The organism is Reyranella sp. (assembly GCF_044224635.1).
GTDB lineage: Bacteria > Pseudomonadota > Alphaproteobacteria > Reyranellales > Reyranellaceae > Reyranella.
Genome location: NZ_JBGAKA010000002.1, coordinates 57,672 through 114,413, shown reverse-complemented (window position 1 = coordinate 114,413; position 56,742 = coordinate 57,672). Strand labels below are relative to the sequence as shown.

Below are 56,742 nucleotides of genomic sequence, written 5' to 3'. Positions count from 1 at the left end.
GCTCGACCGCCGGCGCGGTGACGGGCCGGAAGGAGTCGTCGGCACCTATCGTCTGATGCGGCGCTCGGCCGCCGCCAGGATTGGCCGGTTCTACTCCTCCGCCGAGTACGACATCCAGGCTTTGGTCGACTATCCCGGCGAGATCCTCGAGGTCGGACGGTCATGCATCGCGAAGGACGCGCGCAACACCGCGACCATGCAGATGCTGTGGCGCGGCATTGCGCTCTACTCGTCCCATTACAACATCCAGGCGATGTTCGGTTGCCCCAGCCTGCCCGGCGCCGATCCGTCGCAGCATTCGCTGGCGATGAGTTACCTCTATCATCACCATCTGGCGCCACCGGAAATCCGCGTGCGCGCGCTGGCCAGCCGGTTCGTCGACATGAACGTGCTGCCGCCCGGCAGCTACGATCCGCGCAAGGCAATGGCGCGCCTGCCGCCGCTCATCAAGGGCTACCTGCGGCTCGGCGGCTATGTCGGCGACGGCGCGGTGATCGATTCCCAGTTCGACACCACGGACGTCTTCGTCATCGTCAAGACCGAAATCATCACCGAGAAGTACATCCGCCACTACGAACGCGGGATGCGCGAGCACGACTGAGGCACCCGTCGTGACGATGTGGATCGGTTCCCCGCTGCGCGGCATCTTCCGGCTCGCCAGCTATCTGCTGCTGACGATCGTCATGCTGCCGCTCTATCTCGTCGCGGCAGCGCTCAGGATCCGGCCGATCATCCGCTGGATGCCGGTGGTCTATCACCGCATCGTCTGCACCATCCTCGGCATTCGCGTCCGCGTCACGGGGCAGCGCTCGCAGGTCATACCGACGCTCTATGTCTGCAACCACGTCTCCTATCTCGACATCGAGGTGCTGGGCGGACTGATCCCCGGCAGCTTCGTGGCCAAGGCCGAGGTCGCGACCTGGCCGTTCTTCAGCACCCTCGCCAAGGCGCAGAGGACCATCTTCGTCGAGCGGCGTTCCGGCAAGACCAGCCGCAGCCGCGACGAGATGATGAGCCGGCTCGACACCGGCGACAATCTGATGCTGTTTCCCGAGGGCACGAGCAGCGACGGCACGCGCGTGCTGCCGTTCCGCTCCGCCCTGTTCGGCGTCGCCCAGCTGCGGCGCGACGGCAGGCCGATCTCCGTTCAGCCGGTGTCGATCTCCTACACGCGTCTCGACGGCATCCCGCTCGGCCGCTATTGGCGGCCCCTGTTCGCCTGGTTCGGCGACCTCGAGCTGGTGCCGCATCTCTGGCAGATGGTGTGCCTGGGCGAGACCGAGACCGTGGTCACCTTCTTTCCGCCGGTCGACATCGACCGCCTGGGCGATCGCAAGAAGCTCGCCGAGCATTGCTTTCGCCAGGTTTCGGCCGGGGTGCAGTCGGCCAATTCGGGCCGCCTCGAGCTGTTGCCGCCGCTCGACCCGGCCGGCGCCTGATGTTAGAAAGCCGCCGTTCCAGCAACGGAGACAGATGACGGACGTCCGCCCCGATTCACAGCGGCAGCGCAAGCGCGTGTTCATCCGCACCTACGGGTGCCAGATGAACGTCTACGATTCCGACCGCATGGCCGATCTCCTGGGGTCGCTGGGCTATGGCTTGGCCGATTCGGTCGAGCAGGCCGATCTCGCGGTTCTGAACACCTGCCACATTCGTGAGCACGCTTCGGAGAAGGTCTATTCCGAGCTCGGCCGCCTGCGCGACGTCAAGCAGGAGCGGCGTGGGGCCGGTCGCGACCTCACGATCGCCGTGGCGGGCTGCGTCGCCCAGGCCGAAGGCGAGGAGATGGTGCGTCGCCAGCCGGCGGTCGACATCGTCGTCGGTCCCCAGGCCTATCACCGCCTGCCCGAGCTTCTCGCCGAGGCCGAGCGCAAGGCGGCGCTGAAGCGCGCCGGCAAGCGCCTGCCGGGCGCCGGCGTGCTCGACACGGACTTTCCGGCCGAGAGCAAATTCGACCATCTGCCGGCGCCGCACGGCGTGCGCGCCGGATCGGCCTTCCTGTCGATCCAGGAAGGCTGCGACAAGTTCTGCACGTTCTGCGTCGTGCCCTACACGCGCGGCGCCGAGTATTCGCGTCCGGCGGCGGCGGTGCTCGCCGAAGCGCGCACGCTCGTCGCGGCGGGCGCGATCGAGATCACCCTGCTCGGCCAGAACGTCAACGCCTATCACGGCGAGGGACCCGACGGGGCGACGTGGTCGCTGGCCCGCCTGATCCAGGCGCTGGCCGAGATCGAGGGGCTGGCCCGCCTGCGCTACACCACCTCGCATCCGCGCGACATGGACGACGATCTGATCGCCGCCCATCGCGACGTGCCGCAGCTCATGCCGTACCTGCACCTGCCGGTGCAGTCGGGCTCGGATCGCATCCTGGCGGCGATGAATCGCCGGCATGGCCGCGACCTGTTCCTGGGGCTGGTCGATCGCCTGCGTGCGGCGCGGCCCGATCTCGCCCTGTCGTCCGATTTCATCGTCGGTTTCCCGGGCGAGAGCGACGCCGACTTCGACGCCACGATGCAGCTGGTCGACCAGGTGGGCTTCGCCTCGGCCTTCTCCTTCAAGTACAGCCGCCGGCCCGGGACACCCGGCTCGGCGCTGCCGGACCAGGTTCCCGAGGCGGTCAAGACGGCGCGGCTGGCGGCGCTGCAGAGCCTGCTGGTCAAGCAGGCGCGCGCCTTCAACCAGTCGAAGGTCGGCCGGATCGTGCCGGTGCTGCTTGCCGAGATCGGTCGCAAGCCCGGCCAGATCGTCGGCAAGACGCCGTGGCTGCAGTCGGTTCATCTCGAGGGGACTTTGCGCCTGATCGGCCGGATCGCCGAAGTCCGCCTGACGGCGGGTCATGCCAACAGCCTGGCAGGCGAGCTCGCCGGCGTGGCCCGCGAGCAGGCCGCATGAGCGATTCGTCGGCGAGCGCAGGCGGTCGTTCGGCCGACGTGCGTCGCATGACGTTCGACGACAACGCCCTGGTGGCGGTGTTGTACGGCAATCACGACCGCCATCTGGTGCGTATCGAGCAGCTTGCCGGCGTGCAGCTGAGCGCGCGCGGCAACCAGCTCTCGATCGCCGGCGTGCCCGAGGATGCCGCGGTCGCCCACAAGGCGATCGGCCGTCTCTACGAGCGCCTGAAGCGCGGCCTGTCGATCGAGATGGCCGACGTCGATGCCGCCGTGCGCTTCGCTCGCACCGGCGCCGAGACCGGCGAGGACGAGGGCATCCGCACCCGTCGCCGCACCGTGCAGGCGCGCTCGCCCGGCCAGCGCGGCTACCTCGCCGCGCTGCGCGAGCGCGACATGGTGTTCGCGCTGGGCCCGGCGGGCAGCGGCAAGACCTATCTCGCCGTCGCCATGGGCGTGTCGCTGCTGCTGGCCGGCAAGGTCGAGCGCATCGTGCTGTCGCGGCCGGCCGTCGAGGCCGGCGAGCGGCTGGGCTTCCTGCCGGGCGACATGAAGGAGAAGATCGATCCCTACCTGCGGCCGCTTTACGACGCGCTGCACGACATGATGCCGGCCGAGCAGATCGCCAACCGCATGGAATCGGGTGAGATCGAGATCGCCCCGCTCGCCTTCATGCGCGGCCGTACGTTGGCCCATTGCTTCGTCATCCTCGACGAGGCGCAGAACACCACGCCGATGCAGATGCGCATGTTCCTGACCCGGCTTGGCGAAGGCTCGCGCATGGTGATCACCGGCGATCCCAGCCAGACCGACCTGCCGGGCAACCAGCGTTCGGGCCTGATCGATGCGGTCGACACGCTGAGCGCGGTCGACGGCGTGCGCTTCGTGCGGCTGACCTCGAAGGACGTCGTCCGCCACGACCTGGTGACGCGCATTGTCGAGGCCTACGATCAGCGCGACCAGCGCGCGAAAGACGAGCGCCGTTGACGGCACCCGCCGGCCTCGCGGTGTACTGCGACGTGGTGCTGCTCGACGCGGCGTGGCAGCGCGCCTTGCCGGGAGTGGAGCGCCTGGTGCGGCGTGCCGCGCGCGCCGCACTTGTCGGCGCGCGACGATCGGGCAGGCGTTCGCTCACGATTGCGCTGGCTGACGATCGGCGTGTGCGCGCGCTCAATGCGCGCGACCGCAAGAAGGACAAGCCGACCAACGTGCTGTCCTATCCCTCGGGCGAGCGGGCCTTCCTGGGCGACATCGTGCTGGCCCGCCAGACGGTGTGGCGCGAGGCTCGCGAACAAGCCAAGACGGCGGCCGACCATGTGAGCCATCTCGTGGTCCACGGCACCTTGCACCTGGTCGGCTACGATCACGACAACGACGCCGACGCCGACCGCATGGAAGCCCTCGAACGCCGCGTGCTGGCGCGATTGGGAATCGCGGATCCGTATTAGATTCTCCTCCCCACGCTATGCGTGGGGAGGTGTCGCCGTCTTACGGCGACGGAGGGGTCATGAGTCATGGGAGAGGCTTGAGCCTGAGGCTCATGACCCCTCCGTCGGCGAAGACGCGGACACCTCCCCGACTGCGTTGGGAGGAAACATGAGCGCCACTGGAGTGGCGCGGTCCCAGCAATGATTCTGTCCGCGCCTACAGCATCTCCAGCGGCTGGCGGCCGCGAGGCGGGGGGAAGGCGCGGTCGAGCCTGGCCAGCAGGTCGGGCGAGAGGGTGACGTCGAGCGCTCCGAGATTCTCCTTCACGCGCTCGCGGCTCGCCGACTTGGGGATGGTGACGACTCCCGGTTGCGCCAGCAGCCAGGCGAGCGCCAGCTGGGCCGGCGTGCAGCCGGCCTCCTCGGCGAGCTTGGCCATGGCCGGTTTGCGCAGCAGGCCGCCCTGGTCGAGCGGCGAGTACGCCATCAGCGGGATGGCGCGCTCGCGCAGCGCCGGCAGCAGGTCGAACTCAGGCCCGCGGCGCGACAAGCAGTAGAGAACCTGGTTGGTCCCGGTGAGCCCGTTGTCGAGCGTCGCGGCATCCTGCATGTCATCGTGGTCGAAATTGCTTACGCCGAAATCGGCGATCTTTCCCTGCTCGCGCAAGCGATGGAAAGCCTCGAATGTCTCGGCGAGGCGGGCGCTGCCGCGCCAGTGCAGCAGGTAGAGGTCGATGCGCTCGATGCCGAGGCGCTTCAGGCTGCGCTCGCAGGCGGCAACCGTGCCGCTGCGCGTGGCGTTGTGCGGATAGACCTTGCTCACGATGTAGGGGCGGTGGCTGCGGCCGGTGATCGCCTGGCCGACGATCTTCTCGGCCTCGCCGTCGCCGTACATCTCCGCCGTGTCGATCATCGGGTAGCCGAGATCGAGACCGTACTTGAGCGCATCGAGCTCGTCATTGCGCCGCCGCGCGCTTTCGCCCATGCGCCAAGTGCCAAGTCCCAGGATCGGCATGGCCGCCCCGGAGGGAAGCTTGCAGGAACGCATCAAGAACCCCACGATTGCAACGCACGGGCGATAGCCTATCTTACCAGCCATGCCTGATTCCACAGCGCACCCAACGCGGCCGGGCCTGGTTGGCCCGGCTTCGTCAGGTGAATCGCCGGCGTCGCCAGCCGCGACGCCCCCGTCCGACGTTCCCTCTACCGGCGGCCTCCTGCGTGCCATCCTGCGTCGCCTCAGGCGGCGCGAGAAGAACGAGGCTGTCCGCGAGGCGATCGAGGAACTGATCGAGGAGACGCCGGAGAGCGATACGCCGATCAGCGAGGATCAGCGTGTCCTGCTCGCCAACATCCTGAAGCTGCGCGACAAGACGGTGGCCGACGTCATGGTGCCGCGCGTCGACATCGTCGCGATCGCCGCCGACACGCCGCTCGACGAGGTCGTGCGCCTGATCCAGTCGGAAGCCCATTCGCGCTATCCGATCTATCGCGAATCGCTCGACGACGTGATCGGCATGATCCACATCAAGGACGTCCTGGCCTATTGGGGCACGGCGAAGAAGTTCAATCTGCGCGACATATTGCGCCGCGTGGTGTTCGTCGCGCCGACCCTGCCGGTGCTCGACATGCTGCTCGACATGCGCCGTTCGCGCACCCACATGGCGCTGGTGGTCGACGAGTTCGGCGGCACCGACGGTCTGCTCACCATCGAGGATCTGGTCGAGGAGATCGTCGGCGAGATCGAGGACGAGCACGATGTCGCCCAGCCGCCGACCCTGGCGCGGCGGGTCGACGGCACGCTCGACGTCAACGGTCGCACGCCGATCGAGATGCTCGAGCAGGAGATCGGCCGCGTCCTGTCGGACGACGAACGGCGCGAGATCGATACCGTGGGCGGCCTGATCTTCTCGCTGCTCGGTCGCATTCCCGAGCGCGGCGAGGTCGTGCGCCATCCGTCGGGTGTCGAGTTCGAGGTCCTCGACGTCGATCCGCGGCGCATCCGCCGCCTGCGGGTGCGGCCGCCTGCCGTCGTTGAATCACCGACCGCCTGATCCTTGCACCGTACAGCATGAAACTCGTCGGATGGCGCGCAGCTGGCGCGAGTTTGTTGGCCGGCGCGCTCGCTGCCCTGGCGATGCCGCCGCTTTATTGGCTGCCGCTCGCCGTCATCGGCATCGTGGCCTTCGTGTGGTTGTGGCAGACGGCGCCCGGGCCGCGGGCCGCGTTCGTGCGCGGCCTGGCCTGGGGCTTCGGCCATTTTGCCGTGGGCTCGTACTGGATCGTCGAGGCGTTTTTCGTGCCGCCGGCCGATTACGCGCCCCTCGGCGTACCGATCGTGACCGGCCTCGCCCTGGTGCTCGGTTTCTTCCCCGGGCTGGCCGCCGGCGTCGCACGCTGGCTGGTCGGGCGCTGGCCGCGCTTCGACGGCCGCTACCGTCGCGTGCTGGTGCTGGCGCTCGCCTGGACGGCGGCCGAGTGGCTGCGCGGCCATGTCTTCACCGGCTTTCCATGGAACCCGCTGGCCCATGTCTGGGCCTTTGCCACGCCGCTGCTGCAGGGGGCCGCGGTGGTCGGGGTCTATGGTCTCGGCCTGCTGAGCTTCCTCGTCCTGGCCGCACCGGTTCTCGGATGGCGCGCGTCGATCGCCGCCCTGGTTGCGCTCGGGCTCGGCGGCCTGGCCGGCCAGTGGCTCATGGTGCCGTTGCCCGACGCCGGACCGATGCTGCGCATCGTGCAGCCCAACACGCCGCAGGCCGAGAAATTTCGGCCCGAGCTTGTGGAGCAGCACCTGGCAAAGCTCGTCGAGCTGAGCCGGCAGCCGGGCTTCGACGGTCTTGCGGCGGTGATCTGGCCGGAAACGGCACCGCCTCTGGTGATCGCGCCGGGCGGAGAGGCCCTGGCGATCATGGCGCGCGCCGTCCCGCCCAACGGCCTCCTGCTGACCGGCGCCGCGCGCACCACCAACCGGCCCAGGGAGGACGGCGTGTGGAATTCCCTGCTCGTGGTCGATCGCGCGGCCGCCATCGTCGCGACCTACGACAAGGTCCATCTGGTGCCGCTGGGCGAGTACATCCCGTTTCGCCGTCAACTGGCGCCGGTCTCGGGGCTGATCGGCCGCGGGTCGTTCGAGGAGGGCGATTCTCGCGTGACTCTCGCGCTCGAAGGACTGCCGCCATTCTCGCCCGTGATCTGCTACGAGGTCATTTTCCCCGGCGCCGTGACTGGTCCCGCGGGCCGGCCGCGCTGGCTCCTGAACATCACCAACGATGCCTGGTTCGGGGTATCGAGCGGGCCTTTCCAACACCTGACGAGCGCACGCCTGCGTAGCATCGAGGAAGGGCTGCCGATGATGCGGGCGGCGAATACCGGCATCTCAGCGGTAATCGATGCCTATGGGCAGGTTGTGGCCTCGCTCGGAATGGAGCAAACCGGCGTGCTCGACCATAGGTTGCCAGGCGCACGTGATATGACGCCTTACGGTCGGTGGGGCGATTGGACCACCCTGGCCCTCGGCCTGCTCCTGGCCGCCGTGTTCTTTGTTCGGCAAAAATGACACGGTTCCCTGGAACTCTGTGGCTAAAACCACGTTATCTATGGCTGAACTCACGTTTGGCTTGCATTAATTGGCGTGCGGGCTTATCTAATATGCAGCTTTCGCGTGCAGATATGCATAAATGCATGGACGTAAGGACAACAAAGCAAACGTCCTGGTTGTATTTTTTGAGGCTTTTACAACTTCGACGAAGCTCCGCAGGGTGGCGGCGAAAAGGTAGGAGAAATGGCAAGATCACATCCGGTTGACGTTCATGTCGGGGCGCGCATGCGTCAACGCCGCACCCTCCTCGGAATGAGCCAGGAAAAGCTCGGGACGGCGGTCGGACTGACCTTTCAGCAGATCCAGAAATACGAGAGAGGCTCCAACCGCATCGGGTCGAGCCGCCTGTTCGAGTTCTCCAAGGTGCTCGACGTGCCGGTGTCGTACTTCTTCGACGAGATGCCATCGAATGTCCTGTCCGGGCGGCCGATGTCGGGTCGCGGCCGCAAGGGCGGCTTTGGCGAGGCAGGCACACCTTTCGAGCAGGAGAAGGATCCCCTGATCAAACGGGAAACGCTCGAGTTGGTGCGCGCCTACTACAAGATTCGCGAAGGCCGCGTGCGCAAGCGCATCTTCGAGATGGTGAAATCCGTCGGCGCGGCGAGCCACGCCGAGGTGCTGGGCGGCAAGAAGGCCCGCTGAGGCACGACCGTCGCCCCCCGCCGCACGAAGGATGCAGGGGACAGCGGCAGAGAGGCTCTTGATTTCCCCAGGCATCTGGAGTTTTTAGCGACGCGGCGTCGATGGGCGACGTCGCCGCGGACGGATTTGGACGACTTGCCACCGCGACAATAAAGGCTAAGCCGGACTTTGGCGGCCCGTTGCCGCCCTGCCCGGAGTCCAGTGCGAACTGTGGGAGGGCTGCCTTGGCGCTCAAGGATTTCCTTTTTACGAGTGAATCGGTTTCGGAAGGTCATCCGGACAAGGTCTGCGACCAGATTTCGGACGCCATTCTCGATGCCTTCATCGGCAATGATGTGAAGCTTGGCCATGCCGACGACAGCCATGCCAACACACGGTTGGGCTGCGAGACGCTCGCCACCACCAACAAGATCGTCGTCGCCGGCGAAGGCCGCGCCTCCGAGCCGTACATGCGCAAGTACGGCAAGCACACCATCGTCAATCGCGAGGCGCTCGCCGAGATCGCCCGCGAGGTGGTGCGCGACATCGGCTACGACCAGGTGGGCTTCAGTTACCATGGCGCCGACATCGAGGTGCTGTTGCACGGCCAGTCGCCCGACATCGCCATGGGCGTCGACGCCAAGAAGAAGGGCGGCAACCAGGGCGAGCAGGAAGGCGCAGGCGACCAGGGCCTGATGTTCGGCTTCGCCTGCCGCGACAGCGAGGAGTACGAGAAGGGCTCCTTCATGCCGGCGCCGATCTATTTCTCGCACAAGATCCTCGAGGTGCTGAGCAAGGCGCGCCGTTCCGGAGAGCTGCCCGACCTGCAGCCCGACGCCAAGAGCCAGGTCACCGTGCGCTACGTCGACGGCAAGGCAGTCGGTGCGACCAAGGTTGTGGTCTCCACCCAGCACCGCGAGGCCAGCGCCAAGGGCAAGAAGTACAATTCTGGGTTGATCAAGGAGATGATCTCCAGCCATGTGGCGAAGTCGCTGCCCAAGGGCTGGATGCCCAAGAAGGCATCCGACTTCTTCGTCAATCCGACGGGCAATTTCGTGGTCGGCGGACCGGACGGCGATTGCGGCCTCACCGGGCGCAAGATCATCGTCGACACCTACGGCGGCTTTGCGCCGCACGGCGGCGGCGCATTCTCCGGCAAGGATCCAACCAAGGTCGATCGCTCGGCCGCCTACGCTGCCCGGTACCTTGCCAAGAACGTGGTGGCGGCGGGCCTCGCCGACCGCTGCCTGATCCAGGTCGCCTACGCCATCGGGGTCGCCGACCCGATGTCGCTCTATGTCGACACCCAAGGCACCGGCAAGGTCGACGAGCGCAAGCTCGAGAAGGTGCTGTCCGACATCTTCCCGCTGCGACCGACCCACATCCGCCGCACGCTGCAGCTCAACAAGCCGATCTACAGGCGCACGGCAGCCTACGGCCATTTCGGCCGCAAGCCCGAGAAGGACGGCGGCTTCTCGTGGGAGCGCATCGATCTGGTGCCCGAGCTCAAGCGCGCCTTCGGTGCGCGCTAGCCCAGCGGCTGCCAGAGCACGTTCCGTTCGGCTGGAACAGCCGGACGGAATTGCCTTTGCAACAACCAACCTTCGCGCGCGCATTCTCCATTGGGCAGCGCCGCGTCGTGGCACTCATGCCTATCAATGTATCTCGCGCGGCTTCCGCAGGTTGGACTGACCTTTAGGCGCCGAGAGGAGGTCGGGTGAGGCCGAGCGACCCCGCTTGCACTGCCATTGAAAGATCAGGCAGTTCCCCCTAAATAGTTGATTTTTAGTATATTTTATCTAGGATCAGGGTTCCTGGAACGCTCGCGGAGCTGACGGCGGATGGCCCGTCTCGAGGACGGCGGATTGCGGTCCGGGGATCGGGCCGGCGACATTGGACAGCCGCCTGGGAGCCAGCCGGCCGAGGGCCGGCCGGTCGACGCCCTCCTGCGCGCGCTGCTTTTCCTTGCCCAGCAGGCGGGGCGGCCGCTGGGCGAGCCTGAGCTCAGCCGGCTGGCGGTGGTGCCGCCGACCGGCGTCGACGAGCAGGTTTTCGTGACGGTCGGCGAGCGTTTGGGGCTTGCGGTCCACGCGGCTGATCTCGAAGACGATGACCTGGACGAGATCGCGATCCCGTTCGCCGTCGTGGCGACCGATCGCATGACGCATGTGATCGTCGCCGGGCGGAGCGACAGCTGGGTGGCGCTCGATGTTGTCGACGGCCACGCCCGACGCCTGTCGCGCCGGCAGGTGATGAGGCTGGGCCGGCGCGTGCTGGCGCTGCGGGAGAAGCCACCGGCACAGTCGGGCGATGCCTGGCATAGGCCGCTGTGGCGGCGCTTGCCTCAGGCCATGCTGAAGCTTGCCGCCGCGTCTCTGGCGATCAACCTGCTTGGCCTTGCGACTCCGCTGGTCATGATGCTGGTGCTCAATCGGCTGGCCGGTACGGACGCGCCAGCCGACATTGCCCGCACGGTGAGCCTGCTCTGCCTTGGCCTGCTCGCAGCCTACGCGCTCGATTTCGGGCTGCGCGCGCTGCGCAGCCGCCTGACGGCGCGCGCCGGCGGCCGTCTCGACATCAACCTGAACGGCGAGGTGCTGCATCACCTGATGCAGCTGCCCTACCGCCATTTCGAGCGCACGCCCTCCGGAATCGTCGCCGAGCAGCTGCGCCAGCTCGACGTCCTGCGCGGTTTCCTGACCAGCCAGCTTCCGGCGCTGGCCATCGACATCGTCTTTGCGCTGCTGTTCCTGGGAGCAACCTTCGCGCTCGACACGACGCTGGGATTGGTCGCGAGTCTGGCGGTTGCGCTGATGCTCGCCCTCTCGCTGGCCACCCAACGCAGTCAGCGCCGCCTGGCCGACGAGAGCTTCCGGGCGCAGGCCGCCAAGAGCTCGGCCTTGTCCGAAGCCATTGCCAACATGGTGACCGTCAAGGCCGTGGGCATCGAGGCCGAGATCGAGCGGCGCTGGCAGGTGCGGGTCGAGCAGTCGGCCCAGGCGAGCGAGCGCGCCGGCGGCGTCGCGGCGGTGGTCGCGAACGCGTCGGGAACGCTTCAGCTGGTGGCGGCGCTTGCTATCCTTGCCATCGGCGCCGACGCCGTGCTCGACCATCGCCTGACCGTGGGCGCGCTGGTCGGAGCGAACATGCTGGCGATACGGGCGCTGCAACCGATGCGCCAGCTCGCGGCGGCATGGCCTCAGTTGCAGTCGGTCGCCGCCGCCGCCAGCCGCATCGATGCCTTGATGCGCGAGGCAACCGAGCCGGCAAATGCCGGGTTCGCGCCGCCTTCCGTCGTGTCCGGCGAGATCGCGCTCGACCGCGTCGCCTATCGCCTCGACGAGGCGGCGCCGCCGATCCTTCACGACATCGATCTGACGATCGCAGCCGGCGAGATCATCGGGCTGGTCGGCCCCTCCGGGTCGGGCAAGACCACCATCGCCAATCTTCTGCAGGGCCTGATCGCGCCGACCAGCGGCCGCGTGACGATCGACGGCGACGACATCGCGCATTTGCCGCCGACGCGATTGCGCGCCTGTTTCGGCTGCGTGCCGCAGGACGTCCAGCTGTTTGCCGGGACCATCAGCGAGAACATCGCGCTCGGCCTGGTCGACAAGGATCCCGGCCGCATCGTCGCGGCGGCCAGATTCGTCGGCGCCCACGAATTCATCCAGCGCCTGCCGCAGGGCTATCATACGGTGCTGGGCGAGCACGGCCGCGGCCTGTCGATGGGCCAGCGCCAGCTGCTCTGCATCGCCCGGGCGCTGGTGCGCGATCCGCGCATCCTCGTCCTCGACGAGGCGACGAGCGCCCTCGATCCGGCCACCGAGGAGCGGCTGCTGCGCCAGCTCAAGGCCAATGCGCGCGGCCGCACGGTGATCATGATCACCCATCGCCTGGCCCCACTCGCCATCGCCGACCGCGTCGCCCTGGTCATGGCGGGCGGCATCGAGCGCACCGGCCCGCCCAGCGAGATCATGGCCTATGCCCGCCTGCGCATGGCCGAGGCCAGCGCCGGCGAAACGGCGCGCACTGGGTCGATCGCGCGGCGCGCCTCGGGCGCGATGCTGCGGTTGTAGCGCAACGGTCGAAGCCGCGAAGGTCACTGTCGTCCTGAGCGCCGCGAAGGACCTCATCGCCGCTTGACACGGAGACCTCCGCAAGGACTGGCGATGGGATCCTTCGCGGCGCTCAGGATGACATGAGCGAGGCATGATCGCTCGATAAGTCGAATGTGGCGCTTGCCGCTCACCCGATCTCGACGAACTCCGGGTCGGCCAGCCGGGCCAGCCGCTCGGAGGCCAGCCGGGCGCAATCGACCAGCAGGGCCTTGCGCCGCGCCGCGGCTACCGGCCGGCGCGTCGGTGGGCGCAGGATCTCGCCGCCATAGGCATCGGCGACGATCAGGCCGACCTCGACGGGAATCAGCGCCTGCGGGAAATCGATCGGCACGGCGACGAACAGCTGATCGCACCAACCGAGATAGTCGGGCCACTTGGCGTCGACGCGCCAATCCTCGATCGAGGATTTCACCTCGACGATCGCCAGCTCGCCGGCGCGGGCGATGGCGACGATATCGGCCCGCCGCCCGTCGGGCAGCGGCACTTCGAGCAGCACCGAATGACCGGTCTGGCGCATCAGGCGGCTGGCACCGCGGCAGACCGCCAAGGTCAGCTCCGGGCGCATCTGCCGCTCGATCGTCGTCATCGCCTGTCGCGTGGCGCCCGGTCAGCGGGCCGGCAAGGGGCGTGGCGCCGCGAGACGCGGCGGCGCCGAGTCGATCGGCCGCTCGAGAACGGGCTTGAAGCTCTGCGCCAGCGCGTCGGCGCGCTTGCGATCACGCTCGGCGAGCTGCTCGCCTGCCTTCTCGCGCGCCGGGCGCGAATCGGGATGGCCGCCACGCTCGGCCAGCACCAGCCACTTGTACCCTTCGACCGGATCGCTTTGGCCGGCGATGCCGCCGATCAGCATGAGGCCGAGTGCGTGCTGGGCCTGCGGCAGCCCCTGCTGGGCGGCGCGCGTGTACCACATCTGCGCCTGGGCCGGATCGCGCGCCACGCCGACGCCGGCAAAGTAGGCATTGGCGAGCTTGAACTGGCCTGACGGCACGCCGCCCTGGGCGGCAACCTGGTACCAGCTCAGCGCCGCTTGCACGACCTTCTCGTTGGCGGCCTTGTCGCGCGATGCCGGCGTGCGCGCCGCCATGTCGCCCAGCGCCAGCGCCGCCTCGGGCACGCCGTTGTCCTGGGCAAGGATCAGCCAGCGTTGCGCCGCCACGGGATCGCGCTTCAGGCCGACGCCTTCGCTGAGCGCCAGCCCGTAGCGTAGTGCCGCCAGCATGTGGCCCTTCTCGGCGGCGCGGCGGAACAAGTCGGCTGCGCGGACCGGATCGGCCGGGATCTGGTCGCTGCCTTCATCCATGGCGCGGCCCAGCGCATAGAGCGCCAGCGGATCGCCGTCCGCCGCCGCCTTCTCAAGCCAAGCGCGAGCCTGCACGAGATCGCGCGTCACGCCCTGCCCGCGCAGGAAAAGGATACCGAGATTGAGTTGGGCGCGCGCATGCCCGGCCGAGGCGGCCTTGAGGAAGAGCTCGTAGGCGCGGCCATCGTTGCGCGTCGTCCCGGCGAGGCCTTGGGCGTAGATCAGCGCCAGCCGATGGGCTCCCTCGCTCGAGCCCGCATCGGCGGCACGCTGGATGAGGCGCAGCGCCTCGCGATCGGCACCACGCTCCAGCAACACGGCGCCGAGCCACGCCTCGGCGTCGGCGTTGCTCGCTGCCATGGGGCGCAGGCTGGCCTCTGCCGACGCGAGGTCGCCGTTGCGATAGGCGGCAACGGCGCCGCGCAGCGGCGCGGCGACATCGGAATTGTCCTGCGCCTGCGCGGCGCCCGCGGCAGCGAGCAGAGCTGCCAACAGCGCTGCCCGGATCATCAGGGTCACTTGGTCTTGAACGTGTAGGCGAGCGCGTCCGCCTTGGCCTTCTCGATCTCCTCCGGCTTCATCTCGCGGGCCAGCTGCTCGAAGGATTGTGGCGCCACCGGTGCATTCCAGCGCTCGGCGATGGCGATCCATTTGTAGGCCTCGGCCGGGCTCTTCGGGACACCCTTGCCTTCGGCATAGGCGCCGGCCAGCGGCAACATCGCCGGCACGTAGCCGCGCTCGGCCGCGTCGAGCAGCATCGGGGTCGCCTTGTTGACGTCGTAGAATTTGGTGTCGGGGTTGCCGTAGATATAAAGGCCGGCGATGAACTGGGCGCGCGGGTCGCGTTCCTTGACCAGGAGCTGAAGCTCCTTCTCCGCAGTGGCGACATCGCCCGCCTGCAAGGCCTTGAGGCCTTCCTCGAAGCCGGCAAGCACTGGACTGGCATACAGGACCACTGCCGCGGAGAGAGCGAGGAGCGCGGGCAACGCTCGGCAGGAATGGACGAATCGCACGAATCGGAACTCCCGGAAACGATGGTCGGACGGGCCGTGGCAGGACGGTGACCCGCCCCTCTACCATGGAATGCGGACTGATCAGACAGCGAAGCGTGAACTAGACCACCAAAGGGTGGCGAAGTCGTGACCCTGGTGAAATTTATGTGCAATTTTGCGTGGCTATCAGAAATTTTTTACACTATTTGCAGTGAGGCGACATGTGCCGGGATGAGGTTCTATGCGCTAACAGTTTGTTAGAAAAGGAAAAAATCCTTCTGAAGCCCGGAATCGACACGCTGCCTGCATGCTGATTTCTGTCTATCTGCTGAAGGCAATAGGCAGTAATTACGGGCAAATCCAGGACGCTGCCAAGAGTAGATATGCAATAATGCAGGTGCCGAAGGGTTAATGCATTTGTTAGGGTGACCTCTATCAAAGACGTACCGCTCACGAGAGAAAGGTTCTTGAAAAGGTTCAATGGCGAGATCAGCAACCCGCTCTCGCTGAAGGTGTTTATCAGATAGCCCGCCGGCGGCCTCCCAAGCCGCTCATCGAAGCCTCCTTCCCACACACCCCAAGGCTTCGATAACCCCACACCCAGGCGGGCTTCTAAGGAAGGCCGGTCGTTCCCCAAGCGGCCGGCCTTTCGTATGTCTGGCATCGATCGCGTTTGTGGCATCGATGATACCGTTCCCCGCGTCTTTTCAGTCGCTTAGCTGCATGCGAAAAATTGTGGCTGCCGGCGCTCTTTCACGCCGCGCCCGTCGCGCGTCCGGTGCGGCTGGATGGATATGAGAATTACCATAAATGCCTATCTCAAGTGGTCAGACCCCTTTAAAAACGGAACTCTGCACTCTCTAGATATGCATTTTTGCAAGTTATAGGCGCATCCAACCGTGGTACAGTGCTTTGGGTAAAGGCAATAGCTAATCTCGTGGCGTCGACATGAAAATCATCGGATTTCCCGTCCCGCTCGCCGGCTTGCAGACCAACCGCATCGGCCGCGACGAGGGCGTCAGACGGACGTTGGTCCAGACGACGTTGGACTTGATCCAGGCCGGGGACGGCGAGCCGACGGCGGCGGCCGTCGCCACGATCTCGGGAATTTCCCGGACGACCCTGACCCACCACTTCCCCAGCCTTGCCGACCTGTACGCTGCTGCCTTCGACCTGGCAGTCAAGCGCGTGCTCGATCTGGTACGGCCGGTCGACAGCGCGACGCCGCTCGCCAATCGGGTCGAGCTGCTGGTGTCGGATCGCGCCCGGCTGTTCGAGGAATGGTTGCCGTTGTGGCATTTTGCCGAGCGCGTCCGCGGCATCGCGCCGCCCGTCGGTGTCGGGGTCGTGCAGTTCCGCAAGGTTCTGCGCGAACGCCTGGCGACGTGCTTTGCCCTCGAGCTTGGCGCTCTCGACCCTGATTCGCGCAATCTCGTGCTCGATTCGCTCGATGCTGCGTTTGGCCTCGACAGCTGGATGAACCTCAGGGCCCAGCTTCGCCTGTCGGCAGGCCGGGCGTCGCGCACCTGGCGCTACACTGCCGGCGCCATCGTGCAGCGGGCCTTCATCGCCGAGCAGCCGCGGCCAGCGTTGTCCTGACCAGCATTGCCCTGAAAGGCTCTTGCTCTCCTCCCCCGATGACGGGGGAGGAATATGAGAGAGAACGCGCTTCGATGATGAAGCGTCAGCCTGCTGCTCAGTTCGCCTTGGCGCGGAACTTGTCGTGGCAGGCACCGCACGCCTTGCCGGTGTCGCCGAACGCGGCGGTGAGCGCCGCCAGATCACCCGAGCCGGCGGCAACGGCGAGCTTGTCGTAGGCGGCGAGGGAGGCCTTGTTGGCTGCTTCGAAGCCCGCCCAGTCGGTCCAGATCACCGGCAGGGCCTTGGTCTCGCCCTTGTCGGAGCCTGCGGGGAACATCTTCACGAAGGCGAGCTCGAGCTCCTTGAGCTTGGCGGCCTGCTCGACGGCGCCCTTGGTGTCGCCCTTGGCGTCGATGATGCCCTTGATGGCCCGCATCGCGGCGCCGGCTGCCTTCCGGTTGTCCTGCCGCTGCTTGATCACGTCGGCTTGCGCGAAGGCGACCGTCGCGCCTCCCGCCATCGCTCCCGCGGCGAGCGCGCTGATTGCGGCTACGACAACAATCCTTTTCATGGTGGCCATCCCCTTTGAAATCGTTACGACCGGCAGGCAAGCTGCGTCCCGACGGGCCAATATTTGTTGCAGAGGTTGGCGTCAAAGCGAACAGGGCAGGCAATGACGGGCCATCACGACTGCGTGTGGTTGACACTTGGGGGAGCGGACTCGCCATGGCCGACAGCAAGATCAGCGACGTGAGGATCAAGGTCTGGGACCTTCCAGTACGCCTGTTCCATTGGGCACTCGTGATCCTGATGGCGGCGTCCTATTTCAGCGGGCGTGCCGGCGGCGACTGGATGAAGCTGCATTTCTGGTCCGGCTACGCGATCCTCACCTTGCTGCTGTTTCGTATCGCCTGGGGCTTCGTCGGCAGCACGACGGCGCGCTTCTCGTATTTCGTGAAAGGCCCGGTCGCGGGCCTCGCGTACCTGAGGAACCTCGCGGCCGGACGGCCGACCTACGAGGCGGGCCACAACCCGGCGGGCGGCGCCATGGTCGTCGTGCTGATCTTCGCGGTGCTCGCCCAGGCGGTGGCCGGCCTGTTCTCGGCCGACACCGACCTCGGCACCGTGAACGGCCCGCTCGCCAACCTGATCGTCGACAAATGGGTCGACCGACTGACGTACTTCCACAAATCCTGGGTCACCGTGCTCCTGTGGCTGGTCGGCCTGCACGTGCTGGCCTCGCTCGGTTATCTCGTGTGGAAGCGGCAGAACCTGATCGGCGCGATGGTCACCGGCCACAAGCCGCGCGCCCATGTCGTGCCGCCGGGCCAGCCGGTGCCGACGCTCGGCTTCGCGTCGGGCCGCCTGGCGCTGTCCCTGCTCGTGGTTGCCGGTGCCATCGTCTACTTCGTCGTGCGGTAGGACGCCCGGGAGGTGTCTTGCTGCCAGGAAAGGCGACCACTAGGGTGTTTTTCAATCCCGTGAACTTGGATTTTGCATCATGAAATTTACCGGTACCGACTCGTATGTGGCCAGCGATGATCTGCGCGTGGCGGTGAATGCGGCCATCGCGCTCCAGCGGCCGTTGCTGATCAAGGGCGAGCCCGGCACCGGCAAGACGGTGCTGGCCCACGAGGTGGCCAAGGCGATCGGCGCACCCCTGATCGAATGGCACATCAAGTCGACCACCAAGGCGATGCAGGGCCTTTACGAGTACGATGCCGTCTCCCGCCTGCGCGATTCGCAGCTCGGCGACGAGCGCGTCAAGGACATCGCCAACTACATCAAGCGCGGCAAGCTGTGGGACGCCTTCACCTCGGAGCAGCGGCCTGTCCTGCTGATCGACGAGATCGACAAGGCCGACATCGAGTTCCCCAACGACCTGCTGCTCGAGCTCGACCGCATGGAGTTCTACGTCTACGAGACCCAGCAGGTCGTGAAGGCCGCGCAGCGCCCGGTGGTGATGATCACCTCCAACAACGAGAAGGAGCTGCCCGACGCCTTCCTGCGCCGTTGCTTCTTCCACTACATCCGCTTCCCCGACCGCGAGACGATGACCCAGATCGTCGACGTCCATTTCCCAGACCTGCAGCGCAACCTGCTGCGCGAAGCCCTGAACATCTTCTACGACATCCGCGAGGTGCCTGGCCTCAAGAAGAAGCCGTCGACCTCCGAGCTGCTCGACTGGCTGAAGCTCTTGATGGTCGAGGACATGCCGCCCGAGGCGCTGCGCTCCAAGGATTCCAAGCAGCTCATTCCGCCGCTGCACGGCGCGCTGCTCAAGAACGAGCAGGACGTCCACCTGTTCGAGCGCCTGGCCTTCATGGCGCGGAGAGAGCAGCGCCAGTGAGTATTCTCCTCCACCCAGCTTCGCTGGGGAGGAGAATGAGACACGACAGGTAGGTAGCCCATGTTCACCAACTTCTTTCTCGAGCTGCGCCAGGCCAAGGTGCCGGTCTCCATCAAGGAGTATCTGGCGCTGATGGAGGCCATGGAGAAGGGTGTCTCGGAGTACAGGGTCGACGACTTCTACTACCTGTCGCGCTCGGTGCTGGTGAAGGACGAGCGCAACCTCGACAAGTTCGACCGCGTGTTCGGCCACGTCTTCAAGGGACTGGAGGCGCTGCCGGCCGAGGGCACGACCGCCGAGATCCCCGAGGAGTGGCTGCGCAAGCTCGCCGAGAAGCTGCTGACCGACGAGGAGAAGGCGCAGATCGAGGCGATGGGTGGCTGGGAGAAGCTGATGGAGACGCTGAAGAAGCGTCTCGAGGAGCAGCAGAAGCGCCACCAGGGCGGCAGCAAGTGGATCGGCACCGCCGGCACCTCGCCGTTTGGCGCCTACGGCTTCAACCCGGAAGGCGTACGCATCGGCCAGGACAAGAATCGCGAGGGCCGCGCCGTCAAGGTGTGGGACAAGCGCGAGTACAAGAACCTCGACGACACGGTCGAGATCGGCACGCGCAACATCAAGATCGCGTTGCGCCGCCTGCGCAAATTCGCGCGCGAGGGCGCCGAGGTCGAGCTCGACATGCCCGACACGATCCGCTCGACGGCGCGCAACGCCGGCTACCTCGACATCAAGATGATCCCGGAGCGGCGCAACAAGGTGAAGCTCTTGCTGCTGTTCGACATCGGCGGCTCGATGGATGCGCACATCCGGGTGTGCGAGGAGCTGTTCTCGGCGGCGCGCACCGAGTTCAAGCACCTCGAGTTCTTCTACTTCCACAATTGTCTGTACGAGAAGCTGTGGAAGGACAATCGGCGGCGTCACGTCGACACCTATCCGACCCAGCAGCTGCTGCACACCTTCCCGCCCGACTACAAGATCATCTTCGTCGGCGACGCCTCGATGAGCCCCTACGAGATCGCCTATCCCGGCGGCTCGGTCGAGCATTGGAACGAGGAGGCGGGCCAGGTCTGGATCCAGCGCATGGCCGACACCTATCGCAGCATGGTGTGGCTCAACCCGGTGCCGGAGCGGCACTGGAGCTACACGCCGTCGATCCAGCTGCTGCAGCAGCTCTCCAGCAACCGCATGTTCCCGCTGACCCTGGGCGGCCTGGACAGCGCGATGAAGGAGCTGAACAAGTGACGGTCACGCCTTCGATGGCGGGATGAAGATGAAGAAAGGTCCCTCGCTGCGCTCGGGGACCTTTCTCTTTTTCGACACGCAGCCGACTGCCTTCCCAGAGCGGCGCCGAGGGAAGAGCCCCCTGAATCGGAACGCCATCCACAAGGCCATTGCAAACAGGCGCGCAAAGCCGAAGGATGGCGCTTCTCTGTCATCCTCGCGAAGGATCTCGTGGCGGCAGCAAGCGGCGATGAGATCCTCTGCTGCGTTCGGGACGGCATGATCGCGGGGCGTTCGAATTCGGGTTCCCGCGTGCGGCTACGGAAAACGAATTCGGGAGGGAGAATCGCGCATGAAAACCGGTCCGGCGATCGCCGATATCTTGAAGAAGGAAGGTGTCGAGTATCTCTTCGCCTATCCGGTCAACCATCTGATCGAGGCCTGCGCCGCGGTCGACATCCGGCCCATCATCGTGCGCCAGGAGCGCATCGGCCTGCACATGGCCGATGCCATGTCGCGGCTCACCAAGGGTCGCAAGATGGGCGTGTTCTGCATGCAGAGCGGTCCGGGCTCTGAGAACGCCTATGGCGGCGTCGCCCAGGCCTACGGCGAGTCGGTGCCGCTGCTGGTGATCCCGCAGGGCTATCCGCGGCGCATCGCGCACGTCCCGCCGAACTTCAACTCGACGCTCGCCATGGCCCATGTCGCCAAGCACTCCGAGCCGATCACCAGCGGCAAGGAAGTGGCCAACATCATGCGCCGCGCCTTCAATCTGCTGCGCAATGGCCGCGGCTCGCCGGTGATCGTCGAGCTGCCGGCCGACGCCTATGCCGAGGATGCGCCCGATCCGCTGGGCTACGAGCCCGTCGTCGTCACCAAGTACGGGCCCGATGCTGGGCAGGTGGCCGAAGCCGCCAAGGTGCTCGTGGCAGCCAAGCGCCCGGTGATCTACGCCGGCCAGGGCGTGCACTGGGCCGAGGCCTATGCCGAGCTGAAGGAGCTGGCCGAGCTTCTCGCCATTCCGGTCTGCACCAGCCTGGAAGGGAAAAGCTGCTTCGACGAGACCCATCCGCTGGCGCTCGGGTCGGGCGGCCGCGCCTATCCGAAGGCGGTGCGCCAGTTCCTCGACCAGTCCGACGTGATCCTGGGCATCGGCTGCTCGTTCACCGAGACGAATTTCGGCATCTCGATGCCGAAGGGCAAGACCATCATCCACGCCACGCTCGATCCGGCGCACATCAACAAGGACGTGCCGGTCAAGTACGGGCTGGTGGGCGACGCCAAGCTGACGCTGGCCGCGCTGGTCGCGGCGGCCAAGGCGGCGGGTGCCTCGAAGCGCGACGCCGGCCCGGTCGCCGCCGAGATCAAGGCGGTGGCCGACGAATGGCTGAAGGAGTGGATGCCCAAGCTCACCAACAACGAGGCGCCGCTCAATCCCTACCGCGTGCTGTGGGATCTCCAGCACACGGTCGACATGGCCAACACCATCATCACCCATGATGCCGGCAGCCCGCGCGACCAGCTGTCGCCGTTCTGGAAGAACACCGCGCCGCATTCCTACATCGGCTGGGGCAAGACCACGCAGCTGGGCTACGGTCTCGGCCTCGCCATGGGCGCCAAGCTCGCCTGTCCCGACAAGCTCTGCATCAACGTGTGGGGCGACGCGGCGATCGGCTTCACCGGCATGGATTTCGAGACCGCGGTGCGCGAGCGCATTCCGATCATGTCGGTGCTGCTCAACAATTTCTCGATGGCGATCGAGCTGCACATCATGAAGGTGTCGACCGAGAAGTACCGCTCGACCGACATCTCCGGCGACTACGCCGCCATGGCCCGCGCCTTCGGCGGCTACGGCGAGCGCGTCACCAAGCCGGAGGACATCATCCCGGCGATCAAGCGCGGCATCGAGCAGACCAAGAAGGGTGTGCCGGTGCTGCTCGAGTTCATCACGTCGAAGGAAACCACGATCTCGGTACCCAAGTGACGACGATCCTGACGCCGACCGAGGAGCATGCCGTCGCCACGCGCGACGGCTTGTGGATGAACGCCGCCGATGCCGAGCGGGTCACCGGCTGGGCGCTGAAGCCGCAGGGCATGTGCCGCGGCGATCTCTGCGTGCCGCTGCCGGCCAAGGTGGTGCAGGGCCGCGACGTCGACGTCGAGGCCTTCTGGAAGACGCTGGGCGGCCCGGTGATCGCCAGCGACGGCGGCGAGGTGTGGGCGCTCGGCGCGCCGGCCGAGGAGCGCAACGCGGCGCTCGAAGGCCTCGAAGCGCCGGACTTCACCCTGCCGGACGTCGACGGCACCCCGCGCACGCTGTCGCAGCTGCGCGGCAAGAAGGTGTTCCTCGCCACCTGGGCCAGTTGGTGAGGCTGCCGCTTCGACTTGCCCGTGTGGCAGACCCTTTACGATGAGCTGAAGGACAAGGGCTTCATGGTGGTGGCCGTGGCGGAGGAAAGCCGCGGCGCCGAGCATGCGCGGCCGTGGATCGAGCAGGCGAGGTCGTCGTACTGGCAGCTGATCGACGTCGAGCATCGACTGAGCGATCTTTACAATCTCGTCAACGTGCCGCAGGCGATCTGGATCGACGAGGGAGGCCGCATCGTGCGGCCGCCCGAGACGGCAGGCTCGACCGATCATTTCCGCCGCATGAATCTCGAAACCCGGACGATGACGCCGGAGGATCAGGCGGCGCGACTTGCCGCGCGCCAGGCCTATCTCGACGCCGTGCGCGACTGGGTGCTGACCGGCCGGCATGCGTTGCCGGCCAGGGAAGCGCGCTCGGCCTTGCCGCGCGTGACCGACGCGATCGCCGAGGCGCGGGCGCGTTTCCGGCTCGGCGTCTGGCTGCACGGCCACGGCCTCAAGGCCGAAGGCGATCGCCAGATGGACATCGCCAGCACCCTGCATCCCGACTCGTGGAGCATGTGGCGCCAGGCTGCCGACCTCGACGAGGTCGGCAAGGCTTCGGGTCCCGGCTTCTGGAAGCGCGTGCTGGCGTTGGGCGACAGGCCGTACTACCTGCCGCCGAAATTGTAGCCAGCGAAGACGAAAGGTCCCTCGCTGACGGCGCCTGCTTCGCAAGCGCCTTGCTCGGGATGACAGCAATGCTGTTGTCCGGAACACCAATGCTGTCATCCCGAGCGTAGCGAGAGACCGATGCGACTGTCCTGGCATGATCTTGGAACACCGCGCGCGGATCGTGCCCAAGGCAAGGAAATCGAGATCACCGGCTGGCCTACCACAGCGCTCGCAGTACGCCGCGCCGACTATTTTCTCCTGACCGCCGAGCCCAACTGTTGCACCGGCTGCGTGCCGGGAAACCGGCTCGCGGTGATCGAGGTCTTTGCAGGCGAGGAAGTCGATCCGGGCAATGGCGCGCTCCGCCTCAGCGGCACACTGCACGTCGTCGCCGATGATGCCGACGGCTGGCGCTACCAGCTGCGCGGCGCCCGACGCCGCGCCGGCGTGACGCGGCGTGCGCTCATGGCGGCGAGCCCACTGTTCTGTCTGCCGGTGCCGGCCCTGGCTCAGGCGGGTGAGGGAACGGCGGTCGACATCCATAGTCATGCCGGCAACCTCACGCAGATGAGTTACGGTCGCGGCCAGTTCGCGCCGGTCGCCGAGCCGATGCGGCAGGGCGGGATGGCGGTGGTCTGCCTCGCGGTCGTCGCCGATTCGCCGGTCATCAAGCTCACCGACGGTCGCTTGCGGCCAAGCCGCGATCCCAGGCCCGGCGAGCTCTACGAGTTCTCGCAACGATCCTTCCCGGCCCTGCATGCGATCGCGCGAGAGCAAGGCATGCCGATCCTGCGCACCGCGGCCGAGCTGCGCGCGGCGCGATCTGCCCGGCCGTCGATCGTGGTCGCGGCGGAGGGCGCGGACTTCCTCGAAGGCAGGATCGAGCGCCTGGCCGAGGCGTACCAGCGCTGGTCGCTGCGCCATCTGCAGCTCACCCACTATCGGCCGAACGAGCTCGGCGACATCCAGACCGAGCCCGGCGTGCATGGCGGGCTCACCGCGTTCGGCGCCGAGGTGATCCGGCAGTGCAACCGAATGGGCATCGTGGTCGATGTCGCGCACGGCACCTACGAGCTGGTCAAGCGCGCCGCGGCAACCACGACCAAGCCCCTGGTGCTGTCGCACACCTCGCTGACCGAGCGGCCGGCCGCGTGGACGCGGCGCATTCTGCCCGATCATGCCCGCGCCATCGCGGCCACCGGCGGCGTCATCGGCATCTGGCCGGTGATGGCCTATTTCCCGAACGTCGTGGCCTTTGCCGATGGCATGGCGAGAATGGCCGAGATCGTCGGCGTCGACCACGTCGGCCTCGGCACCGACCAGCTTGGCCTCCCCGGCGGCAGCTCCTTGCCGGCCTACAGCGACGTGCCGCAGCTTGTCGCCGCGCTGCGCACACGATTCAACGCCGCTGAAACGGACAAGATTCTCGGCGGCAACTACCGTCGCGTGTTCGACGCCAGCCTCGGCTGACCGCCATCACACATCCGTGAGGAGGGGCTCGGCTAGGCGCGGACGGCCCGCTCGGCTAGGCTCCGGCCACACTTACCCCTTGAGACGGGAGACCGGGATGGCTGTCCTCAACGTCAACGGCAAGGCCGTGAATTTCACTGCCGATCCGCGTACGCCGCTGTTGTGGGTGCTGCGCGAGCAGATCGGGCTTACCGGCACCAAGTACGGATGCGGCATCGCCCAGTGCGGCGCCTGCACCGTGCTGATCGACGGCGTGGCGACGCGCTCCTGCCAGGTACCCCTGAATTCGGTTGGCAATCGCAAGGTCGTGACCATCGAGGGACTCGCCGCCAACGGTACCCTGACCAAGATCCAGGAAGCCTGGGTCAAGGCCGACGTGCCCCAGTGCGGCTACTGTCAGAGCGGCATGGTGATGGCGGCGACGGCACTGCTCGCTGCCAAGCCGCAGCCGACCGACGCCGACATCGATGCGGCGATGACCAACATCTGTCGCTGCGGCACCTATCAGCAGGTGCGCGAGGCGATCCACGCCGCGGCCAAGGCCTGAGAGGGGAGGGACGAACCATGACGATTCACACCTCGCTCGGCCGTACCTCGCTGCGTCGCCGCAACTTCCTGGTCAGCGCCGCGGCCGTCGCCGGCGGCTTCTCGCTCGGCATGCGCCTTCCCCTCGAGGACGGCGCCGCACACGCTGCCGACGTCAAGGAGATCAACGCCTGGGTGGTGATCCATCCCGACGACAAGGTGGTGATCCGCGTCGCCCGCTCGGAGATGGGCCAGGGCACGCTGACCGGCCTCTGCCAGCTCGTGGCCGAAGAGCTCGAGTGCGACTGGAAGAAGGTCACCTGGGAGTATCCGACTCCCAACGAGAACCTGAAGCGCAACCGCGTCTGGAAGAACTTCTCTACCGGCGGCAGCCGCGGCATCCGCGAAAGCCAGCAGTATGTCCGCGAAGGCGGCGCCATGGCGCGCGAGATGCTGATCGCTGCCGCCGCGGCCGACTGGAAGGTGGCGGCGGCGGAGTGCAAGGCGTCGGACAGCGTGATCACGCACCCGTCCGGCAAGAAGACCACCTTTGGCGCGGTCGCCGCGGCGGCGGCGCAGCTCGAGCCGCCCAAGGAGGTCAAGCTCAAGGACCCCAAGGATTGGAAGATCGCCGGCAAGCCGATCGCCCGGCTCGACACGGTCGAGAAGGTCACCGGCAAGCAGGTCTACGGCATCGACTTCACCATGCCCGGCATGCTGGTGGCGACGGTCCGCGCCTGCCCCGTGATCGGCGGCAAGCTGAAGAGCTTCGATGCTGCCAAGGTCGAGAAGATGCCTGGCGTGAAGAAGGTCATCGCCGTCGACGGCAACGCCGTCATCGTCGTCGCCGACACCTACTGGAATGCGCGCACCGCGCTCGCCGCCCTGCCGACCGAGTGGGACATCGGCAAGCTCGGCGACGTCCAGACCGAGACCATCGCCGCGATGCTGAAGGAAGGGCTCACCGCCTCCGAGGCCTTCGTCGGCAACAAGGTGGGCGACGCCAAGGCGGCGATCGACGGCGCGGCCAAGAAGGTCGAGGCGACCTACAGCTTCCCCTACCAGCACCACGTCACCATGGAGCCGATGAACGCCACGGCGCGCTACACGCCGCAGAAATGCGAGGTGTGGTGCGGCACGCAGAACGGCGAGGCGGCGATGGCGGCGGCGTCGGAAGCCTCCGGCCTGCCGGTCGCGCAATGCGACGTCCACAAGCTGATGCTGGGCGGTGGCTTCGGCCGGCGCGGCCGCGCCGACTACGTGCGCCAGGCCGTGCTCGCCGCCAAGGAGATGCCGGGCACGCCGATCAAGCTGATCTGGTCGCGTGAAGAGGACATGACGCACTGCCAGTATCATCCGACCACGATGTGCAAGCTCACGGGCGGCCTTGACGCGCAGGGCAACCTGGTCGGCCTGCACATGCGCATCTCGGGCCAGTCGATCCTGGCCTCCCTGCTGCCGCAGAACCTGCAGAACGGCATGGATCCCGCCACCTTCCAGGGCGTGATGGCGAGCGGCGTCGAGGCAGCCTACGGCTACAATGTGCCGAACCTGCTGGTCGATCACGCCATGCGCAACCCGCACATCACGGCGGGCTTCTGGCGCGGCGTCAACGTCAACCAGAACGCCGTCTACATGGAATGCTTCATGGACGAGCTGGCGGAAGCGGCCGGCCAGGATCCGCTCGCCTTCCGCCTGAAGGTCCTGAAGCCGAAATGGGCCGACGTGCTCAAGGCGGCGGCCGACAAGGCGGGCTACGGCAAGCCGTTGCCGGCGGGCCATTTCCACGGCATTGCCCAGGTGATGGGCTACGGCAGCTACGTTGCCGGCGTCGCCGAGGTCTCGGTGAGCGCTGACGGCGTGCTCAAGATCCACAAGATCACCGCGGCCACCAATCCCGGCCACGTGGTCAATCCGGCGCAGATCGAGCGCCAGGTCGCCGGCTCGTTCGTCTACGGCCTGTCGGCGGCGCTGTACGGCGAGATCACGGTCAAGGACGGCGCCGTCGAGCAGACCAACTTCGACAGCTACAACATGCTGCGCATGGACGAGATGCCGAAGGTCGAGACCGTCCTGGTGCCGACTCACGACTTCTGGGGTGGTGTCGGCGAGCCGACCATCGCTGTGGCGGCGCCGGCGGTGCTGAATGCCATTGCCAAGGCGACGGGCAAGCGCGTGCGCAACCTGCCGCTGATGCATCACGAACTGAAGAAAGGCGCTTGATGCGACGACTGACTCTGACTGCTCTGGCCGGTGCGTTCCTGCTGGCCGGCGCGGCAGAGGCGGCCGAGCCGCCGCCGGGCGCGAGTTCCTGCACGGGATGTCACGCGCCCATGAAGGTGGCGGACTCGGTCATCCCGCGCATCTCCGGCCGCAAGGCGTCCGATATCGCCACGGCGATGCGCGAATATCGCAGCGGCACCTGGCCGTCGAGCGTGATGGGCCGCATCGCCAAGGGCTTCGACGATGCCCAGGTCGACGCCATTGCGGCCTGGTTCGCCGCCCAGCCGGAGTAGGGCCATGGCGACACGGCGCTCCCTTCTGAAGCTCGGTCTCGCCACCGGCCTTGCCCCGACGCTCGGCCCGTCGATCGCCTCGGCGCAGGGCGCCGGGCGGGTCGTCGTCGTGGGCGGCGGCTTCGGCGGCGCGACGGCGGCGCGCACGCTGAAGACGCTCGAGCCCAAGCTCACGGTCACGCTGGTCGAGCCCAACGCCACCTACACCGCCTGCCCGTTCAGCAACAACGTGCTGGCCGACCTGCGGTCGATCGACCAGCAGCAATTCGGCTACGGCGGCGTGACCAAGGCCGGCGTCACGCTGGCGCAACTGTCGGTGACGGCGATCAATGCCTCGGCCAAGTCGGTGACGCTGTCCGACGGCAGCACGCTCGCCTACGACCGCCTGGTGCTGTCGCCGGGCATCGATTTCGACTGGACAGCGATCCCGGGCTACAACGAGGCGGCGGCGCAGATCATGCCCCATGCCTGGAAGGCCGGCCCGCAGACCGTCCTGCTGCGTCAGCAGTTGCAGAGCATGGACGATGGCGGGCTGGTGGTGATCTCCGCGCCGGCCAACCCCTTCCGCTGCCCGCCGGGTCCCTACGAGCGGGCGAGCCTGATCTGCTACTGGCTCAAGATCTGGAAGCCGAAGTCGAAAGTCCTGATCCTCGATGCCAAGGACGGCTTCTCCAAGCAGCGCCTGTTCCAGAATGCCTGGGCGCAGCTCTATCCCGGCATGATCGACTGGGTGTCGCTGAGCCAGGGCGGCAAGGTCACCTCGGTCGATCCGTCGAGCCTGATGCTGGTGACCGATTTCGGCCGCCACAAGGCTGCGGTCGCCAACGTGATCCCGCCGCAGAAGGCAGGCGCGATCGCCCAACAGGCCGGCGTCGCCGATCGCACCGGCTGGTGCCCGGTCGAGCCGGTCGCCTTCGAATCGACCCTGCAGCCCGCCATCCACGTGCTGGGCGACGCGGCAATCATGGGCGGCATGCCGAAATCGGCCTTCGCTGCCAATGCCCAGGCCAAGGTGTGCGCCGCCGCCATCGTCGACCTGCTGGCCGGCCGCAAGCCGCAGGACCCCATCCTGATCAACACGTGCTACAGCCTGGTCGCGGCCGACTACGGCATCTCCGTCGCCGGCGTCTATCGGCCCGATAAGGGCGTGCTGGCCGATATTCCGGGGGCGGGTGGGACCAGCCCGCTCGAGGTCGTCGGCGGCTTCCGCGGCCAGGAGGCGCTCTACGCCAGCAGCTGGTTCCGCACCATCACCGCCGAGGTCTTCGGCTGACCGATGCGGGCTCGAGAGGCAGGCAGGCCATTTGCTTATGGGCGCTCTCTCATTTTCCTCCCTAAGCGTAGCTTGGGGAGGTGTCGCCGTCTTCGGCGACGGAGGGGTCATGAGCAGCGGGATCGAGGCTCATGACCCCTCCGCCCCGTATGACGGCGCACCTCCCCAGCGGAGCTGGGGAGGAGAGTGAACGGCGCGCCCACATGCGAATGCCCTGGAGGGGCACGGGGCTGAACGTGGTGGCACGAGCAGCCGGTCTTGCCTTGCCGCTGGCCATGGCGGCGCCCGGGGCCTCTGCGCAAGAGCCGCCGCGCCCCTATGCCGTCAGCGGCGACGCCATCGCAAAGTCCTTGACCGGGCGGCCCGGCGACGCTGCCCGCGGGCGGGCGATCGTCGCCAACCGCAGCGTCGGGCTCTGCCTGCTCTGCCATTCCGGGCCGATCCCTGAGGAGCGTTTCCAGGGCACGCTGGCGCCCAGCCTGGCCGGCGCCGGGGCACGCTGGTCGGAGGGTCAATTGCGGCTGCGCATCGTCGATGGCGCCCGTCTCAATCCCGACACCATCATGCCGGCCTACTACCGCACCACCGGGCTGCATCGCGTCGCCAGGTCTTTCGCCGGCAAGACGATCCTGACCGCCGAACAGGTCGAGGATGTCGTGGCCTACCTGGTGACCTTGAAGGAGTGAGGGGTTTGATTAGCTTTCAGTTTCCTCCCCCGTCATACGGGGGAGGTGCCCCGCCACACGGGGCGGAGGGGGAATGCCCCAGTCGAGACGCTTCTGATTCCGACGTCGGAATCGGCGAAAGCTCGATTGCGGCCTTCCCCCTCCGGCCCTGCGGGCCACCTCCCCCGATTACGGGGGAGGGAAGGAGTGCGCAATGACTTCAACGAAGACGCCAACCTTCCTCCAACGCCGCACCTTCCTCGCCGGCACGGCGCTGGTCACCGTGCTGCCGGTCGCGGCCGCGCGCGCCACGCCCGAGGCGATGGCCGCCGCCATCAGGGAGGTCGTCGGCACTGCCACGGTCCGCGAGGGCAGGGTCACCCTCGACGTGCCGCCGCTGATCGAGAACGGCAACACCGTGCCGCTCACCGTCTCGGTCGAGAGCCCGATGAGCGAGGCCGACCACGTCAAGGCGATCCACGTCTTCAACGAGAAGAACCCGCAGCCGCACGTGTTCGACGCCAGGCTGGGGCCGCGCAATGGGAAAGCCGTCATCGCCACGCGGATAAAACTCGGCGATTCGCAGAAGATCGTTGCCATCGCCGAGACCAGCAAAGGTGAGTTTTTCAGCGCGAGCGCCGACGTGATCGTCACCCTGGCGGCCTGCCTCGAGGAGATGACCTGATGGCCAACGTGCTGGTCAATGCGCCGAAGACGGCCAAGCGCGGCGAGGTGATCGAGATCAAGGCCCTGATCCTTCACCCGATGGAGACCGGCTTCCGGCCGGGCACCAACGGCCGCATCATTCCGCGCAACATCATCGAGCGTTTCACAGCGATCTGGAACGGCACGGAGATCTTCAGCATGGCGATGTCGCCGGCGATCGCCGCCAACCCGTTCGTCTCCTTCTTCGCCGTGGCGCGCGAGAGCGGCACCATCGCCTTGCGCTGGACCGGGGACGAAGGCTTCGCCGTCGAGGAGCGGGTCGCGATCACCGTGGGATGAAAGCCGCGCGCGCCGCCCTCGGGCTCGTCTCGCTGTTCGCCGCCACCTATGCCGTGGCGCAGGGCGCGCTGGAGACGCGGCGTTCCGGCTATCAGGACATGGGACCGGCGCTCCGGCAGATGCAGGACGACGACATGGCGAATCCCGGCATGCTGTTCGTGCAGGCCGGCGCGCAGCTCTGGAGCAAGCCCGCCGGCGCCAGCGGCAAGTCGTGCGCCGACTGCCATGGTGCCGTGACCGGCCTGAAGGGCGTCGCCGCCCGCTATCCCGCGATCCCGCCGGGCGCCGACAAGCCGGTCGACCTTGCCGGACAGATCAGTCTTTGCCGCACCGGCCGACAGCAGGCCGAACCGTGGCCGGCGGAAAATCGCGATCTGCTTGCGCTCGAAGCCCTGGTCGCGCACCAATCGCGCGGCGAGCCGATAGCGCCCCCCGACGACCTGCGCCTGACGCCGTTTCGCGCGCGCGGCGCCGAGATCTACCGGCGCCGCCAGGGCCAGCTCAATTTGAGCTGCGCCATCTGTCACGACGACAATGCCGGCAAGCAGCTCGCCGGCGTGGTCATCCCGCAGGCCCATCCGACCGGCTATCCGATCTATCGCCTGGAATGGCAGGGGCTGGGCTCGCTGAAGCGGCGGCTGCGCAACTGCCTCGTCGGGGTGCGCGCCGACGCCTGGCCATTCGATGCGATCGAATACATCGAGCTCGAGTCCTATTTGATGGATCGCGCCCGCGGCCTGAAGATCGAGTCCCCGGCCGTCAGACCCTGATCGGCAGCTACAGCGTCGACCTCGCCTGAGACCATGCCATCGCTTCGCCTGCCGCGCCGCGCGCCGCCCCGCGGCCTGTCCGGGCTGGCCGTGCCGGGCGACGAGGCCGCTTGCTGGGGGGGGGGGGGAAAGGCCTGCCGGAAGCGAATTTTTCTCCCCGCACGGCGCGCCGGAGACGAATCTCCCGCAGCTCCGGACAACTACGGCTGCCTGTTTCGTTGCCTGCGCAGCCGTCGGACCCCTACAGTCGCAACGTCGAGGCGCTGGCCGACCTGCTGAGCGCCCGGCTGGGCCCGGCCGTGCAGCTCGAATCGCTGCCGACTTGAAGTCCTGTTGAGATTCGGGACCGCAGGCTCGACAGTAGGCCAGCTCATCTCGCGAGTGACCGATCATGGATGCGATCGACAGGAAGATCGTGGCCCTCCTGCAGGAGGATGCCAGCCTTTCGCTGGCGCAGATCGCCCATCGGGTCGGTCTGTCGCAAAGCCCGTGCTGGAAGCGCATCCAGCGTCTCGAGAAGGCCGGCGTCATCCTGCGCCGCGTGGCGCTGGTCTCGCCTGAATCGATTGGGCTTGGCCTCACGGTGTTCGTGTCGATCGAGACCGGCGATCATTCGTCGGCCTGGCTCGCCAGGTTCGCCCAGACCGTCACCGCCATGCCTGAGGTCATGGAGTTCCACCGCATGGCCGGCGACATCGACTACATGCTGCGCGTTGCCGTGCCCGACATGAAGGCCTACGACACGTTCTACAAGAAGCTGATCGACACCATGCCGCTCAAGAACGTGACCTCGCGCTTCTCGATGGAGCGCATCAAGTCGACCACCTCCTACCCGCTCGCCCTCGAGGTCCGGAACCCGAAGGACGGGAAGAAGAGGGCTTGAGCCCGCCTCGCCACCAGGTGAGTAGTGCCCCCGTAACACGGCGCCTCATGCCCATGGATGGCCACGACATTGGGTGGTTGCCGGGCTTGGTCGGGGCTGGAGCTTGCCGCAAGGCCGGTCTACCGTCGGGGAACCGCCGACCAGCCAGGAGCGTTCCAGTGCCCGTGCATGCCCTCAAGACGTCCAAAGTCGCCGATCTTCGCACCAATGTGTCGCCCGAGGAGTGGCAGGCGCGGGTCGATCTGGCGGCCGCCTATCGCCTGATCGACCTCTACGGCATGTCCGACCTGATCGCCAACCACATCTCGGTGCGGGTGCCCGGCGAGCCCGACGCCTTCCTCATCAACGCCTACGGGCTGCTCTACGAGGAGATCACCGCGTCGAGCCTGCTCAAGATCGACCACGAGGGCAACATCCTCGCCAAGCCGGATTTCGGCACCCTCGACTATGGTGTCAACCGCGCCGGCTTCGTGATCCATAGTGCGATCCACATGGCCAAGCCCGAGATCGCCTGCGTGATGCACACTCACACCTGGGCGGGCATGGCGGTCTCGACCATGAAATGCGGCCTGCTGCCCAACACCCAGACTTCGATGCGCTTCGCAAAGATCAGCTATCACGATTACGACGGCGTGGTGATCAACACCGAGTCCCGCCAGGCGCTGGTCGACAGCCTGGGCGACAACAACGCCCTGATCCTGCGCAACCATGGCCTGCTGACGACCGGCGCCACCATCCCCGAGGCGTTCAACGCCATGCATCGGCTTGAGCTCTCCTGCAAGACGCAGATCGCGGCGATGTCGTGCAACACCAAGCTGATCGAGGTGCCCGCCGACGTGGTCGACGCCACCTACATGAACTACCAGCCGCATGTCCGCCGCCCGTTCGGCCTGCTCGACTGGCCTGCCCTGCTGCGCAAACTCGATCGCATCGATCCGAGTTTCCGCGACTGAGTGGACGCCCGGCCCTCCTCGCTCCGCGCCTTCGCCGCCATCGCCTGCGGCTACTGGACGGCGCCCGGATATCGTGGCGTCGCCTGGTCCCTCACGGCCGGGATGGTGCTGTTCGGCGCGATCAACGTCGGGATCGCGCTCTGGCTCAACATCTGGAACCGTGACTTCTTCAATGCCCTGGAGAAGCGCGATACCGCGCAGCTGGCCGAGCTGCTCTACGTCCTCGCCGCCATCGTCGTGTCGGGCGGCGTCGCCGTGGCCATCCACCTGCATGTCAGGCGGCGCCTGCAGATCAGGTGGCGGACCTGGCTCACCCATGTGACGACGCGGCGCTGGCTGCATGCCGGCCGCCAGTACCAGCTCGGCCTGCTGGCCGACGATCTGGACAACCCGGACGGCCGCATTGCGGAGGATATCCGCGTGTCCTGCGAGCTCGCCGTCGAGTTCGCCCAGAGCATCCTGCAATGCATCCTGCAGCTCATCACCTTCCTCAGCGTGCTGTGGGTGCTCTCCGGCGAGCTGCCGATCAGGATCGGCTCCGTCGAGCTTTCGGTGCCGGGCTACATGGTGTGGGCCGCCGTGCTCTATGCCCTGTTCGGCTCGATCCTCACCTATGCGCTGGGCAGCGGCCTGATCGAGGCCGGCAACGTGCGGCAGGCCCGCGAGGCCGACGTCCGCTCGGTGCTGATCCGCGCCCGCGAGAATGCCGAGGGCATCGCCCTGATGCGCGGCGAAGCCGACGAGCGGACGCGGCTGCGCGATGCCGTGTCCCAGCTTGGCAACGCCTGGCAGGCTCAGACCCGGGGCCAGGGCAGCCTCGCGCTGCTCACCAGCTCGCTCTCCTATGTCGCCCCGGTCATTCCGCTGATCCTGGCGTTGCCGCGCTACCTCGCCGGTGACATCCAGCTCGGTGGCCTGATGCAGACGGCGCAGGCCTTCTCCAACGTGCAGTGGGCGCTGTCCTGGGTGATCGACAATTTTCCACGCTTTGCCGACTGGCGCGCCTCGACCGATCGCGTGGTCCATCTCCACGCCGCGCTGCTCGAGCTCGAGGAGAGCATCGAGGCGAAAGACGGCGAGCACATCGAGGTGACGCCGGGCCAGACCGATCGCCTGGTCCTGCGTGAGCTCGGCCTGTCGCGGCCCGACGGCGAGGCTTTGGTCGCCGAAGCCGAGGTCGAGATCCAGCCCGGGGAAAGGGTCCTGATCCGCGGCCAGTCGGGCAGCGGCAAGAGCACCATCATGCGCGCCATCGCCGGCGTCTGGCCGTGGGGTCACGGGGCTGTCGAGCTGCCGAAGGCCAGCATGGCCTTCATGCCGCAGAAGCCATATTTCCCGCTCGGCACGCTGCGCGACGCGCTCCTCTATCCCGAGCGGCCGCAGGGCGTCGACGACGAGGATCTGCGCGAGGCGCTGCACAAGGTGGGCCTCGATCACCTGCGGGGGCGGCTGGGCGAGACCGAGCGCTGGGACCAGATCCTCTCGGGCGGCGAGCAGCAGCGCGTCGCCTTCGCCCGGGTGCTGATCCAGAAGCCGGCCTGGGTGTTCATGGACGAAGCCACATCGGCGCTCGACGAGGCCGGCCAGGCGAACGTCATGCGATTGCTGGCCGATGACCTTCCGAAGACAGCCGTCGTCAGCATCGGCCATCGTCCGGGCCTCGAGGAATTCCACACCCGCGAGCTCGTGCTCGAGCCCGGCAAGCAGGGCGCGCAGCTCAAGCCGCGGACCGACAGGCTGAGCCTGCGCGACCTCTATCGCCGCATGGCGGCGACCAGCCGGGCCGAGACGACCGGACCGGGCTTCTGGTCGAGCTTCCGGCAGACCCTGCTGGGGCGGTGAGCCTCTCCAATCCTCGTCTTTCACTCTCCTCCCCAGCTTCGCTGAGCGAAGCTGGGGAGGTGCCCCCGTAATCGGGGGCGGAGGGGTCATGAGCCTCAGTCCCGCTGCTCATGACCCCTCCGTCGCCGAAGACGGCGACACCTCCCCAACAGGGTTGGGGAGGAAGATGAGAGAGCGCCCATATGCGGATGGCCTGCGTCATCGGGGGAGGAACATGCAAGATCTGCCGTCATGGAGCTGATCCGGTCGGCGAGAGGAGAAACGATGCAGTGCGAGCTCGATGGCGCGACGATCCACTACGAAGAGCGGGGAGAAGGACGACCGATCGTCTTTCTGCATGGCTGGACGCTCGACCATCGCCTCGAGCTGGTCGATTACGAGCCGATCTTCGAATGGCGCGCCGCTTGGCGCCGCCTCTATCCCGACCTTCCCGGCATGGGGCGATCGACGGCAAAGGCCGGCTTCGCCAACCAGGACGACATGCTGGCCGCCGTGCTCGCTTTCATCGACCGTGTCGCGGGTGGTGAGCGCTTCGTGCTCGCGGGCACGTCACTGGGCGGCTACCTGGCGCGCGCCGTAGCGGTGCGCCGGCGCGCAAGGGTGGCCGGTCTGTTGCTGCGCATGCCGGCCGTCATCGCCGACACCGCGCACCGTACCTTGCCGGCGTTCGAGCCGCTGGTGCGCGACGACGCACTCATTGCCGCTGTCCCCGAAGAGGAACGGACGGCGCTGGGCAACGTCCTCGTGCAGACAACAGACTATCTCGCCGCCGCGCGACAGAAGTCCCGCTCACTCTATCAGCCGGCGATCGCGGCGACGGCGCCGCTCGCCAACGAGATCCGCGCCGACCCGAAGCGCTACGGCTTCTCCTTCGATCTCACCTCCGAGGAGAAGGGCTTCACCGCGCCCACGCTGATCATCACAGGGCGACAGGACACGGTCGTCGGATATCGCGACACGCTGGCCATCCTCGAAAGCTATCCGCGCGCCACCCTCGCCGTGCTCGACGGTGCCGACCACAGCTGGCCAGTCGCGACGCCTCACCTGTTGGCTCCTCTGGTGGACGATTGGCTCGGCCGTATCGCGCTGGCGGAGCGTTCGTAACTCATTGCCGAGAATCGCTTTAACGCTCGGCGGGGTAGCTCGCGATCTCGATCAGGTTGCCGTCCGGGTCGTTGCAATAGACCGAGGTCATGGGGCCGAGCGCGCCGGTCTTGGGCGTCGGTCCCATGACGACCTCGACGTCGCAGGCCTTCAGGTGCTCGACCACCGCATCAGGCGGCTGCCGGGTGATGAAGCAAAGGTCGAGCGCGCCCGGGGCATCGTTGGGCGCCGACACCCAGTCCTTGGCGCCGCTCGGCCGTACGTTGAATTTCTGCCGGCCGAACTTCAGCGCGGTATGTCGATAGTCGCCGAACTCTTCGCGCTGCATGCCGAGCACGCGCTGATACCAGGCGACGGTGGTCTCGACGTCGCGGCAGTTGAGAACGACATGGTCGATGCGGTCGATGGACAGGGCCATGGCAGTGCTCCTTCAGGCAGCGGCTTTGGGTTTGCCGAGAAGGTGATCGGAGATGATGCGCTGCTGGATCTCCGAGGTGCCTTCGAAGATCTTGGTCAGTCGCGCGTCGCGCCAGTAGCGCTCGACGGCGTGCAGGGTGGTGTAGCCGGCGCCGCCGAAGACCTGCAGCGCCTCGGAGGTGACGCGCTCGGCCATCTCGGAGGCGAAGAGCTTCACCATCGCCGCCTCCTTGTCGCAGCGCCGCTTCTGGTCGATCTCGTCGCACACGAAGTAGAGCAGCTGGCGCGCCGCCTCGATCTCGGTCGCCATGCGCGCCAGCCGAAAGCGCGTGTTCTGGAACTCGCCGATCGCCTGGCCGAACTGCCGGCGCTCCTGGGCGTAGGCGGTGGCGTCCTCCAGCGCACCGCGCGCCAGCCCGATCGAGCGCGCCGCGGTGTGGGCGCGCGCCCGCTCGAGGCCGGCGGAGATGTAGTAGAAGGCGCGGCCCTCCTCGCCGATCAGCGCGGAGCCGGGCAGGCGGCAATCGTCGAACGCCAGCTCCCAGGTCTTCCAGCCGAAGTAGCCGATCTTGGGGATCGGCGCGCCCTTGACGCCGGTTGGCAGCGTGCCGCGCGGCTTCTCGATCAGGAAGGACGACAGGCCGACATGCTTGCGCCTCGGATCCGGCGGATCGGAGGTGCGGGCGACCAGCATGATGTAGTCGGCGCCGTCGGCGAAGGTGCACCAGTATTTGTTGCCGTTGATCACCCAGTCGTCGCCGTCGCGGCGGGCGCGGCAGGAGATGCTGCCGAGGTCGGAGCCGACATTGGGCTCCGACATGGCTGCAGCGCCCAGAAATTCGCCGCGGGCGGCGCGCGGCAGGAACACCGCGCGCTGCGCGTCGGTCATGCCGCGCCCGGCCGAGAGGCCGTTGCCGCGGGCGATGATCGAGGCGACGCTCATCCAGGCGCGCGCCAGCTCCTCGGTGATCAGGCAGTACTCGAACACGCCCAGCCCCAGGCCGCCATACTGCTCGGGGATGACGATGCCGAAATAGCCCATGTCGGCCAGCTTCTGGATCAGCTCGCGCGGAATGTCGCCTTTCTCCGGATCGAGCTTGTTGGCGACCGGCAGGACCTCCTTCATGGCGAAGGCGCGCGCGGTCTCCTGGATCAGGCGGCGCTCGTCGGTCATGTAGCCCATGGCAATTCTCCCTTCGTTGCCCCAGCATAGCAGCCCAATCGTTGGTCCAACCTGACCGCCGTTCCATCGGAGGACTAAAAATGCTGAAGGCCCTGCTGGCCGCGCTCGCGCTCTTTCTCTCTGCGGCCGTGGCGCGGGCGGACGACTGGCCGAGCCGGCCGATCACCGTGCTGATGGGCTTTCCGGCAGGCTCGGGCGTCGATGTCGTCGCCCGCATGCTGCAGCCCTCGCTCGAGAAGTCGCTCAACCAGCGCCTGGTGCTCGACTACAAGACCGGCGCCGGCGGCAACGTCGCGTCGGAGGTGATCGCCAACGCCAGGCCCGACGGCTATTCGTTCCTGCTCGGCACGGCGGCGACGCATGGCGTCAATCCGGCGCTGTACCCGAAGCTCAGCTTCGACGTCGAGGCCGACTTCACGCCGGTCTCGACCCTGGTCGACGTCTCCAACGTGCTGACCATCAACCCCGACGTGATCGACGCCAAGTCGGTGTCGGACTTCATCGCCAAGGTGAAGGCTGCTCCGGCCAAGTACAACTACGCCTCGACCGGCAACGGCACCGGCACGCATCTCGCCTTCGCCGAGTTCAACGCCAAGGCCGGGCTCGACATGGTGCACGTGCCCTATCGCGGCGGGCCCGATGCGTTGCAGGCGGTGCTGAAGGGCGACGTGTGCTGCATCTTCAACCAGGTGCAGACGGTGCTGCAGCAATATCGCGCCGGCAAGGTGCGGCTGCTGGGTGTCACCACGAAGAAGCGCGTGGCGGCGATCCCCGACATCCCGACCATCGACGAGGCGGGCCTGCCAGGCTACGAGAGCTACACGTGGTTCGCGATCTTCGGCCCCAAGGGCCTGGATGCGGCGATCACTCAGAAGTTCAACGCGGCGATCAAGATGGCGCTGGCCGATCCCGAGACCCAGAAGAAGCTCGCCGAGCTCGGCAACACGCCGCGCTACGAGACGGTGGAACAGTTCAAGGCGACCGTGAAACGCGACCGCGCCCGCTGGGCCGAGGTCGTGAAGGCGGTCGGAGCGAAGGTGGACTGACATGAAGCACAGCATCGACCGGATCCTCACCACCCATGTCGGCAGCCTGCCGCGCAACCCGGTGCTGAGCGAGCTGCTGATCCGCGACGAGGCGGGCGAGGCGGTCGACAAGGCAGCCCTTGCGCGCGAGTCCGAAGCCGCGGTGCGCCATGTCGTGGCCGAGCAGGCCGCCGCCGGCATCGACGTGCTGAACGACGGCGAGCAGCCGCGCGTCGGCTTCCAGACCTACGTGGCGCAGCGCATGACCGGCTTCGGCGGCGAATCCAGGCGCCCGCGCTCGCCCGACTACACGCGCTTTCCGATCTGGGCGGCGCAGATGGCCCAGCGCCTGTCGCGGCGCGCCAAGGTCACCAACGCGCCGCAGGCGGTGGCCGACGTGGCCTACGACGACCTGACGGCGGCCAGGGAGGAATGCCGCATGTTCCGCGCCGCGCTCGACGGCCTGAAGGAGCCGCCGGCCGAGGCCTTCATGACGGCGGCGTCGCCCGGCATCATCGCCACGACGCTGCTCAACGCGCATTACGACAGCCACGAAGCCTATGTCTTCGCGCTGGCCCGGCAGATGCGCAAGGAATACGAGCTGATCGCCAAGGACTTCCTGCTGCAGATCGATGCGCCGGACCTCGCGATGGAGCGCGGCGTCCTGTTCCAGGACAAGAGCAACGCCGAGTTCGTGAAGATCGCCGAGATGCATGTCGCGGCGCTGAACGAGGCGCTCGCCGGCATCCCGCCCGAGCGCGTGCGCCTGCATTGCTGCTGGGGCAACTACGAGGGCCCGCACCTGCACGACATCCCGATGCAGGAGATCCTGCCGGTGCTCTACGGCGCCAAGGTCGGCGGCCTCAGCATCGAGTTCGCCAACCCGCGCCACCAGCACGAATACGCCGCGCTCAAGAAGAACAGGCTGCCCGACCGCTTCGTGCTGCTGCCCGGGGTGATCGATTCGCTCACCAACTTCGTCGAGCACCCCGAGGTGGTGGCCAACCGCATCTGCGAGGCGGTCGATGCGGTCGGCGACCGCAGCCGCGTCATCGCCTCGGTCGATTGCGGCTTCGGCACCTTCGCCGGCAGCCAGTTCGTCGCCGAGGACGTGGTCTGGCCCAAGCTCAAGGCCTGCCGCGAGGGCGCGGACATCGCGAGCAAGAGGTTGTGGGGACGGGCCACATAAGCCCCCTTCGCCATCGCTGTTTCAGGTTACGATTTCTGCGCGAGAGTGCACCGTGCGACCAAACTGCCCCAGCAACAGAAACGGTGATGCCCGGATGGGGAGGCTGCCCGCGAGCGAATTGGCCGGGCGCTTGAAGCGTCGAAGTCTCATCTTCGGGGCCGCGAGCATTGCCACCGTTGCACCCGCTTTCGCCCAGCGCCCGGGCCACCCGTTCCGCATCGGGTATCTTGGCAGCGGCAGCCCGTCGGAATCGGCGTTCGCGCAGTTCGCCGGCGGTCTCGCACGGATCGCCTGGGTGGAAGGTCGCGACTACGTGCTGAAGGCACGCTTCGCGGATTCCGACCTGTCGCGGCTGTCGGGCTTGCTCGACTCGCTCCTGGTCGACGGCATCGACGTGCTGGTGGTCATCGGCGCTTCGACACGAGTTGTTCCCGAGGCCGAGCGCAAGGTGCCGGTCGTCTTCTCGTTCAGCGGCGATCCGGTTGCTGCGGGGTACGTTCGCAGTCTCGCCCGTCCCGGCGGCAATGCCACCGGCAATTCCCAGATGATGTGGGAGCTGGTCGGCAAGCGGCTGGAGATTCTTCGTGAGATCGCGCCGGAGGCGCGGCGCACCCTGGTGGTGCAAAGTCCCGATCATCCCGGCGAGCGAGAGGAGCGAAGCCTGACGCTCAAGGCTGGAATGCAACTCGGTCTCGAGATGGTGGTGCGGCCGGTGCACGACCGCGGCAGCCTGGAAGCAGCGCTGGCGGCCCCGGAGGCGGCGGCGTGCGACTCCCTGATCTGCTTCACCGACGCCGTGACCATTGCAAACCGCAAGATGATCGCCGAGCATGCCAGGCAGCGGCGCCTTCCGAGCGTCTTTCCGAGGCGCGAATTCTGCGAGGTGGGCGGGCTTGCAAGCTATGGCCCGAACATAGCCTCGCTGACGGGCCAGCTCGCGCTATTCGTGCAGCGCATCGCCAGAGGGTCGAAAGCGGGCGAGATTCCGGTGGAATGGCCGACGCTGATCGAGACGGTCGCCAACGTGCAGACAGCCAAGATGATCGGGCGTGAGCTGCCTGTCACATTCCTGTCCCGTGCCGACGACGTGATCTCTTGACTTGCGTGACCGCGAGATGCGCGCGGCCTGCTCCCCCACATCGCGTTCGCGAGGCGTGCCTCCCGCCACCGAATGCTGGCTCCGTCAGTTGGCCCGATTGCCAAGCTCACGGTGAGCTGTTTGATCAGGCAAGATCGGTATTGGCGAAGTCGTTGCCCTTGTAGAAGAGCGACACGCCGAGCGACTTCGCGCATGCGTAAGCGAAGCAATCTCCGAAGTTGAGGTCAGCGACGTGGCCGACTGCCTTGCCGTAGCGTGCGCCGGCCTCCATCGCCAATCGTCCGACCTCCGCAGAGATCGCAATCTCATCCGCAGCGATGTCTTCGGCAAATGCTTCGACGGCTTTGGACATCTGTCTCAAGAGTTCGGGAGACGGCTTCCTGCCTTTCGATTTCTGACGGGCAAGAGCGACAGAGGCCTCGAATTTCACCAACGGGGAAACGAAGAACGGTCCGTGCGCTGCCGCCAGTCGCTTCTCGAGTTCCTCGTAGCCGGATTCGCGACCGAGAATGGAAACGATCGCCGATGCATCGAGGAACATTACTTCTCGTTCCACATCTCGTCGGTGAACTTTTTCATGTCAAAAGTCGGATCGCTCGGACCCGCTGCATCGGCCAGCGCCTTGGCGCGCGCCAATCGCTCCCTGAGGGGCAGGTTGCGTCGCGCCGCCGTCAGTTGGGCTTGAAGAGCGCTGCGAACGGCCTCGGTTTTGGTCTTCGCCTTGGTGAGCCTGCGAACCTCTTCTGCAAGCGCATCAACCTCGGCATCTCGAATGAAGAGAGCCATTGGATATCTCCATGAGATATATGGATATCACAAGTAGATATATAGGGACAAGTTCCCCAGCAAGGGGAGATTGGTGAACGGAAGCCTCTGATTTGATTGGGTTTTCTGTCTGGAGTGCTGTAGTTGGGGAAAGCTGACACCGGGATGCAGCCTACGCCGCGTCCTCCCGGATCATCGCCGCGCCCTTCTCGCCGATCATGATCGTCGGCGCGTTGGTGTTGCCGGTGGTGAGCGTCGGCATCACCGAGGCGTCGATCACGCGCAGGCCCTGCACGCCACGCACGCGCAGGCGCGAGTCGACGACGGCGCGCGGATCCTCGCCCATCTTGCAGGTGCCGACCGGGTGGTAGAGCGTGTTGCCGGCGCGGCGGGCGTAGGCGAGCAGCTCGGCGTCGCTCTTGAGGTCGGGACCGGGGCTGGTCTCGCCCAGGCTGTGCGGGGCCAGCGCCGGGGAGGCGAAGATGCGGCGCACGTGGCGCACGCCGCTCAGCAGCGCCAGCTCGTCGGTGCGGGTCGTGAAGTAGTTGGGCCTGATCGCCGGGCGGGCGAACGGATCGGCCGACTCGGCCATGATGGTCCCGCGCGAGTCGGGCTTCACCACGCAGACGACGCAGCTCATCGCCGGCTTGTCGTCGAGCTGGCCGAACTTCAGCGTGTTGGTGCTGCCGGGCGTGAACAGCAGCTGCAGGTCGGGCGAGGCGAGGCCCTCGCGGCTGTCGCAGAACACCTGCGCCGTGGTGACTCCGAAGGTGAGCGCGCCCTTGCCCGTGAGAAAGAACCGCGCGATCTCGGGCAGCACGCCGGGGAAGCGCGCCAGCTCGTTCACCGTCGGCGTGCCCTGCACGCGATTGACGACACGGACCACATAGTGGTCGATCAGGTGCGAGCCGACGCCCGGCAGGTCGTGCACGACGGGAATGCCGAGCGACTGCAGGTGCGCCGCCGGGCCGACGCCGGAGATCTGCAGGATGTGCGGCGAGTTCACCGTGCCGCCCGACACGATGACCTCGCGGTTGGCGCGCACCGTGGTGAGATTGCCGCCGCGCCGGAAGGTGACGCCGGTGCAGCGCTTGCCCTCGAACAGCAGCGTGCCGCCCTGCGCATCGGTCTCGACCCGCAGGTTGGGCCGGCCGCGCGCCTCGCGCAAGAAGGTCTGCGCCGTCGAGCCGCGCCAGCGGCCGCGCCGCGTCATCTGCGAGTAGCCGACGCCGTAGCGCTGCTTGCCATTGAGGTCGGGATTGAACGGGAAGCCCGCCTGCTGGGCGGCTTCGACGAAGCGATGGGTGAGCGGCAGGATGGTGCGGTAGTCCTCGACCTTGAGCGGCCCGCCTTGGCCGCGCACCTCGGGGTCGCCTTTCTGGACGTAGTGCTCCGACTTCATGAAGTAGGGCAGCACCTCGTCGTAGGTCCAGCCGCGGCAGCCCATCTGCGCCCAGCCGTCGAAGTCGGCGGGCGCGCCGCGCACGTAGAGCATGCCGTTGATCGACGACGAGCCGCCCAAGGTGCGGCCGCGCGGCCAGTCGAGGCGCCGCTCGCCCGAGCCCTTTTCCGGCTCGGTCGTGTAGTTCCAGTTGACCAGCGGGTTGCGCAGCAGCGAGCGCATGCCGGCCGGGATATGGATCATCGGATACCAGTCGCTCGGCCCGGCCTCGAGCAGGATCACCGACGCCCCGCTCTCCGACAGTCGGGCGGCAACGGTGCAGCCTGCCGAACCGGCCCCGACGACCACGTAATCTGCCTGCATGTGCGCTACTCCCTCATATTCTTTTTCTTCCGGACCGCGCGCGTCCCGTCCCTTCTGTCGTCCTGAACGAAGTGAAGGACCTCATCGCCGGTGGCCACGAGAGTGCTCTGGCACTTCTGGCGATGAGATCCTTCGCTAACGGCGCGGTAAACCGCGCCTTGCTCAGGATGACAGAGGAGGTAGGCGCCGCTCGCTCAAATTGGCGTCGTCGATGATTCATCAGATCGTCCCGACGCGCTTGTCGCGCGGCACGAAGTAGTTGGTGGGCGCGAGCTCGGGGTCTTCCTGCTCGAACATGTTCTGCACGTGACGGGCAGCGTCGGCCTTGAACAGGCCGTGCGAGATCGCCTGGACCACGCGCGTCGCACCGATGAAGAGTCCCGGGATGTCGCCCGCCAGGGCGCCGTGGCTCATGATGCTGCCCCAGTTGAAGAGATGGATGTCGCCGAGCCGCGGCGTCGCATCCGGCGTGCGTTCCTGCATCTCGAAACCCGGGCCGAGATAGGGATAGAGCGCTGCTTCCGGATTTGCCGCCGCCTCGGCGGCTGGGCGGACATCGCCCCATGATTTGACGTTGGCGGCGAAGGCAGCGAGCTCGCTCACGCGCGCCAGGTCGACATCGAAGCCGGTCCCGAACAGGACCGCGTCGAAGCGCTCCGTGGCCTTGGTCGTCTTCACCGTGACGCCGTCCTGCTCGACGATCACGTCGGTCCACGGTTCGGCGAAGCGGAACGAGAAGCCGGGCAATTTCTGCACGCGCAGCACCGATTCGTGCGGCGGCGGCGAGCCGGCCGCCAGCATGTAAGTGTAGATCTTCCAGCGCCAATCGTCGTCGAGCGTGCCCTGGCCGCGCTGGAATCCGGGAAACGACACGCCCTTGGACTTGTTGACCTGGGGCAGGTGCTGCCGGCGGGCATAGCAGATCGCTTCGCGCGCGCCGGCCTCGAGCGCGGTCGCGGCATTGTCGATTGCCGTCGCCAGCACGCCCAGAACGCCGATGCGCTTGCCGGCCAGGCGGTCGAAATCGATGTCCTCCAGCGTGTGGAAGACGAGGCCGCGGCGCTTCGGATCGGCCGGATCGAACGATGGAAATCTCGGCCAGCGGAAGCCGCCTGCCCCGTCACGGCCATTGGCCATGACGACCTTGCGCGCATGCACGAGCTCGCCGTTGGACAGCCGGGCGCGCAGCAGGTCGCCGGCCGGCTCGAGCGTCTGCAGGGCGAGGCCGTTCTCGACCGGCAGGCCGACGACCTCGCGCACCCACAAGAGGTAGTCCAGCCAGTCGAGGCGGGCGATCTTGTAGAGCCTGGCCCAGCCGTCGCGCCCGTGCTGCGCCTCGTACCAGGCGCGGAAGGTGAGCGCGGGGATGCCAAGATCAGGCCCTGTCAGGTGCTTGGGCGAGCGCAGGATCGGCATGCGCGCCGTGGTGTTCCACGGCCCCTCCTTGCCGTGCGGCGCGCGCTCGATCACCCGGATGTTGCGGATGCCCTCGCGCAGCAGGCCCCAGCCGACGGTCTGGCCGCACATGCCGGCGCCGACCACCAGCACATCGAGCACGCGCCGGCCGTCGGGTCCGGTGCGCTCGGGCACCCAGTTGGCCGGCGGATAGTTGAGGCAGGCGAGATCGTGGCGTGCCGCATCGGCGAGCGCTGCCAATCCCGCAGCGCGGCTGGCTTTCGAATCTGCCTCGACAACACCGACCATGCGTGCTCTCACCCCTCGCAGGTTCCATAGCAGGGCAATGCCAGGGAGAAAATGCCATGCGCGGTCGGCAGGTATTCATGGAAACGCTGGCGGCGCACGGTGTCGACCGCATCTTCGGCAATCCCGGCACCACCGAGAGCCCCTTGCTCGATTCGCTGCACGACTATCCGCAGATCGAGTACGTCGTGCACCTGCACGAAGGGGTGGCGGTCGGCGCGGCGAACTTTTACGGCCAGGCGAGCGGCAAGACCGCGTTCGTGAACCTGCATGTCGCGCCGGGCCTCGGCAACGCCATCGGCATGATCTACGGCGCGCTCAAGAACAACACCGCCATGGTGGTGACGGCGGGCCAGCAGGACACGCGGCTGCGCCTGCGCGACCCGGTGCTCGGCCACGACCTCGCGGCGATGGCGGCGCCGGTCACCAAGTGGAGCGTCCAGGTCGAGACCGCCGACGAGCTCGGCCCGATCCTGCAGCGCGCCTTCAAGATCGCCAACGAGGCGCCGGCCGGGCCGGTGTTCGTCGCCCTGCCGATCAATGTCATGGAGCAGGAGACCAGCGTGCCGCCCGGCAGGCCGGGGCAGAGCTTCGCCCGCAGCCAGCCCGACCCGGCCGGCATCGCGGCGATGGCGGAGCTGCTCCGGACGGCGAAGACCCCGGCCATCGTTGCCGGCGACGAGATCGCCCGCGCCGGCGCCGACGGGGCGCTGGTGTCGCTGGTCAATCGCATCGGCGCCGCGGTGTGGTTCGAGGGCCTGCGCGGACGCAACAGTTTCCCGACCGAGCACCCGGCGTGGCGCGGCACGCTTGCCTTCGATGCGCCCGGCCTCGCCCGCCAGCTCGCCGGCAACGACCTTGTGCTGATGGTCGGCGGGCCGTTCTTCGAGGAAGTGTGGTACGCGCCGGGCTCGCCCTTCCCGGCGGGCTGCAAGGTGCTGCAGATCGAATCGGCGCCGGCGAGGCTCGCCTACAATTTCGCGCTCGACGCCGGCGTGATCGCCGATGTCGGCGCAGCCCTGGAGGCCCTGGTCCACGCCGTCGGCGGGTTCAGCGCCGCGGTCGCCAGGGTGCGGATGAATCAGCTCGAGGCGCAGAAGCAGGCCGAGGCGGCGGGGCAGAAGGCGCGCGTCGAGAAGGCGTGGGCGCGCACGCCGACCTCGATGGCGCGTGCCATGGCCGAGATCCGCGCCGGTGCGCCGGCCGAGGCGATCGTGGTCGACGAGACCATCACGGCCAACCTCGACCTGTTCAAGACCTTCAGCTTCGACGGCCCGATGGACTATTTCAGCGGCCGCGGCGGCGGCATCGGCCAGGGCGTCGCCGGCGCGATCGGCGTGGCGGTGGCCGAGCCGAAGCGCCCGGTGCTCTGCGTGTCGGGCGACGGCTCGTCGATGTACTCGATCCAGGCACTGTGGACCGCGGCGCATCACGACCTGCCGATCGTGTTCGTGATCCTCGCCAACCGCGAGTACCGCGTGCTGAAGCACAACATCGACGCCTACCGCCAGCGCTTCGATGTGAAGTCCAACAAGCCCTACATGCACATGGATCTGACGGGCCCGATGCTGGGTTTCGTCGACATGGCCAAGGGCATGGGCGTCGCCGGCACCCACGTGACGAAAGCCGACGATATCCAGGGCGCCATCGCCGACGCCTTCAGATCAGGCAAGCCGCATCTGATCGAGATCGAGATCGAAGGGAAGCGCTGACCTCGCTGTCGCCGAAGGAGCGCGCCCCCCTCTTGTCATCCTGAGCGCAGCGAAGGATCTCATCGCCGCTTGCTCGGCGGTTAATGTACCTTGGGGGGAGACTTAGAGAGGACTTGCAACCGACGGCTGGAGATGTTTCGCTTCGCCCAGCACGACATCGGTGAGCCATGGGCGACCGTCGCTACTTCGTCTACATCATGACGAGCAATTCCCTCAGCACCATGTACATCGGCGTGACGAACGATCTGGGCCGGCGTGTCTTCGAGCATCGCTCGGGAGCGGGAAGCGAATTTGCGCAGAAGTATCGGGTGACCCGCTTGGTCTATGCCGAGGAGTACGAAAATCCCACGGACGCCATCACCCGAGAGAAGCAGCTCAAGGGATGGAAGCGAATCCGCAAGAATGAGCTGGTCCGCGCCGCCAATCCGGATTGGAGCGACTTGATGCCTGAGGATCCACGCGCACCTCTGTCATCCTGAGCGTAGCGAAGGATCTCATCGCCAGAGGTCGCCAAACACACCGCAGCAAGCGGCGATGAGATCCTTCGCTACGCTCAGGATGACAAGAGAGAGCGGCTCAGCCTGGGGCTGAGGTCCCCTTGACGAGGGGGCAGACCCTCACCCCGCGAGCGCGCGTACCTTGGCCTGGTGGGCGCGGGCGGCGCCGGTCAGCATGGGGAGGTCGTTGCCGGCGAGCACCAGCTTCATGCCCTTGCCGATATACATCTTCAGCAGGTCTTCGCCGTAGGCGCCGCCCATGCCGGCCCATTTGCCGTGCTTGGTGCAGGCGGCGACCAGCTTGTCGGCGGCGGCCTGGATCTTGGGATGGCCGTTCTCGCCCGGGATGCCGAGCTCCATCGAGAGATCGCTCGAGCCCATCAGCAGGCAGTCGATGCCCGGCACGGCCGCGATCGCCTCGGCGTTCTCGACCGCCTTGGGCGTCTCGATCATCACCGTGACCAGGGTGTTGTCGTCCATCGCCTTGGTCATCTCGCCGAGCGGCATCGGGGTGTAGTCGAACTGCGCCTGGCCGCCGCCCACCGAGCGATGGCCGCGCGGCGGGTAGCGCAGCTTGTCGGCGATCTCCTTGGCCTCCTCGGCCGTGTCGACGTGCGGGATGACGACGCCCAGGGCGCCGCCGTCGAGCACCCGGGTCGCCATGGTGAGCTCGCCGTAGGGCACCCGCACGATCGGCGCGATGCCGGAATCCTGCGACGCCACGGCGATCTCGCAGGCCGTCTCGATCGACATGACGCCGTGCTCGAGATCGAGGAACAGCCAGTCGAAGCCGGCCGACTTCATGACCTTGATGATGTCGACGTTGCGCACCAGGCGGATGCCGATGCCCAATGCCAGCTCATTCTTGCGCAATCGTGCCTTGGCGGCGTTGATCGCCTGCGCCATGCTCTCTCCTCCACCTCGTTTTGCGACAGGCTAGACGCCATGACCTTCCATGTCGAACGAATCGATCACGTCGTTTTGCGGGTCAACGATCTGCCGGCCATGGTCCGCTTCTACGAGCAGGCGCTGGGCTTCAACGTCGAGCGCCGCCTCGACCGCCTCAACCTGGTGCAGATGCGCGCCGGCGCCTCGATGCTCGACCTGGTCCTGAGCGACGCCAAATCCGCGGCGCCCAACATGGACCATCTGTGCTTCCGGATCGAGCCGTTCGACCGGGCGGCGATCGAGGCCCGCCTCGGCCCGCTCGGGATCTCGGTCGGCGAGACCTTCCAGCGCTATGGCGCCGAGGGCACCGGCCCGTCGGTCTATTTCCACGACCCGGAGGGCAACCAGATCGAGCTCAAGGGGCCGGCGGCTTAGGACGCAGGGGGCTCGCCGCCGCTTTGGCCCTTGGCCGTTGCACACTATCTGCTAGCCTCCCGGGTCACGGGTAACGAACACCACGCCGGCCGACGACGTCGGCAAGGGCGTGCCGTCTGGGAGGAGCGTTCATGCGCAACCGGGTGGCCGTGTTGGCCGCGACCATCGCCGCCGTGATGTCGGCGGCGCCGTCATTCGCCCAGAAGCAGGGCGGTACCCTCAGGATTTCTCATCGCGACAATCCGCCCAGCGCCTCGATCCACGACGAGGCGACCATCTCGGTCAACCAGCCCTTCATGGCGGTGTTCAACAATCTCGTCTTCTTCGATCCCAACCAGAAGATCAACGCGCCAGACAGCATCGTGCCCGAGCTCGCGGAGAGCTGGTCGTGGAACGACGACAAGACCCGGCTCACCTTCAAGCTGCGCCAGGGCGTGAAATGGCACGACGGCAAGCCGTTCACCAGCGCCGACGTCAAGTGCACCTGGGATTCGGTGCGCGGCAAGGGCGACGAGAAGCTCGACATCATCCGCAAGAGCCCGCGCAAGATCTGGTACATCAACCTCGAGGAGGTGACGACCAACGGCGACCACGAGGTCACCTTCAGGCTCGGCCGGCCGCAACCCTCGTTCCTGTCGATGCTGGCGAGCGGCTATTCGCCGGTCTATGCCTGCCACGTGCCGGGCCGCGACATGCGCTCCAAGCCGATCGGCACTGGCCCCTTCAAGGTGGTCGAGTTCAAGCGCAACGAATCGATCAGGCTGGTGCGCAATCCCGACTACTGGAAGAAGGGGCGTCCCTGGCTCGACGCGATCGACTGGAAGATCGTGCCCAACCGCAGCACGCGCATGCTGGGCTTCACTGCCGGCGAGTTCGACATGACGTTCGATTCGGATGTCACGTTTCCGATGCTGAAGGACGTCAAGGCGCAGAAGCCCGACGCGGTCTGCGAGGCGCGGCCGACCGGCGTCAGCGGCAATATCCTGGTCAACCGCGACAAGCCGCCGTTCGACAACCCGCAGATCCGCCGCGCCATGGTGCTGGCGATCGACATCCAGGCATTCTCCGACATCATGAGCCAGGGCAACGATCTCGACGGCGCCGTCATGCTGCCGCCGCCGGCCGGCTTCTGGGGCATGCCCAAGGATATGCTGCCGAAGCTGCTCGGCCATGCTCCTGATGTCGAGAAGAGCCGCTCCGAGGCGCGCCAGATCATGGAGGGGCTGGGTTACAGCCCCGCCAAGCCGCTCAAGATCAAGATGTCGACGCGCAACATCCCGAGCTATCGCGACGCGGCGGTGATCCTGATCGACCAGTTCAAGAAGATCCACATCGATGCCGAGCTCGAGACGATCGACACCACGGTCTGGCACGCCAAGATCCAGCGCAAGGACTACACGGTGGGCATGAACCGCACCGGCGTGGGCGTCGATGATCCCGATGTCAATTTCTACGAGAACTATCATTCGACGTCGGACCGCAACTACACGGGCTACAACAATCCCGAGGTCGACCGGCTGATCGACCTGCAATCGGCCGAGGCCGACATCGGCAAGCGCAAGAAGATCGTGTGGGAGATCGAGACCATACTTGCCGATGATGCCGCCCGACCGATGATCGGCTATGGCGTCGCCAACACCTGCTGGACACCGCAGTTCAAGGGTCTGGTGCTGCAGCACAACAGCATCTTCAACGGCTGGCGCTTCGAGGAGGTGTGGCTGGAGCGGTGAGGGGCTCATGTCCCTCCCCGGCTTCGCTGGGGAGGTGTCACCGTCTTACGGTGACGGAGGGGTCATGAGCAGCGGGACTGAGGCTCTTGACCCCTCCGCCCCGTATGATGGGGCACCTCCCCAGCGAAGCTGGGGAGGAGACCAGGGGGCGGCCACTCCTCGCTTCGCGGAAGCAAACCCGATCGAATTGAGAGGCCCCTCTGCCCGGATCGCGGCTCGCGGCCGCATTAGCCCTTGGCCCTTGCACATTATCTGCTAGCCTCCCGGCCGACGGGGAATCAAACGAACGCGCCGGACAACGGAGCGACCGCCGGCGTGGTGTCTGGGAGGACGTAGACGGTATGCGTACAATAGTGGCTTTGGCGGCCGGGACATGCGTTGCCTTGATGTCGGCGGCCGGGCCGGCGCTGGCCCAGAAGCAGGGCGGCACCCTCAAGATCTCGCATCGCGACAATCCGCCGAGCGCCTCGATCCACGAGGAGGCGACCATCTCGGTCAACCAGCCCTTCATGGCGGTGTTCAACAACCTCGTGTTCTTCGACCCTGCAAAGAAGATCAACAGCCCGGATGGCATCGTGCCCGAGCTGGCCGAGAGCTGGGCGTGGAACGACGACAAGACCCAGCTCACCTTCAAGCTGCGCCAGGGCGTCAAGTGGCACGACGGCAAGCCGTTCACCAGCGCCGACGTCAAGTGCACCTGGGACGCGGTGATGGGCAAGGGCGACGACAAGCTCGACATCATCCGCAAGAGCCCGCGCCGCGTCTGGTACATCAACCTGCAGGAAGTGACGACCAAGGGCGACAGCGAGGTCACCTTCAAGCTCGGCCGGCCGCAACCCTCGTTCCTGTCGATGCTGGCGGCCGGCTACTCGCCGGTCTATGCCTGCCACGTGCCAGGCCGCGACATGCGCTCCAAGCCGATCGGCACCGGACCGTTCAAGGTCGCCGAGTTCAAGCGCAACGAATCGATCAAGCTGGTGCGCAATCCCGACTACTGGAAGAAGGGGCGGCCGTATCTCGACGTCATCGACTGGAAGATCGTGCCCAACCGCAGCACGCGCATGCTGGGCTTCACCGCCGGCGAGTTCGACATGACGTTCGATTCGGACGTCACCTTCCCGCTGCTGAAGGACGTCAAGGCGCAGAAGCCCGACGCGGTGTGCGAGGCGCGGCCGACCAACGTCAGCTCCAACATCCTGATCAACCGCGACAAGCCGCCGTTCGACAATCCGCAGGTCCGCCGCGCCATGGTGCTGGCGATCGACAACAAGTCGTTCCACGAGATCCTGAGCCAGGGCCATGATCTCGACGGCGCCACCATGCTGCCGCCGCCGGCCGGCTACTGGGGCATGCCCAAGGAGATGCTGCCCGGCATTCTCGGCCATTCGCCCGACGTCGAGAAGAGCCGCGCCGAGGCGCGCAAGATCATGGAAGGGCTGGGCTACAGCGCCGAAAAGCCGCTCAAGATCAAGGTGGCGACACGCAACATCGCCATCTATCGCGATCCCGCGGTGATCCTGATCGACCAGCTGAAGAAGATTCACATCGACGGCGAGCTCGATCCGATCGACACCACGGTCTGGTACAACAAGATCCAGCGCAAGGACTACCAGGTGGGCATGAACCTCACCGGGGCCGGCGTCGACGACCCCGACGTCCAGTTCTACGAGAACTACTACTCGACCTCGGACCGCAACTACACCGCCTACAAGAACCCCGAGATCGACAAGCTGATCAACCAGCAGTCGGCCGAGGCCGATGTCGAGAAGCGCAAGAAGCTCGTTTGGGAGATCGAGGCCAAGCTGGCCGCCGACACCGCCCGGCCGATCATCGGCTACAACGTCTCCAACACCTGCTGGACGCCGCAGGTCAAGGGCATCTTGCTGCAGACCAACAGCATATACAACGGCTGGCGTTTCGAAGACGTCTGGCTCGACCGGTAGGGCCCCTCTCCATGCACCGCCGCCATCCCCTTTCTCCAATCCCTCCCCCGTCATCGGGGGAGGTGCCCCGTCATACGGGGCGGAGGGGGGAAGCGTCAGTCGAGATTCATGAAATTTCGACGTCGGAATCGGAAAGGTCTCGACTGAGGCCTTCCCCCTCCGGCCCTGCGGGCCACCTCCCCCGTATGACGGGGGAGGCATATGAGCTCTCGGTAATGAGAGGCTAGTCAATGGGCTCCTACCTCGTCCGACGCCTGCTGCTGATGGCGCTCACCCTGTTCGGCATGTCGGTGCTGATCTTCGTCATGCTGCGGCTGGTGCCGGGCGACATCTCCGACATCCTGGTCGATGCCGCCGGCATCGCCGATGCCAAGGAGAAGGCCAAGATCGCCAAGGAGCTCGGCCTCGACCTGCCGATCATCGAGCAGTACGGCAAGTGGATCGGCGGCCTGTCGCGCGGCGATCTGGGCTTCGCCTACGTCTCGGAGCGGCCGGCGATCGAGGAGATCGCGCCGCGCATCCCGATCAGCGCCAAGCTCGCCGGCATGGCGCTGGTCATCTCGGTGCTGATCGGCGTGCCGTTCGGCGTCATCAGCGCGGTGCGCCAGAACACCGGCCTCGACTACTCGCTGCGCGTCATCAGCCTCAGCGGCCTGTCGCTGCCGTCGTTCTGGCTCGGCCTCCTGGTGCTGATGGCGGCGGTGCACTGGTTCGGCACCATCCCGATCTATTCCAACGAGCCGCGCAGCTTCCTGCAGGAGGTGGGATTGCTGGCGATCCCCGCCGCGGTCGTGGGTTTCCGAAGTTCGGCGCTGATCATGCGGCTCACCCGCTCGTCGATGCTCGAGGTGATGCGCCAGGACTACATCCGCACGGCGCGCTCCAAGGGCGCCTCGACGATGTCGGTCAATTACGACCACGCGCTGCGCAATGCGCTGCTGCCGGTCGTCACCATCGTCGGCATCGAGGCGGCATTTTTGGTGGGCGGCCTGATCGTCACCGAGACCGTGTTCAACATCCCGGGCGTCGCCCGCTTCCTGGTCGAGGCGATCCGCTGGCGCGATTACCCGATCGTGCAGAACCTGGTGATGCTGATCGCCTTCGTGGTGGTCGTGGTGAATTTCCTGGTCGACATGGCCTACATGGCCCTCGACCCCCGCATCAAGTTCGCGGACTGAGCCATGACCACAACCCAAAAGATCGAGGTCTGAGTCATGACAACAACCCAAAAGATCGAGGTCTGAGTCATGACAACGATCGACCATGATGCCGAGCTGGCCCGCGCCGGCGCCAACGTCACCGGCCTGGGCGGCCAGCTCGCCTTCCTTGCCCGGCGCTATCCTCTGGGCGCGGTCGGCGCGTTCATCGTGCTGGTCTTCGTGCTGACCGCGGTGTTCGCCAATTTCATCGCGCCGTTCGACCCGACATCGACCGACGCCAAGGCCTCGCTCGCCCCGCCCGGCCGCATCTTCTGGCTGGGCGCCGATTTCATGGGCCGCGACATGTTCAGCCGCATCGTGTTCGGCGCCCGCATCTCGCTCGCCGTCGGCGTCGGCGCCACCCTGCTGGGCGGCGTGCTGGGCGTGTCGATCGGCCTGATGAGCGGCTATCTCGGCGGTTCTTTCGATCTCCTCACGCAACGCCTGTTGGACATCATGCAGTCGCTGCCGCTCCTGGTCATGGCCCTGGTCATGGCGGCGGCGCTGGGACCGTCGCTCGAGAACACCATCATTGCCATCGCCATCCCGCTGGTGCCGACGGTGGCCCGCATCGTGCGCTCCAACACCCTGTCGCTGCGCGAGCAGCCGTTCGTCGAGGCGGCGCGCGCGGTCGGCATGGGCGAGCTGCGCATCGCTGTCCGCCACGTGCTGCCCAACACCCTGGCGCCGCTGATCGTGCTCGCCACCGCCCAGCTCGGCTCGGCCATCCTGGTCGAGGCCTCGCTCTCCTTCCTGGGCCTCGGCATCCCCGAGCCCTATCCGTCGTGGGGCCGCATGCTGTCGGAATCGGCCGCCGAGTACGTGCGCACGGCGCCATGGCTGGTGATCTTCCCGGGCGTCGCCATCAGCCTGACGGTATTCGGCACCAACCTTCTGGGGGATGCCTTGCGCGACATCCTCGATCCCCGGCAACGCTCGTGAGAGGCCAGCGTTCATGACGGCTCTTCTCGAGGTCGAGGATCTCGGCACCTGGTTCTACACGCGGCAGGGCATCGTCAAGGCGGTCGACGGCGTCGATTTCCAGGTCGCCTCGGGAGAGACCCTGGCGATCGTCGGCGAGTCGGGTTGCGGCAAGAGCATGACGGCGCTGTCGCTGATGCGCCTGATCCCCGATCCGCCGGGCCGCATCGTCTCGGGCGCCGTGCGGCTGGCCGGCCGCGATCTCCTGAAGCTCAGCGAAGACGAGATGCGCGGCGTGCGCGGCAACGACATCTCGATGATCTTCCAGGAGCCGATGACCTCGCTCAACCCGGTGATGACCATCGGCAAGCAGATCTCCGAGGCGCTGATCCTGCACCGCGACATGGATCGCAAGCAGGCGCTGAAGCGGGCCATCGAGATGCTCGACCTGGTGCGTATCCCCGAGCCCAAGCAGCGCGCCAAGGAGTATCCCCACCAGCTGTCGGGCGGCATGCGCCAGCGCGCCATGATCGCCATGGCGCTCGCCTGCAACCCGAAGGTGCTGATCGCCGACGAGCCGACGACGGCGCTCGACGTCACCATCCAGGCCCAGATCCTCGAGCTGATCGTCGAGCTGCAGCGCGAGTTCGGCGCCGCCGTGATCCTGATCACCCACGATCTCGGCGTCGTCGCCGAGACGGCGCGGCGGGTCATCGTCATGTATGCCGGCCGCAAGGTCGAGGAGGCCGAGGTCGGCGAGCTGTTCGCGCGGCCGATGCATCCCTACACCATGGGCCTGCTGGCCTCGATCCCGCGCCTCGACCTGATGCGCGGCGAGGTCGAGCGGGTGGGCCAGCGCCTGCAGGAGATTCCCGGCATCGTGCCGCCGTTGTTCGACCTGCCGGAAGGTTGTGCCTTCGCGCCGCGCTGCGAGCGTGCCGACGATCTGTGCCGGCGCGAGCGCCCGGCCTACCAGGAGAAGCGGCCCGGCCACTGGGCCGCCTGCTGGCACAGCAATGGTTGAGATGTCCTCTTCCGCTGGGACCGCGCCACTCCAGTGGCGCCTCGATCCTCCTCCCCAGCTTCGCTGGGGAGGTGTCCGCGTCTTCGCGGACGGAGGGGTCATGAGCAACGGGACTGGGGCTCATGACCCCTCCGTCGCCGTAAGACGGCGACACCTCCCCAGCTTCGCTGGGGAGGAGATTGATCATCGCGCCCCCAGCAGGATCATTCCATGACCGCTGCCACCCTCGCCAACGCCCCAGTGCTCGAGGTCGACGACCTCAAGAAGCACTTCCCGGTGCGCAAGGGCCTGCTGCGGCGCACCGTTGGCCACGTCTACGCCGTCGATGGCGTCAGCTTCACCATCGGCGTCGGCGAGACGCTGGGCCTGGTGGGCGAGAGCGGCTGCGGCAAGACCACGGCCGGCCGCGCCGTCCTGCGCCTGATCGAGCCGACCTCGGGCAAGATCGAGGTCGGTGGCACCGACATCACCCGGCTCGGCAAGGCCGAGATGCGGCCCTATCGCCGGCAGATGCAGATCATCTTCCAGGACCCGTTCTCCTCGCTCAACCCGCGCATGACTGCCGGCGAGATCGTGGGCGAGCCGCTGCTGGTGCACGGCGTCGCCAGCAAGCGCGAGCGCGAGGAGCAGGTCGCGGCGCTGTTTGCCCGCGTTGGCCTCAGGCCGGCGCAGATGACCAACTACCCGCACCAGTTCTCGGGCGGCCAGCGCCAGAGGATCGGCATCGCCCGCGCGCTGGCGCTGGGCCCCAAGCTGATCGTCGGCGACGAGCCGGTGTCGGCGCTCGACGTCTCGATCCAGGCCCAGGTGATCAACCTCCTGCAGGACCTGCAGCGCGAGCGCCAGCTCTCCTACCTGTTCATCTCGCACAACCTCGCAGTGGTGGAACATATCAGTCACCAGATCGCCGTGATGTATCTCGGCCGCATCGTCGAGCATGCCGACACGCGCTCGATCTTCACCCGGCCGCAGCACCCCTACACCGAGGCCCTGCTGTCGGCCGTGCCGGTCCCCGACCCGTCGATCCGCCGCCAGAAGCGGGTTCTGCAAGGCGACGTGCCGAGCCCGGTCAAGCCGCCGCCGGGCTGCCATTTCCACACCCGCTGCCCCTACGCCGTAG

At 66.9% G+C, this 56,742-nt stretch carries 53 protein-coding genes (2 of these 53 running past the window's edge); 41 read left to right on the top strand and 12 right to left on the bottom strand.

The features are described from left to right. The 5 genes in view from ACILR9_RS02320 to ybeY are tightly spaced (at most 34 nt apart) and all read left to right on the top strand, a layout consistent with a single transcriptional unit that may run on beyond the window. On the top strand, positions 1–601 hold the 3' portion of the coding sequence (locus tag ACILR9_RS02320) for a GNAT family N-acetyltransferase (RefSeq protein ID WP_395708271.1). The gene continues 248 nt to the left of window position 1, outside the view; 601 of the gene's 849 nt are visible here — the last part of the coding sequence; its start codon lies beyond the left edge, outside the window; its stop codon occupies positions 599–601. 16 nt (positions 602–617) lie between these two features. After that, positions 618–1,439 carry a lysophospholipid acyltransferase family protein gene (locus tag ACILR9_RS02315; protein ID WP_395708507.1) on the top strand — a complete coding sequence of 274 codons (822 nt, stop codon included), beginning with the start codon at positions 618–620 and terminating at the stop codon, positions 1,437–1,439. A 34-nt stretch (positions 1,440–1,473) separates the two neighbouring features. Beyond that, a complete protein-coding gene (miaB, locus tag ACILR9_RS02310; RefSeq protein ID WP_395708270.1) occupies positions 1,474–2,892 on the top strand; it encodes a tRNA (N6-isopentenyl adenosine(37)-C2)-methylthiotransferase MiaB in 1,419 nt (472 codons plus the stop codon). Then, positions 2,889–3,878: a PhoH family protein gene (locus ACILR9_RS02305; RefSeq protein WP_395708269.1), complete on the top strand. Its 990-nt coding sequence runs from the start codon at positions 2,889–2,891 to the stop codon at positions 3,876–3,878. The genes miaB and ACILR9_RS02305 overlap by 4 nt, the downstream gene beginning before the upstream one ends. Beyond that, positions 3,875–4,339 carry an rRNA maturation RNase YbeY gene (ybeY, locus tag ACILR9_RS02300; protein ID WP_395708268.1) on the top strand — a complete coding sequence of 155 codons (465 nt, stop codon included), beginning with the start codon at positions 3,875–3,877 and terminating at the stop codon, positions 4,337–4,339. Before ACILR9_RS02305 ends, ybeY begins: the two co-directional genes overlap by 4 nt. 196 nt (positions 4,340–4,535) lie before the next feature. Here the strand turns inward: ybeY and ACILR9_RS02295 are convergent, their stop codons facing one another. After that, complete coding sequence (locus ACILR9_RS02295) at positions 4,536–5,366, bottom strand: aldo/keto reductase (RefSeq protein WP_395708267.1); 831 nt, start codon at positions 5,364–5,366, stop codon at positions 4,536–4,538. 49 nt (positions 5,367–5,415) lie between these two features. Between ACILR9_RS02295 and ACILR9_RS02290 the strand changes: the two genes are divergently transcribed. The 5 genes from ACILR9_RS02290 to ACILR9_RS02270 all read left to right on the top strand — a co-directional run bounded on the left by ACILR9_RS02290 (position 5,416) and on the right by ACILR9_RS02270 (position 12,616). Next, positions 5,416–6,372, top strand: a complete 957-nt coding sequence (locus tag ACILR9_RS02290) for a hemolysin family protein (RefSeq protein ID WP_395708266.1) — start codon at positions 5,416–5,418, stop codon at positions 6,370–6,372. 56 nt (positions 6,373–6,428) lie between these two features. Then, positions 6,429–7,874, top strand: coding sequence for an apolipoprotein N-acyltransferase (gene lnt / locus ACILR9_RS02285; protein WP_395708265.1), 1,446 nt, complete (start codon positions 6,429–6,431; stop codon positions 7,872–7,874). Positions 7,875–8,141: 267 nt separating this feature from the next. Continuing rightward, positions 8,142–8,558: a helix-turn-helix domain-containing protein gene (locus ACILR9_RS02280; protein ID WP_395708264.1), complete on the top strand. Its 417-nt coding sequence runs from the start codon at positions 8,142–8,144 to the stop codon at positions 8,556–8,558. A gap of 224 nt (positions 8,559–8,782) precedes the next feature. Then, complete coding sequence (gene metK / locus ACILR9_RS02275) at positions 8,783–10,069, top strand: methionine adenosyltransferase (RefSeq protein WP_395708263.1); 1,287 nt, start codon at positions 8,783–8,785, stop codon at positions 10,067–10,069. A gap of 309 nt (positions 10,070–10,378) precedes the next feature. After that, positions 10,379–12,616 (top strand): peptidase domain-containing ABC transporter, encoded by a 2,238-nt coding sequence (locus ACILR9_RS02270; protein ID WP_395708262.1) that lies wholly within the window; start codon positions 10,379–10,381, stop codon positions 12,614–12,616. Positions 12,617–12,785: 169 nt separating this feature from the next. On the opposite strand, the gene ACILR9_RS02265 is transcribed toward ACILR9_RS02270, so the two are convergent. Genes ACILR9_RS02265 through ACILR9_RS02255 form a run of 3 tightly spaced genes read right to left on the bottom strand, consistent with a single transcriptional unit; the run spans position 12,786 to position 14,893 of the window. Beyond that, positions 12,786–13,244: an MmcB family DNA repair protein gene (locus tag ACILR9_RS02265; protein WP_395708261.1), complete on the bottom strand. Its 459-nt coding sequence runs from the start codon at positions 13,242–13,244 to the stop codon at positions 12,786–12,788. A gap of 21 nt (positions 13,245–13,265) precedes the next feature. Then, positions 13,266–14,468 (bottom strand): tetratricopeptide repeat protein, encoded by a 1,203-nt coding sequence (locus ACILR9_RS02260; RefSeq protein ID WP_395708506.1) that lies wholly within the window; start codon positions 14,466–14,468, stop codon positions 13,266–13,268. A gap of 5 nt (positions 14,469–14,473) precedes the next feature. Beyond that, positions 14,474–14,893 carry a hypothetical protein gene (locus ACILR9_RS02255; protein WP_395708260.1) on the bottom strand — a complete coding sequence of 140 codons (420 nt, stop codon included), beginning with the start codon at positions 14,891–14,893 and terminating at the stop codon, positions 14,474–14,476. Between the two features lie 1,005 nt (positions 14,894–15,898). On the opposite strand from ACILR9_RS02255, the gene ACILR9_RS02250 reads away from it, so the two are divergent. After that, positions 15,899–16,549, top strand: a complete 651-nt coding sequence (locus ACILR9_RS02250; RefSeq protein ID WP_395708259.1) for a TetR/AcrR family transcriptional regulator — start codon at positions 15,899–15,901, stop codon at positions 16,547–16,549. A 97-nt stretch (positions 16,550–16,646) separates the two neighbouring features. On the opposite strand, the gene ACILR9_RS02245 is transcribed toward ACILR9_RS02250, so the two are convergent. After that, the gene (locus ACILR9_RS02245) at positions 16,647–17,102 is read right to left on the bottom strand and encodes a c-type cytochrome (protein WP_395708258.1); all 456 of its coding nucleotides are present in this window, start codon (positions 17,100–17,102) and stop codon (positions 16,647–16,649) included. A 155-nt stretch (positions 17,103–17,257) separates the two neighbouring features. On the opposite strand from ACILR9_RS02245, the gene ACILR9_RS02240 reads away from it, so the two are divergent. From ACILR9_RS02240 to ACILR9_RS02155, 18 genes are all read left to right on the top strand, one after another. Continuing rightward, positions 17,258–17,953, top strand: coding sequence for a cytochrome b/b6 domain-containing protein (locus tag ACILR9_RS02240; protein ID WP_395708257.1), 696 nt, complete (start codon positions 17,258–17,260; stop codon positions 17,951–17,953). A 79-nt stretch (positions 17,954–18,032) separates the two neighbouring features. Then, complete coding sequence (locus ACILR9_RS02235; protein WP_395708256.1) at positions 18,033–18,881, top strand: AAA family ATPase; 849 nt, start codon at positions 18,033–18,035, stop codon at positions 18,879–18,881. Between the two features lie 60 nt (positions 18,882–18,941). Then, positions 18,942–20,123, top strand: a complete 1,182-nt coding sequence (locus ACILR9_RS02230; RefSeq protein WP_395708255.1) for a VWA domain-containing protein — start codon at positions 18,942–18,944, stop codon at positions 20,121–20,123. A gap of 331 nt (positions 20,124–20,454) precedes the next feature. Then, on the top strand, positions 20,455–22,086 hold the full coding sequence (locus tag ACILR9_RS02225; protein ID WP_395708254.1) for a thiamine pyrophosphate-requiring protein: 1,632 nt from the start codon (positions 20,455–20,457) through the stop codon (positions 22,084–22,086). Then, entirely contained in the window at positions 22,083–23,141 is a 1,059-nt protein-coding gene (locus tag ACILR9_RS02220) for a redoxin domain-containing protein (RefSeq protein ID WP_395708253.1), read from the top strand. The genes ACILR9_RS02225 and ACILR9_RS02220 overlap by 4 nt, the downstream gene beginning before the upstream one ends. Before the next feature lie 120 nt (positions 23,142–23,261). After that, on the top strand, positions 23,262–24,593 hold the full coding sequence (locus ACILR9_RS02215; protein WP_395708252.1) for a dipeptidase: 1,332 nt from the start codon (positions 23,262–23,264) through the stop codon (positions 24,591–24,593). 97 nt (positions 24,594–24,690) lie between these two features. Continuing rightward, positions 24,691–25,140, top strand: coding sequence for a (2Fe-2S)-binding protein (locus ACILR9_RS02210; protein WP_395708251.1), 450 nt, complete (start codon positions 24,691–24,693; stop codon positions 25,138–25,140). 17 nt (positions 25,141–25,157) lie between these two features. Continuing rightward, complete coding sequence (locus ACILR9_RS02205) at positions 25,158–27,341, top strand: molybdopterin cofactor-binding domain-containing protein (RefSeq protein ID WP_395708250.1); 2,184 nt, start codon at positions 25,158–25,160, stop codon at positions 27,339–27,341. Further along, positions 27,341–27,634 carry a c-type cytochrome gene (locus ACILR9_RS02200; protein ID WP_395708249.1) on the top strand — a complete coding sequence of 98 codons (294 nt, stop codon included), beginning with the start codon at positions 27,341–27,343 and terminating at the stop codon, positions 27,632–27,634. Before ACILR9_RS02205 ends, ACILR9_RS02200 begins: the two co-directional genes overlap by 1 nt. 4 nt (positions 27,635–27,638) lie before the next feature. Then, complete coding sequence (locus ACILR9_RS02195) at positions 27,639–28,907, top strand: FCSD flavin-binding domain-containing protein (RefSeq protein WP_395708248.1); 1,269 nt, start codon at positions 27,639–27,641, stop codon at positions 28,905–28,907. Between the two features lie 209 nt (positions 28,908–29,116). Continuing rightward, on the top strand, positions 29,117–29,593 hold the full coding sequence (gene soxX / locus ACILR9_RS02190) for a sulfur oxidation c-type cytochrome SoxX (RefSeq protein ID WP_395708505.1): 477 nt from the start codon (positions 29,117–29,119) through the stop codon (positions 29,591–29,593). A gap of 193 nt (positions 29,594–29,786) precedes the next feature. After that, positions 29,787–30,257 (top strand): SoxY-related AACIE arm protein, encoded by a 471-nt coding sequence (locus ACILR9_RS02185; RefSeq protein WP_395708247.1) that lies wholly within the window; start codon positions 29,787–29,789, stop codon positions 30,255–30,257. Further along, positions 30,257–30,577, top strand: coding sequence for a thiosulfate oxidation carrier complex protein SoxZ (gene soxZ / locus ACILR9_RS02180; RefSeq protein WP_395708246.1), 321 nt, complete (start codon positions 30,257–30,259; stop codon positions 30,575–30,577). Before ACILR9_RS02185 ends, soxZ begins: the two co-directional genes overlap by 1 nt. Then, positions 30,574–31,347 (top strand): sulfur oxidation c-type cytochrome SoxA, encoded by a 774-nt coding sequence (gene soxA / locus ACILR9_RS02175; protein ID WP_395708245.1) that lies wholly within the window; start codon positions 30,574–30,576, stop codon positions 31,345–31,347. Before soxZ ends, soxA begins: the two co-directional genes overlap by 4 nt. 391 nt (positions 31,348–31,738) lie before the next feature. Then, on the top strand, positions 31,739–32,230 hold the full coding sequence (locus ACILR9_RS02170) for an Lrp/AsnC family transcriptional regulator (protein ID WP_395708244.1): 492 nt from the start codon (positions 31,739–31,741) through the stop codon (positions 32,228–32,230). 158 nt (positions 32,231–32,388) lie between these two features. After that, the gene (locus tag ACILR9_RS02165) at positions 32,389–33,183 is read left to right on the top strand and encodes a class II aldolase/adducin family protein (protein ID WP_395708243.1); all 795 of its coding nucleotides are present in this window, start codon (positions 32,389–32,391) and stop codon (positions 33,181–33,183) included. Further along, a complete protein-coding gene (locus ACILR9_RS02160; RefSeq protein ID WP_395708242.1) occupies positions 33,184–35,025 on the top strand; it encodes an ABC transporter ATP-binding protein/permease in 1,842 nt (613 codons plus the stop codon). A 264-nt stretch (positions 35,026–35,289) separates the two neighbouring features. After that, positions 35,290–36,129: an alpha/beta fold hydrolase gene (locus ACILR9_RS02155; RefSeq protein WP_395708241.1), complete on the top strand. Its 840-nt coding sequence runs from the start codon at positions 35,290–35,292 to the stop codon at positions 36,127–36,129. 19 nt (positions 36,130–36,148) lie between these two features. On the opposite strand, the gene ACILR9_RS02150 is transcribed toward ACILR9_RS02155, so the two are convergent. Both ACILR9_RS02150 and ACILR9_RS02145 read right to left on the bottom strand, forming a co-directional pair. Beyond that, positions 36,149–36,547: a VOC family protein gene (locus tag ACILR9_RS02150; protein WP_395708240.1), complete on the bottom strand. Its 399-nt coding sequence runs from the start codon at positions 36,545–36,547 to the stop codon at positions 36,149–36,151. Between the two features lie 12 nt (positions 36,548–36,559). Then, positions 36,560–37,729 (bottom strand): acyl-CoA dehydrogenase family protein, encoded by a 1,170-nt coding sequence (locus ACILR9_RS02145; RefSeq protein ID WP_395708239.1) that lies wholly within the window; start codon positions 37,727–37,729, stop codon positions 36,560–36,562. 80 nt (positions 37,730–37,809) lie between these two features. On the opposite strand from ACILR9_RS02145, the gene ACILR9_RS02140 reads away from it, so the two are divergent. The 3 genes from ACILR9_RS02140 to ACILR9_RS02130 all read left to right on the top strand — a co-directional run bounded on the left by ACILR9_RS02140 (position 37,810) and on the right by ACILR9_RS02130 (position 41,042). Beyond that, entirely contained in the window at positions 37,810–38,775 is a 966-nt protein-coding gene (locus tag ACILR9_RS02140; protein ID WP_395708238.1) for a Bug family tripartite tricarboxylate transporter substrate binding protein, read from the top strand. A gap of 1 nt (position 38,776) precedes the next feature. Continuing rightward, the gene (locus ACILR9_RS02135; protein ID WP_395708237.1) at positions 38,777–39,943 is read left to right on the top strand and encodes a cobalamin-independent methionine synthase II family protein; all 1,167 of its coding nucleotides are present in this window, start codon (positions 38,777–38,779) and stop codon (positions 39,941–39,943) included. Between the two features lie 130 nt (positions 39,944–40,073). Beyond that, a complete protein-coding gene (locus ACILR9_RS02130) occupies positions 40,074–41,042 on the top strand; it encodes an ABC transporter substrate-binding protein (RefSeq protein ID WP_395708236.1) in 969 nt (322 codons plus the stop codon). Positions 41,043–41,166: 124 nt separating this feature from the next. On the opposite strand, the gene ACILR9_RS02125 is transcribed toward ACILR9_RS02130, so the two are convergent. From ACILR9_RS02125 to ACILR9_RS02110, 4 genes are all read right to left on the bottom strand, one after another. Continuing rightward, on the bottom strand, positions 41,167–41,583 hold the full coding sequence (locus ACILR9_RS02125; protein WP_395708235.1) for a type II toxin-antitoxin system VapC family toxin: 417 nt from the start codon (positions 41,581–41,583) through the stop codon (positions 41,167–41,169). Further along, on the bottom strand, positions 41,583–41,828 hold the full coding sequence (locus ACILR9_RS02120) for a type II toxin-antitoxin system VapB family antitoxin (RefSeq protein ID WP_395708234.1): 246 nt from the start codon (positions 41,826–41,828) through the stop codon (positions 41,583–41,585). The genes ACILR9_RS02125 and ACILR9_RS02120 overlap by 1 nt, the downstream gene beginning before the upstream one ends. Before the next feature lie 151 nt (positions 41,829–41,979). Beyond that, positions 41,980–43,572: a GMC family oxidoreductase gene (locus tag ACILR9_RS02115; protein WP_395708233.1), complete on the bottom strand. Its 1,593-nt coding sequence runs from the start codon at positions 43,570–43,572 to the stop codon at positions 41,980–41,982. 219 nt (positions 43,573–43,791) lie between these two features. Further along, entirely contained in the window at positions 43,792–45,276 is a 1,485-nt protein-coding gene (locus ACILR9_RS02110) for an FAD/NAD(P)-binding protein (RefSeq protein WP_395708232.1), read from the bottom strand. Positions 45,277–45,332: 56 nt separating this feature from the next. On the opposite strand from ACILR9_RS02110, the gene ACILR9_RS02105 reads away from it, so the two are divergent. Further along, positions 45,333–46,985, top strand: coding sequence for a thiamine pyrophosphate-binding protein (locus ACILR9_RS02105; RefSeq protein WP_395708231.1), 1,653 nt, complete (start codon positions 45,333–45,335; stop codon positions 46,983–46,985). A gap of 167 nt (positions 46,986–47,152) precedes the next feature. Further along, positions 47,153–47,464 carry a GIY-YIG nuclease family protein gene (locus tag ACILR9_RS02100; protein WP_395708230.1) on the top strand — a complete coding sequence of 104 codons (312 nt, stop codon included), beginning with the start codon at positions 47,153–47,155 and terminating at the stop codon, positions 47,462–47,464. A 138-nt stretch (positions 47,465–47,602) separates the two neighbouring features. Here ACILR9_RS02100 and ACILR9_RS02095 read toward each other — a convergent pair whose 3' ends face one another. Then, complete coding sequence (locus ACILR9_RS02095) at positions 47,603–48,388, bottom strand: HpcH/HpaI aldolase/citrate lyase family protein (RefSeq protein WP_395708229.1); 786 nt, start codon at positions 48,386–48,388, stop codon at positions 47,603–47,605. A 39-nt stretch (positions 48,389–48,427) separates the two neighbouring features. Here ACILR9_RS02095 and ACILR9_RS02090 point away from each other — a divergent pair, with 39 nt between their 5' ends. The 7 genes from ACILR9_RS02090 to ACILR9_RS02060 all read left to right on the top strand — a co-directional run. Further along, positions 48,428–48,805 (top strand): VOC family protein, encoded by a 378-nt coding sequence (locus tag ACILR9_RS02090; RefSeq protein WP_395708228.1) that lies wholly within the window; start codon positions 48,428–48,430, stop codon positions 48,803–48,805. Between the two features lie 131 nt (positions 48,806–48,936). Then, on the top strand, positions 48,937–50,535 hold the full coding sequence (locus tag ACILR9_RS02085) for an ABC transporter substrate-binding protein (protein ID WP_395708227.1): 1,599 nt from the start codon (positions 48,937–48,939) through the stop codon (positions 50,533–50,535). 341 nt (positions 50,536–50,876) lie between these two features. Beyond that, positions 50,877–52,478: an ABC transporter substrate-binding protein gene (locus ACILR9_RS02080; protein WP_395708226.1), complete on the top strand. Its 1,602-nt coding sequence runs from the start codon at positions 50,877–50,879 to the stop codon at positions 52,476–52,478. Positions 52,479–52,708: 230 nt separating this feature from the next. Continuing rightward, on the top strand, positions 52,709–53,656 hold the full coding sequence (locus ACILR9_RS02075; RefSeq protein WP_395708225.1) for an ABC transporter permease: 948 nt from the start codon (positions 52,709–52,711) through the stop codon (positions 53,654–53,656). 69 nt (positions 53,657–53,725) lie between these two features. Then, complete coding sequence (locus tag ACILR9_RS02070) at positions 53,726–54,619, top strand: ABC transporter permease (protein ID WP_395708224.1); 894 nt, start codon at positions 53,726–53,728, stop codon at positions 54,617–54,619. Between the two features lie 13 nt (positions 54,620–54,632). Beyond that, positions 54,633–55,622 carry an ABC transporter ATP-binding protein gene (locus ACILR9_RS02065; RefSeq protein WP_395708223.1) on the top strand — a complete coding sequence of 330 codons (990 nt, stop codon included), beginning with the start codon at positions 54,633–54,635 and terminating at the stop codon, positions 55,620–55,622. Between the two features lie 210 nt (positions 55,623–55,832). Beyond that, positions 55,833–56,742, top strand: partial view of an ABC transporter ATP-binding protein gene (locus tag ACILR9_RS02060; protein ID WP_395708222.1) — the 5' portion only. 74 nt of this gene lie beyond the right edge of the window; the window shows 910 of its 984 coding nt (coding positions 1–910); the start codon lies at positions 55,833–55,835; the stop codon falls past the right edge of the window.

Bases quoted from the DNA above. Each gene is read 5' to 3' on its own strand.
- ACILR9_RS02100 (WP_395708230.1), top strand. From the start codon at position 47,153: ATGGGCGACCGTCGCTACTTCGTCTACATCATGACGAGCAATTCCCTC.
- ACILR9_RS02090 (WP_395708228.1), top strand. From the start codon at position 48,428: ATGACCTTCCATGTCGAACGAATCGATCACGTCGTTTTGCGGGTCAAC.
- ACILR9_RS02245 (WP_395708258.1), bottom strand. From the start codon at position 17,102: ATGAAAAGGATTGTTGTCGTAGCCGCAATCAGCGCGCTCGCCGCGGGA.
- ACILR9_RS02230 (WP_395708255.1), top strand. From the start codon at position 18,942: ATGTTCACCAACTTCTTTCTCGAGCTGCGCCAGGCCAAGGTGCCGGTC.
- ACILR9_RS02105 (WP_395708231.1), top strand. From the start codon at position 45,333: ATGCGCGGTCGGCAGGTATTCATGGAAACGCTGGCGGCGCACGGTGTC.
- ACILR9_RS02185 (WP_395708247.1), top strand. From the start codon at position 29,787: ATGACTTCAACGAAGACGCCAACCTTCCTCCAACGCCGCACCTTCCTC.
- ACILR9_RS02095 (WP_395708229.1), bottom strand. From the start codon at position 48,388: ATGGCGCAGGCGATCAACGCCGCCAAGGCACGATTGCGCAAGAATGAG.
- ACILR9_RS02235 (WP_395708256.1), top strand. From the start codon at position 18,033: ATGAAATTTACCGGTACCGACTCGTATGTGGCCAGCGATGATCTGCGC.
- ACILR9_RS02125 (WP_395708235.1), bottom strand. From the start codon at position 41,583: ATGTTCCTCGATGCATCGGCGATCGTTTCCATTCTCGGTCGCGAATCC.
- ACILR9_RS02280 (WP_395708264.1), top strand. From the start codon at position 8,142: ATGCGTCAACGCCGCACCCTCCTCGGAATGAGCCAGGAAAAGCTCGGG.
- ACILR9_RS02270 (WP_395708262.1), top strand. From the start codon at position 10,379: ATGGCCCGTCTCGAGGACGGCGGATTGCGGTCCGGGGATCGGGCCGGC.
- ACILR9_RS02120 (WP_395708234.1), bottom strand. From the start codon at position 41,828: ATGGCTCTCTTCATTCGAGATGCCGAGGTTGATGCGCTTGCAGAAGAG.
- ACILR9_RS02250 (WP_395708259.1), top strand. From the start codon at position 15,899: ATGAAAATCATCGGATTTCCCGTCCCGCTCGCCGGCTTGCAGACCAAC.
- ACILR9_RS02305 (WP_395708269.1), top strand. From the start codon at position 2,889: ATGAGCGATTCGTCGGCGAGCGCAGGCGGTCGTTCGGCCGACGTGCGT.
- ACILR9_RS02205 (WP_395708250.1), top strand. From the start codon at position 25,158: ATGACGATTCACACCTCGCTCGGCCGTACCTCGCTGCGTCGCCGCAAC.
- ACILR9_RS02260 (WP_395708506.1), bottom strand. From the start codon at position 14,468: ATGATCCGGGCAGCGCTGTTGGCAGCTCTGCTCGCTGCCGCGGGCGCC.
- ACILR9_RS02145 (WP_395708239.1), bottom strand. From the start codon at position 37,729: ATGGGCTACATGACCGACGAGCGCCGCCTGATCCAGGAGACCGCGCGC.
- miaB (WP_395708270.1), top strand. From the start codon at position 1,474: ATGACGGACGTCCGCCCCGATTCACAGCGGCAGCGCAAGCGCGTGTTC.
- ACILR9_RS02070 (WP_395708224.1), top strand. From the start codon at position 53,726: ATGACAACGATCGACCATGATGCCGAGCTGGCCCGCGCCGGCGCCAAC.
- soxA (WP_395708245.1), top strand. From the start codon at position 30,574: ATGAAAGCCGCGCGCGCCGCCCTCGGGCTCGTCTCGCTGTTCGCCGCC.
- ACILR9_RS02295 (WP_395708267.1), bottom strand. From the start codon at position 5,366: ATGCGTTCCTGCAAGCTTCCCTCCGGGGCGGCCATGCCGATCCTGGGA.
- ACILR9_RS02195 (WP_395708248.1), top strand. From the start codon at position 27,639: ATGGCGACACGGCGCTCCCTTCTGAAGCTCGGTCTCGCCACCGGCCTT.
- ACILR9_RS02115 (WP_395708233.1), bottom strand. From the start codon at position 43,572: ATGCAGGCAGATTACGTGGTCGTCGGGGCCGGTTCGGCAGGCTGCACC.
- ACILR9_RS02315 (WP_395708507.1), top strand. From the start codon at position 618: ATGTGGATCGGTTCCCCGCTGCGCGGCATCTTCCGGCTCGCCAGCTAT.
- ACILR9_RS02080 (WP_395708226.1), top strand. From the start codon at position 50,877: ATGCGTACAATAGTGGCTTTGGCGGCCGGGACATGCGTTGCCTTGATG.
- soxX (WP_395708505.1), top strand. From the start codon at position 29,117: ATGCCCTGGAGGGGCACGGGGCTGAACGTGGTGGCACGAGCAGCCGGT.
- ACILR9_RS02155 (WP_395708241.1), top strand. From the start codon at position 35,290: ATGCAGTGCGAGCTCGATGGCGCGACGATCCACTACGAAGAGCGGGGA.
- ACILR9_RS02290 (WP_395708266.1), top strand. From the start codon at position 5,416: ATGCCTGATTCCACAGCGCACCCAACGCGGCCGGGCCTGGTTGGCCCG.
- ACILR9_RS02200 (WP_395708249.1), top strand. From the start codon at position 27,341: ATGCGACGACTGACTCTGACTGCTCTGGCCGGTGCGTTCCTGCTGGCC.
- ACILR9_RS02075 (WP_395708225.1), top strand. From the start codon at position 52,709: ATGGGCTCCTACCTCGTCCGACGCCTGCTGCTGATGGCGCTCACCCTG.
- soxZ (WP_395708246.1), top strand. From the start codon at position 30,257: ATGGCCAACGTGCTGGTCAATGCGCCGAAGACGGCCAAGCGCGGCGAG.
- ACILR9_RS02265 (WP_395708261.1), bottom strand. From the start codon at position 13,244: ATGACGACGATCGAGCGGCAGATGCGCCCGGAGCTGACCTTGGCGGTC.
- ACILR9_RS02085 (WP_395708227.1), top strand. From the start codon at position 48,937: ATGCGCAACCGGGTGGCCGTGTTGGCCGCGACCATCGCCGCCGTGATG.
- ACILR9_RS02240 (WP_395708257.1), top strand. From the start codon at position 17,258: ATGGCCGACAGCAAGATCAGCGACGTGAGGATCAAGGTCTGGGACCTT.
- ACILR9_RS02225 (WP_395708254.1), top strand. From the start codon at position 20,455: ATGAAAACCGGTCCGGCGATCGCCGATATCTTGAAGAAGGAAGGTGTC.
- ACILR9_RS02065 (WP_395708223.1), top strand. From the start codon at position 54,633: ATGACGGCTCTTCTCGAGGTCGAGGATCTCGGCACCTGGTTCTACACG.
- ACILR9_RS02140 (WP_395708238.1), top strand. From the start codon at position 37,810: ATGCTGAAGGCCCTGCTGGCCGCGCTCGCGCTCTTTCTCTCTGCGGCC.
- ACILR9_RS02170 (WP_395708244.1), top strand. From the start codon at position 31,739: ATGGATGCGATCGACAGGAAGATCGTGGCCCTCCTGCAGGAGGATGCC.
- ACILR9_RS02215 (WP_395708252.1), top strand. From the start codon at position 23,262: ATGCGACTGTCCTGGCATGATCTTGGAACACCGCGCGCGGATCGTGCC.
- ACILR9_RS02135 (WP_395708237.1), top strand. From the start codon at position 38,777: ATGAAGCACAGCATCGACCGGATCCTCACCACCCATGTCGGCAGCCTG.
- ACILR9_RS02210 (WP_395708251.1), top strand. From the start codon at position 24,691: ATGGCTGTCCTCAACGTCAACGGCAAGGCCGTGAATTTCACTGCCGAT.
- ACILR9_RS02110 (WP_395708232.1), bottom strand. From the start codon at position 45,276: ATGGTCGGTGTTGTCGAGGCAGATTCGAAAGCCAGCCGCGCTGCGGGA.
- ACILR9_RS02150 (WP_395708240.1), bottom strand. From the start codon at position 36,547: ATGGCCCTGTCCATCGACCGCATCGACCATGTCGTTCTCAACTGCCGC.